This is a genomic window from Streptomyces fildesensis, assembly GCF_016107395.1.
Lineage (GTDB): Bacteria > Actinomycetota > Actinomycetes > Streptomycetales > Streptomycetaceae > Actinacidiphila > Actinacidiphila fildesensis.
Genome location: NZ_JAAIKO010000025.1, coordinates 1 through 55,879, shown reverse-complemented (window position 1 = coordinate 55,879; position 55,879 = coordinate 1). Strand labels below are relative to the sequence as shown.

The 55,879-nt window shown below is 70.0% G+C and carries 53 protein-coding genes and 1 tRNA gene (1 of these 54 cut by a window edge); 29 read left to right on the top strand and 25 right to left on the bottom strand.

The features are described from left to right. Window positions 1–420 carry the 5' portion of a 5-formyltetrahydrofolate cyclo-ligase gene (locus C6N31_RS27105; RefSeq protein WP_138354738.1) on the bottom strand. The gene continues 174 nt to the left of window position 1, outside the view, so 420 of the gene's 594 nt are visible here — the first part of the coding sequence; it begins with the start codon at window positions 418–420; its stop codon lies off the left edge, out of view. Window positions 421–501: 81 nt separating this feature from the next. Between C6N31_RS27105 and galU the strand changes: the two genes are divergently transcribed. The 7 genes from galU (at window position 502) to C6N31_RS27070 (ending at window position 5,729) form a co-directional block, all read left to right on the top strand. Then, window positions 502–1,410, top strand: a complete 909-nt coding sequence (galU, locus tag C6N31_RS27100; protein ID WP_164294387.1) for a UTP--glucose-1-phosphate uridylyltransferase GalU — start codon at window positions 502–504, stop codon at window positions 1,408–1,410. Between the two features lie 5 nt (window positions 1,411–1,415). Further along, on the top strand, window positions 1,416–2,699 hold the full coding sequence (gene glp, locus C6N31_RS27095) for a molybdotransferase-like divisome protein Glp (protein ID WP_138354736.1): 1,284 nt from the start codon (window positions 1,416–1,418) through the stop codon (window positions 2,697–2,699). Window positions 2,700–2,817: 118 nt separating this feature from the next. Next, window positions 2,818–3,300: a cyclic pyranopterin monophosphate synthase MoaC gene (gene moaC / locus C6N31_RS27090; protein WP_138354735.1), complete on the top strand. Its 483-nt coding sequence runs from the start codon at window positions 2,818–2,820 to the stop codon at window positions 3,298–3,300. Continuing rightward, window positions 3,297–3,803 carry a MogA/MoaB family molybdenum cofactor biosynthesis protein gene (locus tag C6N31_RS27085; protein ID WP_164294389.1) on the top strand — a complete coding sequence of 169 codons (507 nt, stop codon included), beginning with the start codon at window positions 3,297–3,299 and terminating at the stop codon, window positions 3,801–3,803. Before moaC ends, C6N31_RS27085 begins: the two co-directional genes overlap by 4 nt. Further along, complete coding sequence (locus tag C6N31_RS27080; RefSeq protein WP_187145295.1) at window positions 3,800–4,420, top strand: GNAT family N-acetyltransferase; 621 nt, start codon at window positions 3,800–3,802, stop codon at window positions 4,418–4,420. The genes C6N31_RS27085 and C6N31_RS27080 overlap by 4 nt, the downstream gene beginning before the upstream one ends. A gap of 117 nt (window positions 4,421–4,537) precedes the next feature. Next, window positions 4,538–5,584 carry a divisome protein SepX/GlpR gene (gene sepX / locus C6N31_RS27075; RefSeq protein WP_138354733.1) on the top strand — a complete coding sequence of 349 codons (1,047 nt, stop codon included), beginning with the start codon at window positions 4,538–4,540 and terminating at the stop codon, window positions 5,582–5,584. A 71-nt stretch (window positions 5,585–5,655) separates the two neighbouring features. Next, a tRNA-Ala gene (locus C6N31_RS27070) sits at window positions 5,656–5,729 on the top strand. A 121-nt stretch (window positions 5,730–5,850) separates the two neighbouring features. Here the strand turns inward: C6N31_RS27070 and C6N31_RS27065 are convergent. Beyond that, a complete protein-coding gene (locus C6N31_RS27065) occupies window positions 5,851–6,885 on the bottom strand; it encodes a LacI family DNA-binding transcriptional regulator (RefSeq protein ID WP_164294391.1) in 1,035 nt (344 codons plus the stop codon). Between the two features lie 180 nt (window positions 6,886–7,065). On the opposite strand from C6N31_RS27065, the gene C6N31_RS27060 reads away from it, so the two are divergent. The 3 genes from C6N31_RS27060 (at window position 7,066) to C6N31_RS27050 (ending at window position 10,964) form a co-directional block, all read left to right on the top strand. Next, window positions 7,066–7,761 (top strand): alpha/beta fold hydrolase, encoded by a 696-nt coding sequence (locus C6N31_RS27060; protein ID WP_138354731.1) that lies wholly within the window; start codon window positions 7,066–7,068, stop codon window positions 7,759–7,761. A gap of 186 nt (window positions 7,762–7,947) precedes the next feature. Further along, window positions 7,948–8,544, top strand: coding sequence for a TetR/AcrR family transcriptional regulator (locus C6N31_RS27055; RefSeq protein ID WP_138354730.1), 597 nt, complete (start codon window positions 7,948–7,950; stop codon window positions 8,542–8,544). A gap of 167 nt (window positions 8,545–8,711) precedes the next feature. Continuing rightward, window positions 8,712–10,964, top strand: coding sequence for an MMPL family transporter (locus C6N31_RS27050; protein WP_138354729.1), 2,253 nt, complete (start codon window positions 8,712–8,714; stop codon window positions 10,962–10,964). A 168-nt stretch (window positions 10,965–11,132) separates the two neighbouring features. Here the strand turns inward: C6N31_RS27050 and C6N31_RS27045 are convergent, their stop codons facing one another. After that, entirely contained in the window at window positions 11,133–11,294 is a 162-nt protein-coding gene (locus tag C6N31_RS27045) for a hypothetical protein (RefSeq protein WP_187144906.1), read from the bottom strand. Window positions 11,295–11,413: 119 nt separating this feature from the next. Here C6N31_RS27045 and yczR point away from each other — a divergent pair, with 119 nt between their 5' ends. Then, complete coding sequence (gene yczR, locus C6N31_RS27040; RefSeq protein ID WP_232485721.1) at window positions 11,414–12,946, top strand: MocR-like transcription factor YczR; 1,533 nt, start codon at window positions 11,414–11,416, stop codon at window positions 12,944–12,946. A 35-nt stretch (window positions 12,947–12,981) separates the two neighbouring features. On the opposite strand, the gene C6N31_RS27035 is transcribed toward yczR, so the two are convergent. Together C6N31_RS27035 and C6N31_RS27030 are read right to left on the bottom strand one after the other, a co-directional pair. Further along, entirely contained in the window at window positions 12,982–13,482 is a 501-nt protein-coding gene (locus C6N31_RS27035; RefSeq protein WP_198358461.1) for a methylated-DNA--[protein]-cysteine S-methyltransferase, read from the bottom strand. Continuing rightward, entirely contained in the window at window positions 13,482–14,963 is a 1,482-nt protein-coding gene (locus tag C6N31_RS27030; protein ID WP_138354727.1) for an AlkA N-terminal domain-containing protein, read from the bottom strand. Before C6N31_RS27030 ends, C6N31_RS27035 begins: the two co-directional genes overlap by 1 nt. A 152-nt stretch (window positions 14,964–15,115) precedes the next feature. On the opposite strand from C6N31_RS27030, the gene C6N31_RS27025 reads away from it, so the two are divergent. Beyond that, window positions 15,116–15,952, top strand: a complete 837-nt coding sequence (locus C6N31_RS27025; protein ID WP_198358460.1) for an isocitrate lyase/PEP mutase family protein — start codon at window positions 15,116–15,118, stop codon at window positions 15,950–15,952. Between the two features lie 113 nt (window positions 15,953–16,065). Here C6N31_RS27025 and C6N31_RS27020 read toward each other — a convergent pair whose 3' ends face one another. The 4 genes from C6N31_RS27020 to C6N31_RS27005 all read right to left on the bottom strand — a co-directional run bounded on the left by C6N31_RS27020 (window position 16,066) and on the right by C6N31_RS27005 (window position 19,816). Further along, window positions 16,066–16,503: a (4Fe-4S)-binding protein gene (locus C6N31_RS27020; protein ID WP_198358459.1), complete on the bottom strand. Its 438-nt coding sequence runs from the start codon at window positions 16,501–16,503 to the stop codon at window positions 16,066–16,068. Then, entirely contained in the window at window positions 16,500–16,766 is a 267-nt protein-coding gene (locus tag C6N31_RS27015) for a DUF2630 family protein (RefSeq protein WP_138354724.1), read from the bottom strand. The genes C6N31_RS27020 and C6N31_RS27015 overlap by 4 nt, the downstream gene beginning before the upstream one ends. Before the next feature lie 98 nt (window positions 16,767–16,864). After that, window positions 16,865–18,913 carry an MDR family MFS transporter gene (locus tag C6N31_RS27010; protein ID WP_198358458.1) on the bottom strand — a complete coding sequence of 683 codons (2,049 nt, stop codon included), beginning with the start codon at window positions 18,911–18,913 and terminating at the stop codon, window positions 16,865–16,867. Between the two features lie 126 nt (window positions 18,914–19,039). Next, complete coding sequence (locus C6N31_RS27005; protein ID WP_138354770.1) at window positions 19,040–19,816, bottom strand: MerR family transcriptional regulator; 777 nt, start codon at window positions 19,814–19,816, stop codon at window positions 19,040–19,042. 253 nt (window positions 19,817–20,069) lie between these two features. Here C6N31_RS27005 and C6N31_RS27000 point away from each other — a divergent pair, with 253 nt between their 5' ends. From C6N31_RS27000 to C6N31_RS26985, 4 genes are all read left to right on the top strand, one after another. Next, entirely contained in the window at window positions 20,070–21,578 is a 1,509-nt protein-coding gene (locus tag C6N31_RS27000; RefSeq protein WP_138354722.1) for a flavin-containing monooxygenase, read from the top strand. Continuing rightward, window positions 21,575–22,537 (top strand): alpha/beta fold hydrolase, encoded by a 963-nt coding sequence (locus C6N31_RS26995; protein WP_138354721.1) that lies wholly within the window; start codon window positions 21,575–21,577, stop codon window positions 22,535–22,537. The genes C6N31_RS27000 and C6N31_RS26995 overlap by 4 nt, the downstream gene beginning before the upstream one ends. Beyond that, window positions 22,534–23,430, top strand: a complete 897-nt coding sequence (locus C6N31_RS26990; protein ID WP_138354720.1) for an SDR family oxidoreductase — start codon at window positions 22,534–22,536, stop codon at window positions 23,428–23,430. Before C6N31_RS26995 ends, C6N31_RS26990 begins: the two co-directional genes overlap by 4 nt. A gap of 104 nt (window positions 23,431–23,534) precedes the next feature. Next, complete coding sequence (locus C6N31_RS26985) at window positions 23,535–23,726, top strand: hypothetical protein (protein WP_164294399.1); 192 nt, start codon at window positions 23,535–23,537, stop codon at window positions 23,724–23,726. A gap of 101 nt (window positions 23,727–23,827) precedes the next feature. Here C6N31_RS26985 and C6N31_RS26980 read toward each other — a convergent pair whose 3' ends face one another. Continuing rightward, the gene (locus tag C6N31_RS26980) at window positions 23,828–27,286 is read right to left on the bottom strand and encodes a S41 family peptidase (protein WP_198358457.1); all 3,459 of its coding nucleotides are present in this window, start codon (window positions 27,284–27,286) and stop codon (window positions 23,828–23,830) included. A 136-nt stretch (window positions 27,287–27,422) separates the two neighbouring features. On the opposite strand from C6N31_RS26980, the gene C6N31_RS26975 reads away from it, so the two are divergent. The 6 genes from C6N31_RS26975 (at window position 27,423) to C6N31_RS26950 (ending at window position 35,181) form a co-directional block, all read left to right on the top strand. Beyond that, the gene (locus C6N31_RS26975) at window positions 27,423–28,523 is read left to right on the top strand and encodes an energy-coupling factor ABC transporter permease (protein ID WP_138354717.1); all 1,101 of its coding nucleotides are present in this window, start codon (window positions 27,423–27,425) and stop codon (window positions 28,521–28,523) included. A 2-nt stretch (window positions 28,524–28,525) separates the two neighbouring features. After that, window positions 28,526–29,290, top strand: a complete 765-nt coding sequence (gene cbiQ, locus C6N31_RS26970; RefSeq protein ID WP_138354716.1) for a cobalt ECF transporter T component CbiQ — start codon at window positions 28,526–28,528, stop codon at window positions 29,288–29,290. Then, the gene (locus tag C6N31_RS26965) at window positions 29,287–30,081 is read left to right on the top strand and encodes an energy-coupling factor ABC transporter ATP-binding protein (protein WP_187144905.1); all 795 of its coding nucleotides are present in this window, start codon (window positions 29,287–29,289) and stop codon (window positions 30,079–30,081) included. The genes cbiQ and C6N31_RS26965 overlap by 4 nt, the downstream gene beginning before the upstream one ends. Window positions 30,082–30,116: 35 nt before the next feature. Continuing rightward, window positions 30,117–31,772, top strand: a complete 1,656-nt coding sequence (locus C6N31_RS26960) for an FAD-binding dehydrogenase (RefSeq protein WP_198358456.1) — start codon at window positions 30,117–30,119, stop codon at window positions 31,770–31,772. Between the two features lie 174 nt (window positions 31,773–31,946). Further along, window positions 31,947–33,746 carry a glycoside hydrolase family 6 protein gene (locus tag C6N31_RS26955; protein WP_138354714.1) on the top strand — a complete coding sequence of 600 codons (1,800 nt, stop codon included), beginning with the start codon at window positions 31,947–31,949 and terminating at the stop codon, window positions 33,744–33,746. Between the two features lie 235 nt (window positions 33,747–33,981). Beyond that, window positions 33,982–35,181: a serine hydrolase domain-containing protein gene (locus C6N31_RS26950; protein ID WP_269284176.1), complete on the top strand. Its 1,200-nt coding sequence runs from the start codon at window positions 33,982–33,984 to the stop codon at window positions 35,179–35,181. 60 nt (window positions 35,182–35,241) lie between these two features. Here C6N31_RS26950 and C6N31_RS26945 read toward each other — a convergent pair whose 3' ends face one another. The 6 genes from C6N31_RS26945 to C6N31_RS26920 all read right to left on the bottom strand — a co-directional run bounded on the left by C6N31_RS26945 (window position 35,242) and on the right by C6N31_RS26920 (window position 42,198). Further along, window positions 35,242–36,861: a penicillin-binding transpeptidase domain-containing protein gene (locus tag C6N31_RS26945; protein ID WP_198358454.1), complete on the bottom strand. Its 1,620-nt coding sequence runs from the start codon at window positions 36,859–36,861 to the stop codon at window positions 35,242–35,244. Window positions 36,862–37,181: 320 nt separating this feature from the next. Then, window positions 37,182–38,447: a tyrosine-type recombinase/integrase gene (locus tag C6N31_RS26940; RefSeq protein ID WP_198358453.1), complete on the bottom strand. Its 1,266-nt coding sequence runs from the start codon at window positions 38,445–38,447 to the stop codon at window positions 37,182–37,184. Between the two features lie 72 nt (window positions 38,448–38,519). Then, window positions 38,520–38,756 (bottom strand): helix-turn-helix transcriptional regulator, encoded by a 237-nt coding sequence (locus C6N31_RS26935; RefSeq protein WP_198358452.1) that lies wholly within the window; start codon window positions 38,754–38,756, stop codon window positions 38,520–38,522. Window positions 38,757–39,204: 448 nt separating this feature from the next. Further along, the gene (locus C6N31_RS26930) at window positions 39,205–40,680 is read right to left on the bottom strand and encodes an AICE element replication initiation protein (protein ID WP_198358451.1); all 1,476 of its coding nucleotides are present in this window, start codon (window positions 40,678–40,680) and stop codon (window positions 39,205–39,207) included. 1 nt (window position 40,681) lies between these two features. After that, on the bottom strand, window positions 40,682–41,515 hold the full coding sequence (locus tag C6N31_RS26925; RefSeq protein ID WP_198358450.1) for a bifunctional DNA primase/polymerase: 834 nt from the start codon (window positions 41,513–41,515) through the stop codon (window positions 40,682–40,684). Beyond that, entirely contained in the window at window positions 41,512–42,198 is a 687-nt protein-coding gene (locus tag C6N31_RS26920) for a class I SAM-dependent methyltransferase (RefSeq protein WP_198358449.1), read from the bottom strand. Before C6N31_RS26920 ends, C6N31_RS26925 begins: the two co-directional genes overlap by 4 nt. A gap of 111 nt (window positions 42,199–42,309) precedes the next feature. On the opposite strand from C6N31_RS26920, the gene C6N31_RS26915 reads away from it, so the two are divergent. Further along, entirely contained in the window at window positions 42,310–42,495 is a 186-nt protein-coding gene (locus C6N31_RS26915) for a hypothetical protein (protein WP_198358448.1), read from the top strand. Between the two features lie 57 nt (window positions 42,496–42,552). Here C6N31_RS26915 and C6N31_RS26910 read toward each other — a convergent pair whose 3' ends face one another. The 8 genes from C6N31_RS26910 to C6N31_RS26875 all read right to left on the bottom strand — a co-directional run bounded on the left by C6N31_RS26910 (window position 42,553) and on the right by C6N31_RS26875 (window position 47,919). Further along, the gene (locus tag C6N31_RS26910) at window positions 42,553–42,837 is read right to left on the bottom strand and encodes a hypothetical protein (protein ID WP_198358447.1); all 285 of its coding nucleotides are present in this window, start codon (window positions 42,835–42,837) and stop codon (window positions 42,553–42,555) included. A gap of 16 nt (window positions 42,838–42,853) precedes the next feature. Further along, window positions 42,854–43,177 carry an RRQRL motif-containing zinc-binding protein gene (locus C6N31_RS26905; protein WP_198358446.1) on the bottom strand — a complete coding sequence of 108 codons (324 nt, stop codon included), beginning with the start codon at window positions 43,175–43,177 and terminating at the stop codon, window positions 42,854–42,856. 205 nt (window positions 43,178–43,382) lie between these two features. Then, window positions 43,383–45,548: an FtsK/SpoIIIE domain-containing protein gene (locus tag C6N31_RS26900; protein WP_198358445.1), complete on the bottom strand. Its 2,166-nt coding sequence runs from the start codon at window positions 45,546–45,548 to the stop codon at window positions 43,383–43,385. An 84-nt stretch (window positions 45,549–45,632) separates the two neighbouring features. After that, complete coding sequence (locus C6N31_RS26895) at window positions 45,633–45,824, bottom strand: DUF6257 family protein (protein ID WP_198358444.1); 192 nt, start codon at window positions 45,822–45,824, stop codon at window positions 45,633–45,635. A gap of 4 nt (window positions 45,825–45,828) precedes the next feature. Next, the gene (locus tag C6N31_RS26890) at window positions 45,829–46,143 is read right to left on the bottom strand and encodes a hypothetical protein (RefSeq protein ID WP_198358443.1); all 315 of its coding nucleotides are present in this window, start codon (window positions 46,141–46,143) and stop codon (window positions 45,829–45,831) included. Window positions 46,144–46,198: 55 nt separating this feature from the next. Further along, a complete protein-coding gene (locus tag C6N31_RS26885; protein ID WP_232485727.1) occupies window positions 46,199–47,086 on the bottom strand; it encodes a protein spdB in 888 nt (295 codons plus the stop codon). Further along, window positions 47,086–47,379: a hypothetical protein gene (locus tag C6N31_RS26880; protein WP_198358442.1), complete on the bottom strand. Its 294-nt coding sequence runs from the start codon at window positions 47,377–47,379 to the stop codon at window positions 47,086–47,088. Before C6N31_RS26880 ends, C6N31_RS26885 begins: the two co-directional genes overlap by 1 nt. Window positions 47,380–47,469: 90 nt before the next feature. Continuing rightward, window positions 47,470–47,919, bottom strand: coding sequence for a DUF3307 domain-containing protein (locus C6N31_RS26875; protein WP_198358441.1), 450 nt, complete (start codon window positions 47,917–47,919; stop codon window positions 47,470–47,472). Window positions 47,920–48,458: 539 nt separating this feature from the next. Between C6N31_RS26875 and C6N31_RS26870 the strand changes: the two genes are divergently transcribed. Both C6N31_RS26870 and C6N31_RS26865 read left to right on the top strand, forming a co-directional pair. Then, a complete protein-coding gene (locus tag C6N31_RS26870) occupies window positions 48,459–49,226 on the top strand; it encodes a GntR family transcriptional regulator (RefSeq protein WP_198358440.1) in 768 nt (255 codons plus the stop codon). Next, window positions 49,223–49,792: a GNAT family N-acetyltransferase gene (locus C6N31_RS26865; protein WP_198358439.1), complete on the top strand. Its 570-nt coding sequence runs from the start codon at window positions 49,223–49,225 to the stop codon at window positions 49,790–49,792. Before C6N31_RS26870 ends, C6N31_RS26865 begins: the two co-directional genes overlap by 4 nt. Here C6N31_RS26865 and C6N31_RS26860 read toward each other — a convergent pair. After that, complete coding sequence (locus C6N31_RS26860) at window positions 49,789–50,874, bottom strand: IS630 family transposase (protein WP_198358438.1); 1,086 nt, start codon at window positions 50,872–50,874, stop codon at window positions 49,789–49,791. The genes C6N31_RS26865 and C6N31_RS26860 overlap by 4 nt on opposite strands. Before the next feature lie 473 nt (window positions 50,875–51,347). Here C6N31_RS26860 and C6N31_RS26855 point away from each other — a divergent pair, with 473 nt between their 5' ends. The 4 genes from C6N31_RS26855 to C6N31_RS45670 all read left to right on the top strand — a co-directional run. Continuing rightward, on the top strand, window positions 51,348–51,611 hold the full coding sequence (locus C6N31_RS26855) for a GntR family transcriptional regulator (protein WP_232485719.1): 264 nt from the start codon (window positions 51,348–51,350) through the stop codon (window positions 51,609–51,611). Between the two features lie 197 nt (window positions 51,612–51,808). Then, a complete protein-coding gene (locus C6N31_RS26850; RefSeq protein WP_198358437.1) occupies window positions 51,809–53,668 on the top strand; it encodes a pentapeptide repeat-containing protein in 1,860 nt (619 codons plus the stop codon). Between the two features lie 174 nt (window positions 53,669–53,842). Further along, window positions 53,843–54,463: a hypothetical protein gene (locus C6N31_RS26845; RefSeq protein ID WP_198358436.1), complete on the top strand. Its 621-nt coding sequence runs from the start codon at window positions 53,843–53,845 to the stop codon at window positions 54,461–54,463. A 737-nt stretch (window positions 54,464–55,200) separates the two neighbouring features. After that, window positions 55,201–55,879, top strand: a 679-nt coding sequence (locus C6N31_RS45670; protein ID WP_307811552.1) for a tetratricopeptide repeat protein, incomplete at its 3' end; no start/stop codon positions are given.

Below are 55,879 nucleotides of genomic sequence, written 5' to 3'. Positions count from 1 at the left end.
GCGGCCCAGCCGCAGCCCGCGCCCGTCCACCGCGAGCCCCGGCAGCAGCACCACCCGGGCCCGCGTCACCGCGTCGGGTCCCAGGCGCGCGCCGGTCGGCTCGAACAGCCCCCGGTCCGTGCGCTCCAGCGCCTGCGGTCCCTCGTACTCCGCCCAGTCCAGGTCGTTATCGGCCATCAGTACGGGAAGCAGCACACGGGTGCCGGCGGCACGCAGCGCGTCGATCAGGTCGCGGGTGCCGGGTTCCGTGCCCATCGACACATAGGCGGCGACGGTGCCCGCCGCCCGGACCTCGGGCAGGTCAGCCACCCGGTCGGCCAGCGAGCGGGCCGCCGCCGCGCGCTCCTGCGGCGTCCGTCCGCGCCGGACGCCCAGCAACTCGGCGCGCAGCGCCCCCTTGGTGCCGTGGTTGTCGCTCATACCCCGCACTACCGCCGCCTATCAGCCGTTATCAACCGGAACTTCATCTTCACCTCACGCGCAGCGGTTATGGTGCACGGCATGACTCAAGCACGTACTCGGATCACCAAGGCCGTCATCCCGGCGGCGGGTCTCGGTACCCGGTTCCTGCCGGCCACCAAGGCCACGCCCAAGGAGATGCTGCCGGTCGTCGACAAGCCGGCGATCCAGTACGTGGTGGAGGAGGCGCGGGCGGCGAACCTCAGTGACGTGCTGATGATCACCGGGCGGAACAAGCGCGCGCTCGAGGACCACTTCGACCGGAACTACGAGCTGGAAGAGGCGCTGACCCGCAAGGGCGACGAGTCGCGGCTGGCGCGGGTGCGGGAGTCCAGCGACCTGGCCACGATGCACTACGTGCGACAGGGGGACCCGAAGGGTCTGGGGCACGCGGTGCTGTGCGCGGAGCCGCATGTGGGGGACCAGCCCTTCGCGGTGCTGCTGGGTGACGACCTGATCGACCCGCGGGACCCGCTGCTGTCACGCATGATCGACATCCAGGAGCGGTTCGGCGGCAGCGTCATCGCGCTGATGGAGGTCGACCCGGCGCAGATCCACCTGTACGGCTGCGCGGCGATCGTGCCCACCGCCGAGCACGACGTGGTGCGGGTGACGGACCTGGTCGAGAAGCCCGCGACGAACGAGGCACCGTCCTCGTACGCGATCATCGGCCGGTACGTGCTGGACCCGGCGGTGTTCGACGCGATCAAGAAGACGCCGCCCGGCCGCGGCGGGGAGATCCAGCTCACCGACGCGCTGCGGGAGATGTCCCACCGCGACGACGACGGCGGCCCGGTCCACGGCGTGGTCTTCACCGGGCGCCGCTACGACACCGGCGACCGCGCCGACTATCTGCGTGCCATTGTCAGACTCGCGTGCGAACGTGAAGACCTGGGCCCGGACTTCCGGACCTGGCTCCGCTCGTACGTGACTGAGGAGATGCAAGATTGAGCACCGTGGCTGACCGAATCTGGTCTGTCTCCGAGCACCTCGACAACATCCTCGGGCAGTTGTCCCCGCTGGAATCGATCGAGCTGCAACTCCTCGACGCCCAGGGCTGCGTCCTCGTCGAGGACGTCACCGTCCCCGTCGCGCTGCCGCCCTTCGACAACAGCGCGATGGACGGCTACGCGGTCCGCACCGCGGACACGGACGGGGCCACCGACGCGCACCCGGCGGTCCTGACCGTCATCGGGGATGTCGCGGCGGGCAGCGACCATCTGCCCACCGTCGGCCCCGGCCAGGCCGCCCGCATCATGACCGGCGCCCCGCTGCCGCCCGGCGCGGAGGCCGTCGTCCCCGTGGAGTGGACCGACGCCGGCACCGGCGGCGGACCGGCCACCACCATGCGGTCGCACAGCTCCGACCCGGCCGGCGCCAGCGGCGAGGTCCGGGTCCACCGTCCTGTCGAGGCGCGCCAGTACGTCAGGGCCCGCGGCAGCGACGTCGCCGCGGGGGAGCTGGCGCTGGCCGCCGGCACGATCCTCGGCCCGCCGCAGATCGGGCTGCTCGCCGCCATCGGCCGCGGCAGCGTCCGGGTGCGCCCGCGCCCCCGGGTCGTGGTGATGTCGACCGGCAGCGAGCTCGTACAGCCCGGCGAGGAGCTCAGCCCCGGCCGGATCCATGACTCCAACAGCTTCGCGCTGACCGCCGCCGCGCGGGACGCGGGCGCCATCGCGTACCGGGTCGGCGCCGTCGCCGATGACGTCGAGACACTGCGTGCCACCATCGAGGACCAGCTCATCCGGGCCGACATCATCGTCACCAGCGGTGGGGTGAGCGTCGGCGCGTACGACGTTGTCAAGGAGGCGCTCGCCTCGATCGAGGACGACGAGAGCCGTGTCGACTTCCGCAAGCTCGCCATGCAGCCCGGCAAGCCCCAGGGCTTCGGCCGGATCGGCCCCGACCGCATCCCGCTGCTGGCCCTGCCCGGCAACCCGGTCAGCGCGTATGTCTCCTTCGAGCTCTTCGTACGCCCCGCGATCCGCACGCTGATGGGCGCCGGCGCCGTGCACCGCGAGGTCGTGCGCGCGCTCTGCGACACGGCGATCGAGTCGTCGCCCGAGGGCAAGCGCCAGTTCCTCCGCGGCAAGTACGCGAACGGCACGGTGACCCCCGTCGGCGGCTCCGCGTCCCACCTGGTCAGATCGCTCGCGCACGCCAACGCGCTGATCGTCGTCCCGGAGGACACCACCTCCGTGGAGAAGGGCGCGGAGGTCGACGTGATCCGGCTGGACTAGGGCGTGGTGAAAAAGGTCCCGTGCGGTATCGACCGGGCCCTCCCGTTGAAGGCCCTGCGGCCCTTTTGATCCGCCCTCCCGGTACGGTGGCTGCCCAGAGGACCGGACCGGGAGAACGATGAGCAGCGCGCAAGAGCACCTCACCCACATCGACGAGGCCGGTGCGGCCCGGATGGTGGACGTCTCCGGCAAGGACGTCACCGCCCGCACGGCCCGCGCCACCGGCCGGGTACTCGTCGCCCCGCGCGTGATCGAGCTGCTGCGCGGTGAGGGCGTTCCCAAGGGCGACGCCCTCGCCACCGCGCGCATCGCGGGTATCATGGGCGCCAAGCGGACGCCGGACCTGATCCCGCTCTGCCATCCGCTCGCGCTGTCCGGGGTGACGCTCGACCTCGCCGTCACCGACGAGGCCGTGGAGATCGCCGCGACCGTGCGGACCACCGACCGCACCGGGGTCGAGATGGAGGCGCTCACCGCCGTCACCGTCGCGGCCCTGACCGTCATCGACATGGTCAAGGCCGTGGACAAGGCCGCCGTCATCACCGACGTGCGGGTCGAGACGAAGACCGGCGGCAAGTCCGGCGACTGGCAGCGGCCATGAGGGCGCTGGCGGTCACCGCGTCGAACCGCGCCGCCGCGGGTGTCTACGAGGACCGCGGCGGACCGCTGATCGTCGCTGCGCTGCGGGCTCTCGGCTTCGAGACCGACGGCCCGCGGGTGGTCCCGGACGGGGAGCCCGTCGGGCAGGCCCTGCGCGACGCAGTGGCGGCCTCCTACGACGTCGTCGTGACCACCGGTGGGACCGGGATCTCGCCCACCGACCGCACTCCGGAGGTCACCCGCGAGGTGCTGGACTACGAGATCCCCGGCATCGCCGAGGCGATCCGTGCCGCCGGGCGGGAGAAGGTGCCCACCGCGGTGCTGTCCCGTGGCGTCGCGGGCGTCGCCGGCGGCACCCTGGTGGTGAACCTTCCGGGCTCGACCGGTGGCGTCAAGGACGGCCTGGACGTGCTCGCCCCGCTCCTCGTCCACGCCGTCGACCAGATCCGCGGCGGCGACCACCCGCAATCCGGGCCCACCGGCCAGAAAAGAGGGGCGAGCTGAACGCGTCCTGGCCGGCCGAGCTGGTGGACGGTGACATCACCCTCCGCCCGATCCGGATGCGCGACCAGCGCTCCTGGCGCGAGGTCAACCGCCGCAACCGCGACTGGCTGCGGCCGTGGGAGGCCACCGTGCCGCCCGCGCCGCCCGGCCATGTCATCCAGCGCCCCACGTACCGTCAGATGGTGCGCCATCTGCGGTCGGAGGCGAACGCGGGCCGCATGCTGCCCTTCGTCATCGAGTACCAGGGGCGGCTGGCCGGTCAGTTGACCGTCGCCGGCGTCACCTGGGGCTCGATGTGCTCCGCCCATGTCGGCTACTGGGTCGACCGGTCGGTCGCCGGACGCGGCGTCATGCCGACCTCTGTCGCGCTCGCCGTCGACCACTGTTTCCGCCATGTCGGGCTGCACCGGGTCGAGGTGTGCATCCGGCCGGAGAACACCCCCAGCCGACGGGTGGTGGAAAAACTCGGATTTCGCGAAGAGGGTCCGCGCCCGCGCTATCTCCACATCGACGGTGCGTGGCGTGACCACTTGGTGTTCGCGTTGACGGCGGAGGAAGTGCCGGAGGGGCTGCTCAACCGATGGCGGCAGGCCAGGCCGGGAACGCCGCAGAAATAAAATAAATGTTCGAAAATGAACCCAATCACAAAAAAATCTCGGCATATCAGCCAGATCGTGCGACACACCGTGCGGAATTGCGTATGGCGTGTCTCCGTGGCACCTACCGTGTAATCCGTGAGCAGTAGTGGCCTCATCTACGCAGTCATCGTCGGGGCCTGGGCTGCCTACTTGGTGCCGATGTGGCTCCGTAGGCAGGATGAGCTCAACGAAGCGCGTCCGACGGAACGCTTCAGCACCGCCATCCGGCTGCTGTCCGGAAGGGCGGGGATGGAGCGTCGCGTCGCGAAAGCGCGCGATGAGAGCGATCAGCCCGCCGATGCACCGGACTCCGTCGACGACGTGGTGGACGTCCGGGGCCTCGCCGTGCCCGCGACCGAGATCAAACCCGCCCCGGCGGCCGTTCCGGCCCAGCAGTCCGCCCCGGCGCACCACCCCGTCCCCGCGCATCAGAAGGCGCAGCGTCCCGGCCCGGTGCACAACCCCCGGGCCAAGGTCCTCGCGCGCCGTCGCCGCACCACCACGCTCCTCTTCCTGGCCTTCACCGTCGGCGCGATCGTCGCCGCCGTGGGCGGCCTCGCGTTCCTGTGGGCGCCGGCGGCGCCCGCCGCGCTGCTGACCCTCTACATCGGCCATCTGCGCCGCCAGGAGCGCCGCCGCTTCGAGGTCAAGATCGACCAGCGCCGGGCCGCCGACGCCGCCGTGCGGCTGCGCGACCGCCCGCGCCCCCAGGCGGCCGACGAGCCGGACCTCGACGACGAGCCCGAGCCCGCCACCTCGCCGCGCACCGCGGACCGGCGGGCCCTGGTCGAGCAGACCGATCACGCGGAGTGGGTGGACCAGCAGCAGCGCGAGCAGCACGCGGCCCCCGACGACGGCTGGGACCCCGTACCGGTGCCGCTGCCCACGTACGTCACGGCGCCGGTCGCGCCCCGCACCCCGGGCGGCATCGACTTCACCGCGCCGGGCAACTGGAGCTCGGCACGCTCCGGCACCACGCCGGGCCACCCGCAGGCCACGCCGGCCCCGGCCGCGGCCCCCGAGCCGGAGCCGCAGCGCGAGCTCCCGCGCCCCACCACCGGCCGCCGCTCCCGCGACCGTTCCCGCACCCCCTTGTTCGACCAGTACGCCGACCCGGACCGGCCGCGCGCCGCCAACGAGTGAGCGATCGGTGACCAGCGAGGATCTCGTTAACAACCACCCCCGAGAGGGTGCTATCGTTTTCCTCGTTGCAAGGGCCTGTGGCGCAGTCTGGTAGCGCACCTCGTTCGCATCGAGGGGGTCTGGGGTTCAAATCCCCACAGGTCCACCGCAGCTCAAAGCCCCTGGCGGGGAAACCCGCCAGGGGCTTTTTGGTGTTCGGGGTGATTCCGGGGTCCTGCGGGGCGGCTGGGCGGGTCCGTGGGGCGCGTTCGTGGGGCGGGTGGGGGTCAGCCGGAGTCGCGGGCCGCTACGACGACACGGGTCAACTGGTGGGTCTCCGGGGCCGTTTCCGGCTCGCGGATGGCGCGGTCGACCAGGCCCACGATGCGGGCGGTGGGGATGGTGTCGAAGTGCACGCTGGTGAGGCGCGGGCGCAGCAGGCGGGCCAGGAGGAGGTCGTCGGCGCCGACGATCGCGAGGTCGCCGGGGATGGCCAGGCCGGCGTCCTGGAAGGCGCGCATCACGAGCATCGCGTACTCGTCGTTGTACGCGAAGAGGGAGTCGAGGCCGAGCCGGGGCCAGCGGGCGGCGAGTTCGGCCGCCGATTCCTCGGTGCAGTCCAGCGTGAGCGGCTCGACGTGGGTGCCGGTCTCGAGGGTGGCGGCCGCCCGGACGCCGGCGAGGCGGGGAACGCTGAAGAGGTCGAGGCCCGACTCGGTCGGCATGATGACGCCGATCCGGCGGCGGCCGCGCTCCAGCAGATGGGTGCCGGCGCGGGCGCCGAGCATCTCCTGGTCGAGGAGCAGGGCGTGCGCGCCCGCCACCGGCTGCATGCCGAGGGTGAGCACGGCGCGGGTGCCCGAGCGCTTGAGCAGCTCGACGGCGGACGGGGTCAGGCCGGTGCCCGGCAGGGCGAGGACGGCGGCCGGGCGCAGTTCCGCCCAGGCGCGCGCGGCCTGCTCGCCGGCGCCCGCGACGGGGCCGTGCCAGACGCTGGTGTAGCCGAGCTGGTGCAGAGCGCCCTGCAGTTCCATCAGGAAGTCGCCGAAGAGCGCGCCGATCCTGGGGATCGGGGTGGCCGGGGTGGTCAGCAGGACGAGGCCGGAGTGCCCGGCCCGCAGGGTGCGGGCTGCGGCGTGCGGCACATAGCCGAGCTCTTCCGCGGCGGCGCGCACCCGGTCCTGGGTCCGCGTGCTGACGCGGCCCGCGGCCTGGGCGTTCAGGACGTACGAGACGGTGGCGCGGGACACACCGGCGAGGCGCGCGACATCGGTGCTGGTCGGCGTGGCCGGGGGGCTCGTGGGCTCGGGTGACTGTGTCATTCCGCTCGGCATCTTTTCAGAGATCCGGTCTGGCCGAGAGTTCGGGGTGGATGCTACACATATAGTTACACGTGTCATGCGACGGGTGTCACCGCCCCGCGCCCGAAGATGGGACCGAACCCTCCGTCGGAGCCCCCGGCAGTCCGGCAGCACCCCAACAGCAGGAGAGGCATCAACACCATGAAGCTCAACACCCGCGAGTGGGGCACCGGCGACCGGATCGCGCTCCTGGTCCACGGCATCATGTCCGACCACCGCACCTGGCGCCGGGTCGGTCCCGCGCTCGCGGACCGGGGCTACCGCGTCATCGCCGTGGACCTGCGCGGTCACGGTGAGAGCCCGCGCGGCGAGTACAGCCCCGAGCTGTTCGCCGAGGACCTCGTCGAGACGCTGCCGGGCGGCGCGGAGCTGGCGGTCGGGCACTCGCTGGGCGGGCTGGCGCTGTCGCTCGCCGCCGAGCGCCTCGCCCCGGCGCGGGCCGTCTACTCCGACCCGGCCTGGGCCTCGGCGGACCCCGCTCAGCAGGTCGACCCGGCGATCTTCGTCCACTTCGCCCGGGCCACACGGGAGCAGATCGCCGGCCTGAACCCGCGCTGGGAGGAGGCGGACATCGAGGTGGAACTCGCCACCCTGGCGCTGTGGGACACCGACTCCGCCGCCTTCCTGGGCGGCCGGCCGCTGACCGGCTATCTGCCGCAGAAGCCCGCCGTCCCGTCGCTCGTGCAGCTCGCCGAGAACAGCTTCCTGATCGGCCCGGACGACGCGGGGCTGCTCAGCGAGCGCGGCTTCGGGATCCGTACGGTCGTGGGCGCCGGCCACACCATCCACCGCGACGACTTCGACGGGTTCTTCCGTTCGCTGGACGGCTGGATCTGAGCCGTCCGAAGTCCCTCCGGTCTTGGCGCGGCGGGCGGCAAACCGGGCGTAAAGGGCGGTCCGCCGGCCGTAAAGCCGGACAACGTGACCCACACCACCCATCGAAACGTTTCCGTTTCGATGGGTGGTGTTCTACTCTCTAGGAGTCAGCTGTACGAAACCGTTTCGTTTGGATGGAGGCCGAGGATGTCGACGGATGCCCCGGCACGCCGCACCAGGCTCACGCCCGAACGCGAGCAGGAGCTCTACGCCGCGGTGGTCGAGATGCTGCGGGAGGTGGGCTACGAGGCGCTCACCATGGACGCGATCGCCTCGCGCACCCGCTCCAGCAAGGCCACGCTCTACCGCCAGTGGAAGGGCAAGCCCGAACTGGTGGCGACCGCGCTGCGGCACACCAAGCCGGTGCGGATCGAGGACATCGACACCGGATCGGTGCGGGGCGACCTGCGCGAACTGGTGCGGTGCCATGACGCGACGGGCGACTCGAAGCGGGACAACGAACTGATGCGGGCGCTCGGACAGGCCGCACATCAGAATCCGGACCTCTTCCAGGCGTTGCGGCAACTGCTCATCGAACCGGAAATGGCCGCCTTCGACGGCATGTTGCAACGTGCCGTGGAACGTGGCGAACTGGCGGCCGACGTACCCGCCAGGCATTTCGTACCGCACATGCTGATCGGCGCCGCGATGGGGCGGCCGCTGATCGAGGGAGTCGAACCCGACCCCGAATTCGCCTTCCGATACATCGACGCGGTGGTACTCCCCGCCCTGCGTCTGACCTGATCCGACCGGTGGGATCAATCGCCTGATCCCACCGCCCGATCCACCGGAACAAGACCCCACCGGCACAAGATCACACCGGAACAAGGCCCCACCTGACACGCCGCTCTCGTCGTCGGGCAGGCACCGTACGCCCTTTTTTCCTCGACCTGACGGGAGCGCCGCGACTCGTGGCTACTTTCCTTTACAAACTCGGCCGGTTCGCCTTCAGGCGACGCTGGTATGTGGCCCTCACATGGGTGGCTCTGCTGGTACTCGCCGGAGTCGGCGCCGCCTCGGCCTCCACTTCCACGTCGAGCAGTTTCTCGATACCCGGCACGGAGGCCCAGAAGGCTTTCGACCTGATGGAGCAGCGCTTCCCGGACGCCAGCGCCAACGGTGCCTCCGCGCGGGTGGTGTTCACGGCCCCCGGTGGGCAGAAGGTGGACGTCGGCGCGCCGAAGGCCGCCGTCGAGAACGTCGTCAAGGAGCTGAAGACCGGCAAGCAGGTCAGCTCCGTCGCCGACCCCTTCGAGTCGAAGGCCGTCAGCAAGGACGGCAGCACCGCCTACGCGTCCGTGAAGTACAAGCTCACCTCGATGGAGCTGACCGACGCGGACCGCGAGGCGCTCAAGGACGCCGCGCAGCACGGCCGTGACGCCGGGCTCACCGTCGAGATCGGCGGTGACGCGCTGCAGGCGATGCCCGAGACCGGCGCCACCGAGATCATCGGTATCGGTATCTCCGCGGTCGTTCTGCTGGTCACCTTCGGGTCGCTGGTCGCCGCGGGACTGCCGCTGCTGACCGCGCTCATCGGCGTGGGCATCGGTGTCTCGTCGATCACCGCGCTCGCCAACGTCCTGGACCTGGGCAGCTCCACGTCCACCCTCGCGATGATGATCGGCCTCGCGGTCGGTATCGACTACGCGCTCTTCATCGTCTCGCGCTTCCGGCACGAACTCACCGAGGGCCGGGAACCGGAGGACGCTGCCGGTCGGGCCGTGGGCACCGCCGGATCCGCGGTGGTCTTCGCGGGCCTCACGGTGCTGATCGCCCTCGCGGGCCTCGCCGTCGTCAACATCCCGATGCTCACCAAGATGGGCCTCGCGGCGGCCGGCACGGTCGCCATCGCGGTCCTCATCGCTCTCACCCTGATCCCGGCGCTGCTCGGCTTCGCCAAGCACCGGGTGCTCGGCCGCAAGGTGCGCAAGGGCCTCAAGGGGATCAAGGACGACGCCTCCGACGGCGTCACGGGTGGGGCCGGTTCCGCCGCGAAGAAGCCCAACATGGGCACCCGCTGGGCCAGGTTCGTCCTGCGCCGCCCGATCTGGGTGCTGGTGGTGGGTGTGCTCGGCCTGGGCGCGATCGCCATCCCGGCGGCCAGCCTGGAGCTCGGCCTGCCGGACGACGGGTCGCAGCCCGTCAGCACCACGCAGCGCAAGGCGTACGACCTGCTGTCGGACGGCTTCGGCCCCGGCTTCAACGGCCCGCTGATGATCGCCGTGGACGCCGCGCACAGCGACGACCCGAAGGCCGCTCTCGACAAGATCTCCCGGACCATCTCCGGGATGGGAGACGTCGAGAAGGTCACCGAGCCCGCGTTCAACAAGGCCGGCGACACCGCGATGCTGACGGTCGTCCCGAAGTCCAAGCCCAGTGGCCTGGAGACCGAGGACCTGGTCCACACCATCCGCGGCCAGGCGGCCGGGCTGAAGTCCGAGACGGGCGCCGTGACGCTGGTCACCGGCACGACGGCCATGAACATCGATGTGTCGCAGAAGCTCAACGACGCGCTGCTGCCGTACCTGGCGCTCGTCGTCGGCCTGGCGTTCCTGCTGCTGATGGTGGTCTTCCGCTCGGTGCTGGTACCGCTGAAGGCGGCCCTCGGCTTCCTGCTCTCGGTGGTCGCGGCCCTCGGCGCCGTCGTCGCGGTCTTCCAGTGGGGCTGGCTCGCGAGCCTGCTCGGGGTCGAGCAGACCGGGCCGATCATGAGCATGATGCCGATCTTCATGATCGGTGTGGTGTTCGGTCTCGCGATGGACTACGAGGTCTTCCTCGTCACCCGGATGCGTGAGGCGTACGTGCACGGCGAGAAGCCGGGACAGGCGATCGTCACCGGCTTCACGCACGGCGCCCGGGTGGTCGCCGCGGCCGCGGTCATCATGATCAGCGTCTTCGCGGGCTTCATCGGCTCGTCGGAATCGATGATCAAGATGATGGGCTTCGGTCTCGCCATCGCCGTCGCGTTCGACGCGTTCGTGGTGCGTATGGCCGTCGTCCCGGCGGTCCTCGCCCTGCTCGGCAAGGCCGCCTGGTGGCTGCCGCGCTGGCTCGACCGGGCCCTGCCCAACGTCGATGTCGAGGGCGAGCAGCTCCAGAAGAACCTGGCGGCGCAGGCCGCCGGTTCCGCGCCCGAGCGGGCACCGGAGCCGAGCCGCGTCTGACGCGGCACACCAGCTGGGGCCGCCGGTTGGCGGAGAGCTCGACGGCGGCCCCATGACGCGCCCGCCCCGTGGGGACGGGGGGATGGCGCGCAGGACAGGGCCCGGCGAATCGCCGGGCCCTGTGTCGTACCCGCGGAGCCCCGTGTCCCCCGGGCACTGTGCCGCCGGCTACGTGCCGCGCGGCTGTCTCCTGGCCCGCACCAGGAGGCCGACCTGGCCGATCCAGCGGCGGAACGACCCGGGGAACGACCCGCCCGTACCGGTGGTGTTGCGCTGCTCGTGCCGGTGCTGGAGCTCCCGCTCATAGCTGTCGGTGAGGATCCTCGACATCCGGACATTCCCCCTCGTCATCGTGTTCCGGGCCTGTACCGCCCTTGCCACGGCGGGCCACTTGAACGATTCTTGGGGGGAATTGGCCTGCGGGGCAGGGCCATTCGCGGGAGATTGGCATGGCAGACATGGGGACCGTCCAGAGTGCGGGCACACCGCAGGCGTCGGCGCCGGGCTCGCCCACGAACGCGCCTTCCGGCATACCGCTGGGCAGCAGGCAGTTGGCCGCGCTGCTCCCCGATCTGACGGGTCCCGCGGCCGGGGACCGGCCCGTGTACCGGGGCCTGGCGCAGGCGATCCGCGCCCTCGTCCTGGACGGACGCATCTCGCTGCGCGTCAAACTGCCCGCGGAACGCGAGCTCGCGACGACCCTCGGGCTGAGCCGCGCCACCGTGACCGCCGCCTACGACCTGCTGCGCGAGAGCGGCTACGCCCAGAGCCGGCGCGGGTCCGGGACCTGGACGGTGCTTCCGGAAGGCCACCGGCACACCGGACTCGACCGGCTCTCCCGGCCGGAGAGCGCGATCGACCTCTCCAACGCCGTCGGCGGACTGCCCTCGGACGTGCTGACCGACGCGCTCGCCGAGATCGCGCCGCTCCTGGCGCAGCACGCGAACACCCCCGGATACCACCCCTACGGCCTGCCGGAGCTGCGCGCCGCCGTCGCCGACCGGTACACCCGCCGCGGACTGAGGACGCGGCCGGACCAGATCCTCATCACCTCCGGCGCCCTCCAGGCGCTGGGGCTGGCCGTCGGGATGCTCTGCGGTCCCGGCGACCGGGTGCTGGTGGAGAACCCCACCTACACCAACGCCCTCGACTCCATCCGCCGCGCGCGGCTGCGTACCGTGCCCGTCGCCGTCTCGGACGACGGCTGGGACATGGAGATCATCGAGGCGACCCTGCGCCAGGCGGTGCCGCGCCTCGCCTACATGATCCCGGACTTCCACAACCCGACCGGCAATCTCATGCCGCCCGCACAGCGGGCCGAACTGATCCGCGCCACCCAGCGGTCGTCGACGTGGCTCGTCGCCGACGAGACCATCACCGACCTCGCGATCGACGTGCCGCCGCCCGCGCCGTTCGCCTCCCACGCGGCACGCGGCGGCGCCGATCACGTCATCACCATCGGCTCGATGAGCAAGAGCCACTGGGGCGGGCTGCGGATCGGCTGGCTGCGTGCCACGCCGCGTCTCGTGACGGAACTCGCCGGCCTCCGGGTGTCGATGGACATGGCGGGTTCGGTGATCGACCAGCTCGTCGCGCTGCCGCTGCTGCGCCGCATGGACGAACTCGTCGCGGCCCGCGTCGCCGAGGCGCGCGACCGGCGTGCCGCGCTGGTCGCCGCACTCGTCCGCGACATCCCCGAGTGGAGCTGGCGGCTCCCGCCGGGCGGCCTGTCCCTGTGGGTGGACCTCGGCGAGCCGGTCGCCACGGCGCTGGCGGAACGGGCCGCCGGGTACGGGGTGCGGATCGAGGGCGGATCACGCTTCGGCGCGGAGCCGGGGACGTTCGAGCACCGGCTGCGGCTGCCGTTCACGCTGCCGGGCGGCACGCTGGACGAGGCCGTCCAGCGGGTCGCGCTGGCGATGGACGACGCGGCGGGCCGGCCGCTGGCGTCGGCGGTGAGCCGCCCGCACTGGATGGCCTGACCGGCCCCGCCGCCCGAGTCGGCGGGCGTCCGGGGTCAGAACAGCGCCGTCGGCTCGTGGGTGCCGTTCTCGAAGGCGAGGAGGTAGCGCTTGCGGTCGAGGCCGCCCCCGTAGCCGGTCAGGGAGCCGTCGGCGCCGACGACGCGGTGGCAGGGGACGATGATGCCGATCGGGTTCTTGCCGTTGGCGAGCCCGACCGCGCGGGAGGCGCCGGCGTTGCCGAGGAGGTCGGCGAGCTGCCCGTAGGAGCCGGTCTCGCCGTACGGGATGTCCCGCAGGGCGGACCAGACGCGCTGCTGGAACGGGGTGCCCAGCAGCGTCAAGGGGACGTCGAAGTCGGTCAGCTCCCCGGCGAAGTAGGCGGTGAGCTGCTCCTCGACGGCGCCGAAGGCGGAGTCGTCGCGGTCGCCGAAGGTCTCCTCGGCGGGGAGGTGCCGCTGCTGCGTCATGTACAGGCCGCAGAGGGTTCCGTCGAGGGCGACGAGGGTCAGCGGGCCGCAGGGGGAATCGGTCACGGTGTGGGTGCGGGTGGACATCACGCGGCTCCGTTCACGGGGAAGGTGTTGATGGCGTGGTCGCCGGTCGCCCACAGGTACTGGACGGCGTAGGCGCGCCACGGCGCCCAGGCGGCGGCATGGCGGGTGAGGGCGGCGGGGGTGGTGGGCAGTCCCAACTCCTTCGCGGCGAAGCGGATTCCGAGGTCGCTCGCCAGGAACGCGTCCGGGTCGCCGAGCGCGCGCATCGCGATCGACTCGACGGTCCACGGGCCGAACCCCGGCAGCGCGGAGAGCTGCGCGCGGGCGCGCTGCCAGTCGCTGCCGACGTCGAGGTCGAGTTCGCCACCGGCCAGGGCGGTGACCAGTGTGGTGAGGGTGGTGCGGCGGGTCCGCGGCATGGCGAGCGCCGCCGGGTCGAGGGCGGCCAGTGCCGCCGGGTCGGGGAACAGATGGGTCAGCCCCCCCGCCGGATCCTCGACGGGCTCGCCGTACGCCGTCACCAGCCGTCCGGCGTGCGTCCGCGCGGCGGCCGTCGAGATCTGCTGGCCGAGCACCGCGCGCACCGCGAACTCCGGCCCGTCCGCGACCCTCGGCACCCGGCGGCCCGGTGCCTTGGCGACCAGCGGTGCCAGCACCGGGTCCTTGCCCAGCTGCGCGTCGACCGCGACCGGGTCCGCGTCGAGGTCCAGCGTCCACCGGCAGCGGCTGATGGCGTGCGCCAGATCGCGCAGGTCCGTCAGGCGCAGCCGGCACGCGATGTGATCGGGCTGCGGGCGCAGGCTGACGATGCCGGGGCCGTGCGGCAGCCGCAGGGTGCGGCGGTACGCGCCGTCGCGCCACTCCTCGACGCCAGGCACCGCCGTCGCCGCCAGATGTCCGAAGAGGTTGTCCGGGCACAGCGGGGCCCGGAAGGGCAGCCGCAGCGACAGTTCGCCGGGTGTGGCGGCCGGGCGGCCCTTGGCGACGCGGGCGCGCAGTTCGGTGGGGGAGAGGGCGAAGACCTCGCGAACGGTGTCGTTGAAGGTGCGGATGCTGGAGAAGCCCGCCGCGAAGGCGGATTCCCCCATCGGCAGCGTCGTCGTCTCTATCAGCAGCCGGGCGGTCTGCGCGCGCTGTGCCCGCGCCAACGCCAGTGGCCCCGCGCCGAGTTCGGCGAGCAGCTGCCGCTCCACCTGCCGCGTGCTGTAGCCGAGCCGGGCGGCGAGCCCCGGGACGCCGTCCCGGTCGACGACGCCGTCCGCGATCAGCCGCATGGCCCGGGCCACGAGGTCCGCCCGCTCGTTCCACTGCGGCGAACCCGGGCTCGCGTCCGGCCGGCAGCGCTTGCAGGCCCGGAAGCCGGCCTGTTGCGCGGCCGCCGCGCTCGGGTAGAAGCTCATGTTCCTGACCTTGGGCGGCACCACGGGGCAGCTGGGCCGGCAGTAGATCCTGGTCGTCAGCACCGCGGTGAAGAACCATCCGTCGAACCGGGCGTCCTTCGACTGCACGGCTCGTACGCAGCGCTCGAAGTCGGTGTGCATGGCTCAAGCATCGCCCCGGGTCACGGCACCGGTCTAGCGAGAATCCGACATGTAGCTCGCGGGTAGCCCGGCCTCCGCACCGCGACGTGGATGTCGACGTCGATGTCGCAGAACTGCCGGACGATGTCACAGGGCGGTGATGGACTGTCCCCATGACTACGTCGAACCTCCGTGACAAGGCCCAGCTCCTCCACTCCCTGCACACCGCCGACCGGCCGCTCGCCCTCGCCAACGCCTGGGACGTCGCCAGCGCGCGGATCATCGAGGAGGCGGGGGCGGCCGCCGTCGCCACCACCAGCTGCGGCGTCGCCTGGAGCCTCGGCTACGCCGACGGTGACCGGCTGCCCCGCGAGCTGGCGCTCGCGCTCATCGGCCGGGTCGCGGCAGGGGTCGGCGTGCCGGTGTCCGCCGATATCGAGAGCGGTTTCGCGGACGACGCGGCCGGTGTCGCTGAGACCGTGCGCGGGGTGCTCGCCGCCGGGGCGGGCGGCATCAACATCGAGGACGCGCTCGTGAACGGGCCCGAGCCGCTGCGCACCCTCGCGGAGCAGGTGGAACGGATCGCCGCCGCCCGCAAGGCCGCGGACGAGGCGGGCGTCCCGCTCTTCATCAACGCGCGCACCGATGTCTACCTCGGTGCCGTCGGCGCGCCGGAGTCGCGGCTCGGGGTGGCGCTCGACCGTGCCGCCGCCTTCATCGAGGCGGGCGCGGACGGGATCTTCGTCCCCGGGGTGACCGATCTCGCGGTCGTCGCCGAACTGGCGAAGGGCATCGCCGCCCCGCTCAACATCCTCACAGGACCGGGCGGCCCGTCCGTCGCTGAACTCGGCGGCGCCGGAGCGGCGCGCGTCAGCATCGGCGGCCGGATGGCCGAGGCCGCGTACGGCGTGGTGCGGCAGGAGGCACGTGAGTTCCTGACGGACGGCACCTGCACCCCGGTGGTGGAGGGGCCCGGATACGGCGAGATGCAGGCGTTGTTCACGTCCTGAATCCTGGCCGGACAGGCCCTCGGGCCCGTGCGGAACGGCCCGTGTGGAACGGCCCGTGTGGAACGGCCCGTGTGGAACGGCCCGTGCGGAACGGGCCCGTGCGGAACGGACCGTCAGCCGGTGGCCGTTCCGCAGGGGCCGGTGCGGTCGCAGTACGGCGCGTGGCCCGTGGCGCCGCAGCCGCACAGGACGGCGCGGGTCTCGGTCCTGGCCTCGCCGTCCGTATGGATGACGAGGTCGCCGCGGATGGTGATGCCGCCGGAGGAGGAGCGGCTGATCTCGGTCGGGTGGGTCGGCTCCTCGGGGTGCCCGCCGTCGAGCCGGTACTGCAGCGCGCCCGAGGGGCAGCGCCGGATGACCTGCGCGACGAGATCGGCGGGAGCGCGGTCGGGCCGGATCCACGGGCGCTTGGCGGTGTCGAAGACCTCGGGGAGGCCGCGCACGCACTCACCGGAGTGCAGACAGCGGCCGGCCTCGAAGGTGACCGTGATGCCGTTCCCCGGATAGGCCTTCGCCCCCTCGGGAATCGGCACTTCGGCGCTTCCCGTCATGAGGTGTAGCCCTCCACGGTGATTTCCGACCGGACGGTGGCCTGGCCCGGGTCCTCGCCGGCCTCGCCCTTGGCGCGGCGCTGGCGCAGCAGGTCCCAGCACTGGTCGAGCTCGCGTTCCAGGGCGCCGAGCCTGGCCTGTTCGGTGGCCACGTCGATACTGCCGTCGGTCAGCTGCTCACGCAGGGCCTTCTCGTCCGCGACCATGGCCTTGATCCTGGAGAGGATCGCCTGTTCTGCCTTGGTGTCGTCGGGCTGGTCCATGGGGTGCCTCCTCAATGCGGCGATGCGGTGATCGGGCGGTGTGGTCATCAGGCGGTGCGGTGCTGCCGTGCCTGCGGCTCTTTCTCCACCTTCGCAGTTCACAGCGCGGTGCGCTCGAGATGCGCCTCCTCCTCGTCCAGGAGGCGGCGTGCGATGCCGTCGACGGCCCGGTCGAGGCGCGCCCGGTCGGCCGGATCCGCGACGTCCCAGTCGTCCAGGCGCTCGTCGAGCCAGCGGCGCCACGCTCCGGCGAGGAGGTCGATCTGCGCCCGGCCGGAGTCGGTGATGGCGAGCTGCTCGCCGTCGAAATCGGCGTAGCCGGCCTGGGCGATCCTGGAGAAGGCCGGTTCGAGGACCTCTCCGGGCATCCGGTGGGCCTTGGCGACGGTGCTGAGCCGGGCTCCGCCCTGGAGTTTGCCGCGCCAGTGGATCTGCCCGAGGGCCCAGGCCTGACCGGGGGTGAGGTGGCTGCCCGAGTCGGCGAGGATCCGCAGCGAGACCGGCTCCTCGGCCTTGGCCCGGCGCATCACGCGGGCGATGGAGCGCTCCAGCTGCCGGTCGGCGTCCGCGGAGTTGGGGGCGGCGAAGGCGTCACCCATGTCGGAGGCGCCGGCCCTGGCGCTGTCGCGCAGCGGCACCTCCTTGAGGAACCAGGCGACGACGAAGCCGACGAGGGCGACCGGTACGACCCACTGGAAGACGTAGTTCACGGTGTCGGCGTAGGCGTCGACGATATGGGTGATGCGGTCGGCGGGCAGCGCGTGCAGGGCGGCCGGGCTCTGTACGGCGGCGGGGCTGATGCCGGGCGACTGGGCGAAGGCCTTTTCGAGGTTGGGCCCGAGCTGGTTGCTGTAGAGCGTGCCGAAGATGGCGGTGCCGAAGGCGCTGCCCAGGGTCCGGAAGAACGTGACGCCCGAGGTCGCGGAGCCCAGCTCGTGGTAGGGCACGGTGTTCTGCACGGCGATGGTGAGCACCTGCATGGCCAGCCCGATACCGAGGCCGAGCACGAGCATGTAGAGGGATTCCAGCCAGACGCCGGTGGACGGGCCCATGGTGGACATCAGGTACAGGCCGATGGCCATGACGCCGGTGCCGACGATCGGGAAGATCCGGTACCGGCCGGTGCGGCTGACGACGATGCCGGAGAGCATCGAGGTGCCGAGCAGCCCGACGACCATGGGGAGCGTGCGGACGCCCGACATCGTCGCGGACACCCCGTCCACGTACTGCAGATACGTCGGCAGGTAGGTCAGAGCGCCCAGCATCGCGAAGCCGACGATGAAGCTCAGCACCGAGCAGATCGTGAAGACGGGGCTGCGGAACAGATGCATGGGGAGCATCGGTTCCTTGGCGTGCAGTTCCACGAAGACGAACGCGGTGAGCGCCGCGACGGAGCCGACGAAGAGGCCGATGATGGTCGCCGAGCCCCACGCGTACTCGTTGCCGCCCCACTCCAGGGCCAGCACGAGACCGGAGGCGCCGAGCGCCACCAGCACGATGCCCAGGTAGTCGATGGTGGGGCGGGTGGCGGCCTTGACCGAGGGGATCGTCCGCGCGGCCATCACGAGCATGACGACGGCGACGGGCACGTTGACGTAGAAGCACCAGCGCCAGGAGGCGTGGTCGGTGAAGAGCCCGCCGAGCGTCGGGCCGACCACGGTGGTGACGCCGAAGACCGCACCGAGCGCGCCCTGGTACTTGCCGCGTTCGCGCAGCGGGATGACGTCGGCGATCAGGGCCATCGCGGTCACCATCAGACCGCCGCCGCCGATGCCCTGGATCGCGCGGGCGAGGATCAGCATGCCCATGCCGTTGGCGGCGCCCGCGAGGACGGATCCGCCGACGAAGACGACCGCGCTGAGCTGGAAGACGATCTTTCGGCCGAACAGGTCACCGAACTTGCCGACGAGGACGGTGGAGACGGTTTCGGCCAGGAGGTACGCGGTCACCACCCAGGCCATGTGACCGGCGCCGCCGAGGTCCGCGACGATGGTCGGCAGGGCGGTGGAGACGATGGTCTGGTCGAGTGCCGCCAGCAGCATGCCGAGGACGATCGTCACGAAGACGACGTTGGTCTGGCGGCGGCTGAGCGAGGACGGGCCCGTGGGCGGTCCCGTCGCGGGTCCGGCCTCGGCGAGCGTGGTCATCGGGCCGGTACCTCCTGCGCAGGGGGCGGGTCCCCCTCAGGATTGGACGCGGTGCCGGGTTCCGCCACCGCTGGTACGGCCGCCGGGTCCGCTCTTCGGTCGGAGCGGGGCGGCCGAAAGCGCGACTTATGGAGCGGGGGTGGCCGGCGGGTCCTCCGGCGGGGTCGGGCCGGGTGCGGCCCCGGGCGCCGCGTGGTCCTGCAGCCAGCTCTCCAGCTCGGTCCTGACGCGCCGGTCCATGGCCAGCGACAGCTCCGCGTCGACCACGTTCTTGGCCAGCGGATGCAGCCGTTCCAGCGCCTCGGCGAGCCGGGTCACCTCGCCCGGCGGCAGGTGGTCGACGGCGGCGGCGTCCACCACGTGCTTGCGGATGAGCACCGTGAACAGATCGGCGAGCGCGTCCACATGGACGCGTACGGCGCGGCCCGTCTCCAGCACGGCGGCCAGCGGGACGCCCTCGCGGACCAGGGCGGCCGACGCGTCGAGCAGCCGGCGGCTGGTGTGGACGACGTTCTCGCCGTCGACGGCGATGTAGCCGATGTCGAGGGCCGTCGTCAGGTTCTCCGGGGTGACGTCCTCGCCGAAGTAGTCGGCGAGGGCCTCGGGGGTGAGCCTGACCGGGGTCTCCTCCGACCAGGGCGTGATCAACGCGCCTTCCAGGCCCAGGAGTTCGGCGACGCCGTCGAGGGTCCGGCCGTTCTCCCACGCGCCGATCAGCTCGGCGATGCCGCCGAGGGTGTGGCCCCGCTCCAGGAGGGCGGCGATCGTGTGCAGCCGGGCGAGATGGGCTTCGTTGTACCAGGCGATACGGCCCTCGCGGCGCGGTGGCGGGATGAGCTTGCGCTCGCGGTAGAAGCGAACGGTGCGCACGGGGATACCGGCCGCCTCGGCCAGTGCCTCCATCCGGTATTCCTGCCCCGGCTTCCGCTCCTCGGGCTGCTCCCTGGTCTCCTGCACGTCCTCGGCCACCTCGTCAGCCTATGCGCTCCCCGGAGCGCGCCGGGGCCGGTGCGCGGGTGCCGGGCGGGTGCGCACACCCCGCCCGTGGTCCGTTTCGTCTTGGGTGGGCCTGACCCCTACCGCCGGTAACCGCAGTGGTCTACCGTACGGATCGTGCCAGTGATTGCTGGCGTGATTGAGGCAGGGAGGCGGCGCCATGGCTGAGCACGTGCGGGTGGCGGTGATCGGATCAGGGTTCGGCGGGCTCGGCGCGGCCGTCCGGCTGCGGCGGGAGGGCATCACGGACTTCGTGATCCTCGAACGCGCCGGCTCGGTCGGCGGGACCTGGCGGGACAACAGCTACCCGGGATGCGCCTGCGACGTTCCCTCCCACCTGTACTCGTTCTCCTTCGCGCCGAACGCGGACTGGCCCCGTACGTTCTCCGGACAGCCGCACATCCGCGCCTATCTGGAGCGGGTCACCGACACCTTCGGCCTGCGGCCGCATCTGCGGTTCGACTCCGAGGTGCTCCAGGCGAGCTGGGACGACGAGGCCAAGCACTGGCACATACGGACCACGCAGGGCGACCTGACGGCCGATGTCGTCGTCTCCGCCACCGGCCCGCTGTCCGACCCCAAGCTGCCGGACATCCCGGGCCTCGACACGTTCCCCGGCGCGGTCTTCCACTCCTCGCGCTGGGACCACGACTTCGACATCAAGGACAAGCGCATCGCGATGGTCGGCACCGGCGCCTCCGCGATCCAGATCGTGCCGTCCATCCAGCCGCAGGTGAAGTCGCTGACCGTGCTGCAGCGCACCCCGCCGTGGGTGATGCCGCGGATGGACCGCGGCATCAACAAGGCCGAGCGGTGGCTGCACGGTACGGTGCCGGGCACCGCGAAGGCGCGGCGCGGACTGCTCTGGCTGATCAGGGAGTTCCAGGTCGGCGCGTTCGTCAAGCGCCCGCAGCTGATGAAGGCGACCGAGCAGATCGCGAAGAACCACATGCGCCGCGCGATCAAGGACCCGGTGATGCGGGCGAAGCTGACGCCGGACTACACCATCGGCTGCAAGCGGATCCTGCTCTCCAACGACTACTATCCGGCGCTCGCCCAGCCCAACACCGAGGTGGTCACCTCGGCGCTCAAGGAGGTGCGCGGCTCGACGATCGTCACGTCGGACGGCACCGAGCGCGAGGTCGACGCGATCGTCTTCGGCACCGGCTTCCATGTGACGGACATGCCGATCGGCGACCGGATCACCGGCGTCGGCGGCCGATCGCTGGCCGAGCACTGGAAGGACGGGATGGCGGCGCTGCGCGGCACCACGATCGACGGCTTCCCGAACCTGCTGCTGATCATCGGCCCCAACACCGGCCTCGGGAACAGCTCGATGATCCTGATGATCGAGTCGTCCATCAACTACGTCGCCGATTACCTGCGCACCCTGGAACGGACCGGGGCGGCCGCGCTGGACGCCAAGCCGACGGCGGTCAGGGCGTGGAACGCCGAGATGCAGCGGCGCACCGCGCGGACGGTGTGGAACACCGGCGGCTGCAAGAGCTGGTACCTGGACGCCGAGGGCCGCAACACGACGGCCTGGCCCGGCACGACGGCCGAATTCCGGCGGGCCACCCGCGAACTGAAGCTTGCAGAGTACGACCTGGTGCCGGCGCCCGTGCGCACGGCGGAGCCGGTGGAGCCCGTGGAGGTGCCCGCGTCATGAGCAGGATCACCGCAAAGAGCGCAGCGGCGGCGGACAGCCCGTTCACCCTCCCCGCTCCCCGCCGGGAGGTCGCCGTGAACTCGGCGGACGGCACCCGGATCCACGTCGAGGAGTACGGGCCCGCCGACCGGCCGACCGTCGTCCTGATCCACGGCTGGACCTGTTCCACGATCTTCTGGGCGCCGCTGATCCGGGACCTCGCGGCCGACTTCCGGGTGGTCGCCTACGACCAGCGCGGACACGGCCGCAGCGGCACACCGCACCGCACCGGCTACAGCACACGGGTACTGGCCGACGATCTGTCGGCGGTGCTGCAGGCCGTCGTTCCCGAGGGGGAACGGGCGGTGCTGGTCGGCCACTCCATGGGCGGGATGACGCTGATGGCCGCCTCCGGCCGCGCCGCCGTCCGCTCCCGCACGGCCGCCACCCTGCTGGCCAGCACCGGCAGCGGACGGCTGCTCGCCGAGACCCAGGTGCTGCCGCAGCGGATCCGCTCCCAGAAGGTCCGGGACCGCTTCCACCGGCTGCTGCTCGGCTCGCGCGCCCCGCTCGGGCCGGTCAGCGGGATGTCGCGCGCTGCGCTCAAGTACGGCGTGATGGCGGCGGGTTCGACCCCGGAACAGGTCGCCGCGACCGCCCGTATCGTGCATGCCTGCGGGACCCGGCCGCGCTCCGCGTGGGGACGGGTGCTGGCGGGACTCGACCTGGACGCGGCGCTCCGCGGGATCACCGCGCCGACCGCTGTCCTGGTCGGCACGGCTGACAAGCTGACCCCGCCGGTGCACGCGCGCGGCATGGCCGCCGCGCTGCCCCACTGCGTCGGGCTGACCGAACTCGAAGGCCTCGGCCACATGACACCCATCGAAGGCACGGCCGCGGTCGCGGGCGTCGTCCGCGGTCTGGTCAGGGACCACCTGCCGGTCCAGGAGAACCTTTCCGTGAAGGAGCAGACGGTATGAGCCAGTCGTTGAACGGACAGGTCGTGGTGGTCACGGGCGCCGCCCGCGGGGTGGGCGAGATGCTCGCGCGCAAGCTCGCCCGCCGCGGTGCCAAGCTGGCGCTGGTCGGCCTGGAGCCGGACCAGCTCAAGCTGGTGGCGGAGGGCCTCGGCGGCGGCGCGGCGCACTGGGTCGCCGATGTCACCGACCTCGAGGCGATGCGGCGGGCCGCCGCCGAGATCCTGGAGCACTTCGGGCGGATCGACGTCGTGGTCGCCAACGCGGGTGTGGCGACCGGTGGTCCGTTCCTGGACTCCGACCCCGTCGCGTTCGAACGGGTCATCAACGTCAACCTGCTGGGCAGTGTCACCACCGCCCGCGCCTTCCTGCCCGCGCTCCTCACCTCGCGCGGCTATCTGCTGCAGATCGCGTCGCTGGCGGCGATCACCCCGGCCCCGATGATGACCGCGTACTGCGCGAGCAAGGCGGGCGTCGAGTCGTTCGCGCACAGCCTGCGCGCCGAGGTCGGCCACAAGGGCGTCAAGGTCGGCGTCGGGTATCTGAGCTGGACCGACACCGACATGGTGCGCGGCGCCGACGAGGACGAGCTCATGCGCCACATGCGCGCCAAGCTGCCCTGGCCGGCGAACCGTACGTATCCGCTGGAGCCGGCCGTCGAGCGGATCGTGGCCGGGATCGAGCGGCGCTCGCCGCATGTGTACGCGCAGTGGTGGCTGCGTGGCATGCAGTCGGTGCGCGGCTATCTGCCGTCGGTCATCGGCGGTGCGCTCGGGCAGCGGGAGATGCGCAGGGCCGAGCCGCGGTTCGCCGCCACGGCGGGCACCCGGCGGGGGCTCGTCGGACGGGGCGGAGAGGCGGACGAGGCAGCGCAGTCATCACGCTCCGTAGGGTGACAAAAGGGTAGCTGACCTGGGTATTTCCTCCCGACATGCGAGGCATGTCCACCCGTGTCAGTCTGGTCGAGGCCCCATCCCCACAAACTCCAGGAGGAGTGATCATGGGCGCTTTCGACCAGTTCAAGGACAAGGCCGGCAACCTCTCGAACAAGGCCAAGGAGGCCATGGGCGAGCAGCAGGACAAGTCCGCCGAGATGGAGGACGAGACCCGCGACAAGGCTGCCGACATGCGCGAAATGGGCCAGGACAAGGCCCGGGACGCGGCCGAGGACGCCCAGGACAACTGGAGTTAGTCCGCCTGCGCGGCGCGAACGGTGAAGGGGCGCACCCGTCGAGGGTGCGCCCCTTCATGCTGTGCCGACTCCTTCTGACCGCTGCCGCAGCGGCGTCCGGATCAGCGCGGTGGCAGCGGCGGGCGGCGGCGGTCCGGGCGCTCGGAGAGGTCCGGCGGGGTGACGGCGGGGTGTTCGGCCAGCAGCGCGAGGGCCGTGTCGACGGCCACGTCCAGTTGGGCGTGCCGCCCCTCCGCCCAGTCCAACGGGGTGCGCAGGGACTCGACATCGGGGTCGACGCCGTAGTTCTCGACGCCCCACCCGTACGCGTCGAACCAGCCCGCGTTCATCGGCACCGTGATCACCGTGCCGTCCCCCAGCTTGTGCCGGCCGGTCATCCCGACCACGCCGCCCCACGTCCGCAGCCCCACCACCGGGCCGAGGCCCAGCAGTTTGAACGCGGCGGTGATCATGTCGCCGTCGGATGAGGTCGCTTCGTCGGCGAGCGCGACGACCGGACCGCGCGGCGCTTGGCTCGCGTACGAGACGGGCTGCGCGTTGCGGGTCAGGTCCCAGCCGAGGATGGTGCGCGTGAGCTTCTCGACGACGAGTTCGCTGATGTGCCCGCCCGCGTTGCCCCGTACGTCCACGATGAGCGCCTCGTAGGCGACCTCCATCCGCAGATCGCGGTTGAACTGCGCCCAGCCGGAGCCGCCCATGTCGGGGATGTGCAGATAGCCGCACCGGCCGCCGCTCAGATTCCGTACGACGGCCCGCCGTTTGGCGACCCAGTCCTGGTAGCGCAGCGGCCGTTCGTCGATCAGCGGGACGACGGCGACCCGGCGCGGATGCCCCTCGCCGGGCGGGGTGAACGTCAGCTCCACGGTCGTGCCGCCCGCGCCCGCGAGCAGCGGATACGGTCCCGCGCACGGGTCGACGGGGCGCCCGTCGATATGGGTGAGCACCGCGCCCTCGCGGATTCCGGTGCCGGCCAGCGGGGAGCGGGCCTTGGAGTCCGAGGACTCACCGGGCAGGATCCGCACCACCGTCCACGTACCGTCCTTGTTGTGCTGGAAGTTGGCGCCGAGCAGCCCGATCGGCCGCTGGTAGTGCGCCGGGCCCTCGTTGCGGCGGGCGGGGCTGACGTACGCGTGCGAGGTGCCCAGTTCGCCGAGGACCTCGCGCAGCAGATCGGCGAACTCGTCGGGGGTGGCGACCCGTTCGACCAGCGGACGGTACTGGTCCAGGATCGCGGGCCAGTCGATGCCGCACATGTCGGGGGCCCAGAAGTAGTCCCGGATGAGCCGGCCGGCCTCGGCGTAGGACTGCTGCCATTCCGAGGGCGGGTCGACCTCGTGCAGGATCCGCCGCATGTCGACGTAGACCGTCGAGTCGTCGTCGCCGCGCTCGGTGGCCGGCAGGACGGCCAGATCGCCCTCGTCGAAGACCGCCAGCCGCTTGCCGTCCCCGCTGACCGCGTACCAGTCCATGTGGTGGACCAGCTCGGTCCGCTTGGACTTGCCCAGGTTGAAGTACTCCAGGGTCGGACGCGCGGACGGGTCCGTCGGGTTGGTGAACGTCTCGCCGAGCGCGCCGGAGATCGGCCAGCGCAGCCACACCAGGCCGTCGTGCACCGGCTCCAGCGCCGAGTACTTGGACGCCGGGACCGGGAACGGCGTGACACGGCTCGCCAGCCCCTCCGTCTCGACCACCACCGGACCGTCCCCGCCGCTCTCCGCCGGGTCCAGGCCGCCGCCGATCGGCCGGCCGTCGACGGGCAGCGCGAACGGTGACGGCGTCGCGGAGTTCAGCGGTACGAGGTAGGGGCGGCAGCCGAGCGGGAACGACAGATCGCCGGTGTGCACGTCGTAGACCGGGTCGAAGCCGCGCCACGACAGGAACGCCAGATAGCGGCCGTCGAGGGTGAAGACCGGCTGCTCGTCCTCGAAGCGGCCGTTCGTCACGTCGATGATCGTGCGGTCCGCGAGTCTGGCGATCTTCACCGAGCGCAGCGACCGGCCGATCCCGGGGTGCGACCAGGTCAGCCAGGCCGAGTCGGGGGAGAACGCGAGGTCGCGCACGGGGCCGTTCGTGGACCTGATCAGCTCGGCCACGGTCCCGGACGAGCTGCTCGCGTGGTCGGGGTCGGTCGCGAAGCCGTCTCCGTCTCCGTCGTCCTCGTCGCCGTTTCCGCCCGCATCGCCCCCCTCGCCGGTGGCGACGAGCAGCAGCCGCCCGTCGTTCGCGGCGACGGCGAGGGTGCGGCCGTCCGGGGACGAGACCAGCTCCAGTACGCGGCCCAGCTCGCCGACGCCGAGCCGGGGCCCGGTGCCGGTCACGGCGGCGCGGCCGGCGGTGCCGGTGGAGACCGCGGGGGTGTCCAGGGGAGTGGCGGTCTCCCCGGCCTCGTCGTCCTGGTCCAGGGCGTTGCCGTCGTCGTCCTCGTCGAGGCCCTCCAGCGCCGCGCGGACCGCCGGACGGCTGGCCCGGCCCGGCAGATGGGCGATCTCGATGCTGTCCTCGCCCTCCGCGTCCGTGACGAAGGCGATCCGGCCGGTGTCCCCGAGCATCTCGGGCAGCCGGACGCGCGCGCCCGGCTCGTCGGCGATGGTGCGGGCCGGGCCGTCGCGGTGGGTCAGCCAGTACAGGCTGCCGCGGACGCAGACCGCGCTGGCGCGACCGGTCCGGTCGCAGGCCAGGCCGTCCAGGTTGGACGCGGCCGGCACCTGGTAGGGCCGCCGGCCGGCGCGCGGGCCGCCCAGCCGGACGTCCAGTTTGCGGGGCCGGGCGCCGGGGGAGAGGTCGTCGACGATCCACAGCTCGCCCGCGCACTGGTAGACGACCCGCTCCCCGTCGGTCGAGGCGCTGCGGGCGTAGAAGTCCGCGTGGTCGGTATGGCGGCGCAGGTCCGTACCGTCCGGAGCGCACGAGTAGAGATTGCCGACGCCTTCGTGGTCGGAGAGGAAGCAAATACGGTCGCCCACGAACATCGGCGAGTTCAGATGCCCGTCGATCGTCGGCACCAGCCGCTCGCCGTGCAGCCACAGCCGCCCCGTCGCCCCGCCCCGGTACCGCTTCCAGGCGTGCGGCTCGTGCGGCGGGGTGCCGCTCAGCAGCAGCGTGTGGCGCTCCCCGGCGACGTCGCTCACCGCGATGTCCGAGACCGGGCCCCACGGCAGCCGGCCGCCGGGACCGCCGTCGGTCGGCACGCTGTGGGCCCAGGAGAAGTACGAGAACGGCTGGCCGTGCGAGGAGACCGCGAGGACCTGCCCGTCGGGCGTCCAGGAGCACACCCGGGTGTCGAAGCTGCCCCAGTACGTCAGCCGGCGGGCCGGGCCGCCGTCCACCGGGGCGAGGTGGATCTCCGGGTCCAGACTGCGCCACGAGGTGAAGGCGATGGCGGAGCCGTCCGGCGAGAAGCGTGGCGAGCCGACCCTCGTGCGGTCGGCCGTGACCCGCCAGGCCCGGCCGGGAACGCCACCCGGCCGCCCCAGCGGTGCGACCCAGACATCGTCCTCGGCGACGAAGCACAGCAGTTCGCCATGAATATGCGGATACCGGAGATACGCGCCATCGCTCACCTACCCCATGGTTCTGGGCATGGGGGGCGCGGGCAACTCGTACGCGCTCCCGATGCACCAGAAGCGCTCTTGCACATCGATTGCAGGTAGCCACTATCATCGAACGGTTGACCAGGCAGTACTCGAGGGGACCCCCATGCACGTACCCGACGGATTCATCGACACCCCGGTGTCGGCGGCGACCGGTGTCGTGGCCGTCGCGGCCGTCGCGATCAGCCTGCGGGGCGCCCGCCGCGAGCTGGACGAGCGCACCGCGCCGCTCGCCGGCCTGGTGGCCGCCTTCATCTTCGCCGTGCAGATGCTGAACTTCCCGGTGGCCGCCGGCACCAGCGGCCATCTGCTGGGCGGCGCGCTCGCGGCGATACTCGTCGGCCCCTTCACGGGGGTCCTGTGCGTGTCCGTGGTCCTGCTGATGCAGGGCGTCCTGTTCGCGGACGGCGGGCTCACCGCGCTCGGCACCAACATCACCGACATGGCGATCGTGACGACCGTCGTCGCCTACGCGATCTTCCGCGGACTGGTGAAGGTGCTGCCGCGCAGCCGGGCCTCCATCACCGTCGCCTCGTTCGCCGCCGCGGTCGTCTCGGTGCCGGCCGCCGCCGTCGCGTTCACCACGATCTACTGGCTCGGCGGCACCACCGACGTGCCGATCGGCAAGGTCGCCACCGCGATGGTCGGCGTCCATGTGCTGATCGGCATCGGCGAGGCCGCGATCACCGCCGCCACCGTCGGCGCGGTCGTCGCCGTCCGCCCCGACCTGGTCTACGGGGCCCGGGGGCTGAGCAAGCCGCTGGAGCTGCGCACCACGCCGACTGGCGCCCCGCTGGTGCCGGGCGAGGCCCGTCCGGCGGCCGTGACCGTGGCCACCCCGGCGCCCGCGGCCGTCGTGACCTCCCCGGCCCCCGCCGGCCGCTCCAACCGGCCGGTCTGGATCGCGGGCCTGATCGCGGCACTCGCCCTCGCGGGCGGCGTCAGCTACTACGCCTCCGCCAGCCCCGACGGCCTGGAGAAGGTCGCCCACGACAAGGGCATCGACGAGAAGGCCAAGCCGCACGCGAACGACGACTCCCCGCTCGCGGGCTACAGCGTCAAGGACGTCGGCGACGCCCGGCTGTCGGGCGGCCTCGCCGGGGTCATCGGCGTCGGCGCGACCCTGACCGTCGGCTCCGGCGTCTTCATCGTCGTACGGCGCCGCCGCAGGCACACCGTCCACCCGATCCAGGGCCAGGGGGCCTGACGATGGGCGCGGGACACGCGCACCGGCTCTACCGGCACGGGCACTCGCCCGTGCACGGGATGCCCCCGCACTGCAAGATCGCGGCCGTCTTCGGCTTCGTCCTCGTCGTGGTCTCCACCCCGCGCGAGGCGATGTGGGCCTTCGGCCTGTACGCGGTCCTGCTCGTGGCCGTCGCGTTCCGTGCCCGCGTCCCGATCGCGTTCCTGCTCCGCAGGCTCGTCATCGAGGTGCCGTTCGTGGCCTTCGCCGTCCTGCTGCCGTTCGTCGCGACCGGCCCGCAGGTCCACGTCCTCGGGATGTCGCTGAGCGAGAACGGCCTGTGGGGCGCCTGGAACGTACTGGCCAAGGGCACCCTCGGCGTCGCCGCGTCCGTGCTGCTCGCCGCCACCACCGAGCTGCGCGAGCTGCTGCTCGGCCTCCAGCGGCTGCGGATGCCGCCGCTCCTCGTCCAGATCGCTTCCTTCATGATCCGCTACGGCGATGTCATCACCGACGAGATGCGGCGGATGCGGATCGCCCGGGAGTCGCGCGGCTTCCAGGCCCGCGGCGTCCGGCACTGGCCGGTCCTCGCGAAGTCCGCGGGCGCGCTGTTCATCCGCTCCTACGAACGCGGTGAACGCGTCCACCTGGCGATGGTCAGCCGCGGCTACACCGGCACGATGCCCGTCATCGACGACGTCACCGCCACCCGCGCCCAGTGGTCGCACGCCGCCGTACTCCCCGTACTGGCCCTGGCCGTCTGCCTGACAGGATGGACGCTGAGATGACCACCGAACCGACCCGTGACCCGGCCGCGGGCCCGATGCCGCCCTCGCTGGACGTCCGCGGCCTCGCCTTCGCCTATCCCGACGGTCACCAGGCCCTCTTCGGCGTCGACCTGAGCGTCGCCCGCGGTGAGCGGGTGGCGCTGCTCGGGCCCAACGGCGCGGGCAAGACCACCCTGGTCCTACACCTCAACGGGATCCTCACCGGCGGCGCCGGCACGGTCACCGTCGGCGGGCTGCCCGTCGGCAAGAAGCACCTCGCCGAGATCCGCCGCCGGGTCGGCATCGTCTTCCAGGACCCCGACGACCAGCTCTTCATGCCGACCGTCCGCGAGGACGTCGCCTTCGGGCCCGCCGCCGGGGGGCTGCGCGGCCCGGAGCTGGAAGCGCGCGTCATGACCGCCCTCGACCAGGTCGGGATGGCCGACTTCGCGGCCCGCCCGCCGCACCACCTGTCCTTCGGACAGCGCCGCCGGGTCGCCGTGGCCACGGTGCTCGCGATGCGGCCGGAGATCCTGGTCCTGGACGAGCCCTCGTCCAATCTCGACCCCGCGTCCCGCCGCGAGCTGGCCGACATCCTCCGCTCGCTGGACGTCACCGTCCTGATGGTCACCCACGACCTTCCGTACGCCCTGGAGCTCTGCCCCCGCGCGGTCGTCCTCAGCGACGGCGTCATCACCGCCGACGGCCGTACCCAGGAACTCCTCTGCGACGAGGACCTGATGCGGGCGCACCGGCTCGAACTCCCCTTCGGCTTCAACCCCCGCTCGGTGACGGCCCCTACCGCGAGGTAACGTGCCCCCAACCGTCGAACCCGGAGGGCACCGCCATGGCAATGGACGCGGACGTCATCGTCGTAGGAGCAGGGCTCTCCGGGCTGGTGGCGACAGCGGAGCTGGCCGCCGCCGGCCGCAAGGTGATCCTGGTGGACCAGGAACCCGAGGCGTCGCTCGGCGGCCAGGCGTTCTGGTCGTTCGGCGGGCTGTTCCTGGTCGACTCGCCGGAGCAGCGCCGGATGCGCATCAAGGACAGCCCGGAGCTGGCCCTCCAGGACTGGATGGGCACGGCGGGCTTCGACCGCCCGGAGGACCACTGGCCGCGCAAGTGGGCCGAGGCGTACGTGGACTTCGCCGCGGGTGAGAAGCGCGCCTGGCTGCACGAGCGCGGCGTGCGGTTCTTCCCGGTGGTGGGCTGGGCCGAACGCGGCGGCTTCCTGGCGACCGGCCCCGGCAACTCGGTGCCGCGCTTCCACATCACCTGGGGCACCGGCCCCGGCATCATCGAGCCGTTCGTCCGCCAGGTGCGCGAAGCGGTCGCGCGGGGCCGCGTCGAACTGCGGTTCCGGCACCGGGTGACCGGGCTGAACACGACCGACGGCACGGTGGACGGTGTGACCGGCGAGATCCTGGTCGCCGACGGCGCCCAGCGCGGTGAGGCCAGTTCGCGCGAGGTGCTCGAGGCGTTCACCCTGACGGCGCAGGCCGTCATCGTCACCTCCGGAGGCATCGGCGGCAACCACGACCTCGTCCGGAAGAGCTGGCCCGCCCGGCTCGGCACGCCCCCCGAGAAGCTGCTGTCCGGCGTCCCGGCGCACGTGGACGGCCTGATGCTCGGCACGGCCGGTGCCGCAGGCGCGAACCTGATCAACGGCGACCGGATGTGGCACTACACCGAGGGCATCGAGAACTGGGACCCGATCTGGGCGCGGCACGGCATCCGGATCCTGCCGGGCCCGTCGTCGCTGTGGCTGAACGCGCGCGGCGAGCGGCTGCCGGTGCCGCTGTTCCCCGGGTTCGACACTTTGGGGACGCTGGAGCACATCATGACGACGGGCTACGACTACACGTGGTTCGTCCTCACCCAGAAGATCATCGAGAAGGAGTTCGCGCTCTCGGGATCCGAGCAGAACCCGGACCTGACGGGCAAGAGCGTGCGCGAGGTCCTCAAGCGCGCGCTGCCGGGCGCGACCGGACCCGTCGAGGCCTTCAAGAAGCACGGTCCCGACTTCGTGGTCGAGAACGATCTGCCGGCGCTGGTCCGCGGGATGAACGCGATCACCAAGGACGCGCTGATCGACGAGACCGCGCTGCGCCGCGAGATCGAGGCGCGGGACCGGGAGATCGCCAACACGTTCACCAAGGACCTTCAGGTCATGGCGATGCGCGGAGCGCGCAACTACCTCGGCGACAAGCTGATCCGCACGGCGTCGCCGCACCGGATCCTGGACCCGAAGGCGGGCCCGCTGATCGCCGTCCGGCTGAACATCCTGACGCGCAAGTCGCTCGGCGGACTGGAGACCGACCTCGACGGACGGGTGCTGCGGGCGGGCGGGGAACCGTTCGGCGGGCTGTACGCGGCGGGCGAGGCGGCCGGATTCGGCGGCGGGGGCATGCACGGCTACCGCTCGCTGGAGGGGACGTTCCTCGGGGGCTGCATCTTCTCCGGGCGCACGGCGGGCCGGGCGGCGGCAGCGGCGACCGCGTAGCGGCGGGCCGGGGTTCCGGCTGACGGCGGTTCTGTTCGAAGCGTTGACAGGACTTGGTCAACGCTCAACTATGGGAGCGCTCCCACGTTAAGAGCGTGTAACCGCAACAGGCATCAACGCACCACCTCCCTCGACGACTTGAAAGCTCACCCCCACTCCGGAGGTAGTCCGCACATGAGAGCCGCAGCGCAACAGCCACGCCAGCTACCACCGCCACGACACCGCCGTACGGCCGTGCTGGCCGCAGGTCTCCTCATCGCCACCGCGGGCGGGACCGCGGCCGCGTTCACCGCCACCAACGCCTCGGCCGCCACGGACGCGGCGGCCGGATGCACGGTCGCGTATACGGTGCAGAACCAGTGGGACACCGGCTTCACCACCCAGGTGACCCTCACCAACACCGGTCCCGCGGTCACTTCTTGGACGCTGGGCTGGTCGTTCGCCGGCAACCAGAAGGTCACCCAGGGCTGGAACGCGGACATCGCGCAGAGCGCCGCCGCCGTCACCGCCAAGAACCTCTCGTACAACGGGACCCTGGCGACCGGCGGCTCCACGAACTTCGGCTTCAACGGCTCCTACAGCGGCACGAACGCGAGCCCCACCGCCTTCACGCTCAACGGCGTCGCCTGCAACGGCGGCACGCCGACCACGCCCCCCACGACGCCACCGACCACTCCGCCCACCACGCCTCCGACCACGCCTCCGACGACCCCGCCGCCCGGCACCCGGGTCGACAACCCGTACGCCGGCGCCAAGGGCTACGTCAACCCCGAGTGGTCCGCGAAGGCCGCGGCCGAGGCCGGCGGCAGCCGTATCGCCAACACGTCGACCGCCGTATGGCTCGACCGGATCGCCGCGATCAACGGCGTGAACGGCGGCATGGGCCTGCGCGCCCACCTGAACAAGGCGGTCACCCAGGCCGCGGGACAGCCGCTCACCATCGAGCTGGTCATCTACGACCTGCCGGGCCGTGACTGCGCGGCGCTCGCCTCCAACGGCGAACTCGGCGCGACCGAGCTCGCCCGCTACAAGGCCGAGTACATCGACCCGATCGCCGCGATCATCGCCGACCCGGCCTACGCCGCGCTGCGCATCGTCACGATCGTCGAGCCGGACTCGCTGCCCAACCTGGTCACCAACGCGGGTGGCACCGCCGGCTCGACCGAGGCGTGCGCGACGATGAAGGCCAACGGCAACTACGAGGCCGGCGTCGGCTACGCGCTGCACAGGCTCGGCGCGTACTCGAACGTCTACAACTACATCGACGCCGGGCACCACGGCTGGCTGGGCTGGGACACCAACCTGGGCCCGGCCGCCCAGGAGTTCCTGAAGGCCGCGACAACGGGCGGCGCCACCGTCAACGACGTGGCGGGCTTCATCGTCAACACCGCCAACTACGGCGCGACGACCGAGCCGTTCTTCAAGATCACCGACAGCGTGAACGGCACCTCCGTGCGCCAGTCGAAGTGGGTGGACTGGAACCAGTACGTCGACGAGCAGAGCTACGCCCAGGCGCTGCGCAGCCTCCTGGTGACGACCGGCTTCAACTCCGGTCTCGGCATGCTGATCGACACCTCCCGCAACGGCTGGGGCGGCGCGGCCCGGCCCACCGGACCGGGTGCGACGACCTCCGTGGACACATACGTCAACGGCGGCCGACTCGACCGCCGTATCCACCTCGGCAACTGGTGCAACCAGTCCGGTGCCGGTATCGGCGCACGGCCGACCGCGGCTCCCGCAGCCGGGATCGACGCCTATGTGTGGGTGAAGCCGCCGGGTGAGTCCGACGGTGCCAGCTCGGCGATCCCGAACGACGAGGGCAAGGGATTCGACCGGATGTGTGACCCGACCTACACCGGCAACGGTCGCAACGGCAACAGCATGAGCGGTGCGCTGCCGGACTCGCCGCTGGCGGGCAAGTGGTTCTCCGCCCAGTTCCAGGAGCTCATGAAGAACGCCTACCCGGCGCTGTAACCGCTCCAGGACCGGGCCTGCTCCCGGTCCCCGCCATCGGGTCCTGCGTTCGGTCCCGGCCGCGCCCCGCTCGGATTCCGCGAGCGGGGCGCGGCTCATGCCCGCTCCCACAAGTTCCCGGAAGGTCCTGGAAGGTCCCGGAAGGTATCGGGGAAGGCCGGGGTTGGGATGTGGGGGTGCGCCGTGCACCATGGGGGTGCGGATTCATGTCGGGCGCGGAGCGGGAGCGACAACGGTGGTGGACGTCCATGGGACGGTGACGGACGGCTTCGAGCCGGTCCGCGAGGCGTTCGCACGCAACTTCGAGCTGCGCGGTGACCGCGGCGCGGCCTTCGCCCTGTACCGCGACGGCCGCAAGGTCGTCGACCTGTGGGCGGGCACGGCAGGCCCCGACGGTGACGAGCCCTGGCAGGAGGACACCGCGCAGATCGTCCGGTCCGCCACCAAGGGCCCGGCGGCGGCCTGCCTGCTCCTCCTCCACCAGCGCGGCCAACTCGACCTGGACGCGCCCGTCGGTACGTACTGGCCGGCCTTCAAGGCCGCGGGCAAGGACCGGGTGACCGTACGGGACGTCCTCGCGCACCGGGCAGGCGTTCCCGCACTCGATGTGCCCCTCACCCCGGAACAGGCCCTCGACGGGGTGTCCGGCCCCCGCGCCGTCGCCGCGCAGGCCCCGCTCTTCGCGCCGGGCACCACCCACGGCTACCACGCCCAGACCTACAGCTGGCTGCTCGGCGAGATCGTCCAGCGGGCGTCCGGGCGCAGCCTCGGCCGGTACATCGCCGAGGAGATCACCCGGCCGCTCGGCCTGGACCTGTGGGTGGGCCTGCCGCCCGGCGAGACCCACCGCGTCGGGCGGATCGCCGACGTCCCGCCGCCGCCCGCGCCCGCCGCGAGCGGGCTGCGCGCCCGCCCCAAGCAGTCGGTCCACGACGCCTACGCGAACCCGGACTCGCTCACCCGCCGGGCCTTCGCCGCGATCACCCCGCTCCCGGACGAGAACGACCCGGCCTACCGGGCCGGCGAACTGGCGGCCTCCAACGGCATCGCCACCGCCCGCTCACTGGCCCGCTTCTACGCGGCCCTGATAGGCAACGTGGACGGGTACCGGGAGAGCGACGCCGAGAGCAGGATGCTCTTCGCCCCGGCCACCGTCACCGGCGCCCGCACCGTCGAGTCCGACGGACCGGACCAGGTGCTCGTCGTCAACACCCGGTTCGGCCTCGGCTACATGCTGCACGGCCCGTCCTCCCCGTTCCTCGGCCCCGCCTCGTTCGGCCACCCCGGCCGCGGCGGCCCGCTGGCCTTCGCGGACCCGGACGCCGGTATCGGGTTCGGCTACATCACCAACGGCATGCAGAAGAACGTCACGTCCGACCCCCGCGCCCAGGCCCTGCTGCGGGCGGTACGGGAGTGCCTGGCGGCGCTGCGCTAGGGCGCGTGCCAGGCGGGACTTTCGCAACACGCCCTAGTGGGGCCGCCGGTCGCACGTGGTTTACGAGGCCTTGAGGACGGCCGCGACGATGGGTCCGGCGGAGTCGCCGCCGTGGCCGCCGTTCTGCACGATGGCGCTCGCGGCGACATCGTCGCGATAGGCGAGGAACCAGCCGTTGGGCTGCCCCTCCCCGTCCTCGGCGGAACCGGTCTTCGCGCCCACGTTGCCGCCGACGCCGCTCATCGCGGTGGCGGCGGTGCCGCTCTGCGCGGTCTGCTGCATCATCCGCTGCAGCGAGCGCTTGACGCCCGGGGAGAGCGGAGTGGTGCTGATCGAGGGCCGGCCGGCGATGAGGTCGGCGGCCACGATCCGCGGCTGGTGGAAGCTGCCGTTCTTGGCGGTGGCCGCGACGGACGCCATGTCCAGCGGGCTCGCGGTGATCTTGCCCTGGCCGATCATCTCCGACGTCAGCTCGTCGCCCGTGCCGCCGGGGACGCTGCTGTTGACGGACTTGACGCCGATCTCCCAGTTCTGGTTGAGACCGAAGACGTCGTGTGCGGTGCTCTGGAGGGTGGTGCCGGGGACCCGGTGGGCCTGCGAGATGAAGGCGGTGTTGCAGGAGTTGGCGAAGTCCCAGGCGAAGTCGGCCTGCTCATTGCCCTCCTTCTCCACGTTCTTGTACATCTTGCCGTTGTCGATGTTGTCGTGCGCCTTGCACGGCACCTTGGAGCTGGGTGTGAGCCCGGCCTTCAGCAGCGCCGTCGCCGTCACGACCTTGAAGGTCGATCCGGGTGCGGCATTCGGGCCGAAGGCCAGGTTGGTGCCGGTCGCCGGGTTGTTGGCGACGGCGAGGATCCCGCCGGTGTTCACGTCCAGCGCGGTCACGGCCGACCCCGACCGCTTCAGGACGGCCTTCTCGGCGGCCGCCTGGATGTCCGCGTCCAGCGTGGTCGGGAACTTGCTGCCGGTGCCCTTGGTGATGACGTGCAGCGTCTCGGTCACGGCGCCGTCCGCGCCGTCGATCCAGGTCTCGACACCGGGGGTGCCGCCGGTCGCCTTGGACGCGTAGGTGGTCCGCAGCTGGGTGAAGAACCGTCCCAGGGACGGGTACTTGGCCGGATCGAGGACCTTGTCGTGCCGGTCGGTGAAGTCCAGCGTCGGCTGCTTGGCGGTACCGGTCTCCAGGCTCGCGCCCTCCGCGAGCTTCGGGTGCACGACGGCGGCCTTCCACTGCACGACGGGCTTGCCGCTCGTGCCACGGATGACGGTGAGGGCGGAGTCGTACGCCCACGGCGAGGTCTTGCCCTGGAACGACAGGGTGGCGGCCACGTTGAACGGCACCTTGGCGCCGACGGGAGTACCCGGGGTGAGCTTGACGGCCGAGACGTGCGCCTTGTCCTTGTACCCGCTCAGCGCGGTGGTGGCGGTCTGCACGGAGTCCGTGAGGCCCGCGGCCTTCGCGGTGTCCCCGGAGGCCCAGGCAGCCAGGAAGTCGGCCGCGGTCCCGGTGATCTCCTTGGCGTCCGGCGGCTGCGTGCTCTTCGCCGAACCGGCGTTGCCCGTCGACGACGTGCTGTCGCTGTTGAGCGCGTCCAGCACGTTGTAGACCCCGTACCCGGCGACCCCGAGCATCCCGGCGACCACTCCACCGACTATGCCGAGCTTGGCACCCCGCTGCATTTCCCGTCCCCCCTCGTGAACTGAACGCGTTCAAAGAAAGCGCTCTTCACCGCACTTTACGTGACCGCAGTGACGCAGGGGGTCTCATTCCGGGCAGGCGTCGATATCAGGTGCGGACCGAGCGCCCAGGACCAGCCACTCCGATCAACCCGCCCCGAGGGGGCCTCCGGCGTCAGATCCAGGAGTCGAACCACATCCGGGCACGCCAGGCGTCCATCGAGATCGGCATCCCCGTGTAGATGGGGAAGAAGTAGATGAAATTGCGTATCGGGCGGCCCGCGAGCCCCTGGCCAGGGAGGATACCCCTGACCAGGGTGGCTCTACGCGGCTTGGGCCGTCCCTGGGCCGTCTAGCGGTTCAGCGGGCGCCGTGAAGACCCGATCGACGGCCTTCCGCGTGCGCCCCTCGCTGCTGGGCATCAGGTGCGTGTAGACCCGCAGCGTGAACCCCGGATCGCTGTGACCGAGATACGTGCTCAGCGCCCGGATGTTCTCACCTGCGTCCAGCAGCACGGAGGCGTAGAAGTGCCGCAGCGCGTGCATGCCGTGCTGCCGGGCCGCCTGGTGCCGCCCGCCCGGTTCAGGCTCGGGGATGAAGCCCGCGGCGACGAGAGCGGGCTTCCACATGAAGTCGTCGAAGTAGCTCGCTCGCACACTGCCGGCGCTGCTCCCAGTGAACAGCAGGGCCTTGGTGACCGGCGGCCCGTCCGGCGCGATCCACGGAAGCGTGATCCGGACCGGGGGAAAGCTCTTCATGTGCGCTTTCAGGGCCGTAGCCATCGACCCGGGCAACGGCACGTCGCGCAGCTTCCCGCGCTTCGGCGGTGCGAACACGAACTTCCCTCGCACCCGCTTGAGCTGGTGCCGCACCGCGACCCACCCGCCTTCGAAGTCCAGCTCATCGACGGACAGCCCGAAGATTTCCCCTTGCCGCAGTCCGGCGCCCCCACCCGCGTCCACCATCGCCCGGAACCGCTCGGGCAGGGCGGCCCGCACGGCGAACACCTGCTCCGGAGTCCAAGGAACCACCCGGGAAGGGGGCGGTTGCGGTGAGCGGACCGACCTGGCGAGGCATGGATTCTTCGCGATCAGGCTGTCATCCACGGCCGCATTGAATACAGCGGAGATGGTCCCAAAGATGACCCGCCGCGACGACGCCTCCAGTCCCGCGCTCTCCAGTTGTGCGAGCCATTCCCGGATGTGGCCAGGCTGGAACGAGGAGATCGGACGCGTGCCGATGTGCGGGAAGGCGTGCAGCCGGAACCTCCGCTCGATCGCGTCCCGCCCGTTGATGTCCGTGGCGTGATCCTTGAGCCACTTCGTGGCGTACTGCCGGAAGGTGGTTCGGCCGGCCGCGGGGTCGATGTACTGCCCGCGCGACATGTCGGCCTCAACCGCGGTGAGCCACTGTTCAGCAAGGCGCTTCTGCCGGTCGGGAAAGGAACGGCTCTTTTCCGTTCCGTCGGGACCGACGTACCGGGCGCGATAGCGCAGCCCGATGCCGTACCGGTCGCTCTTGACCCGGGCGGTCTTCTCGTCGGCGGTCTTCTCGGTCTTGTACCAGCGGTCTTGAATGTGGCCAGCCACGTGGGGCTCCTTGGGGCGTGACGGGGCAGGGGCACGACCGGTGCGGTCGTGCCCCTGCTGTGGATGGGTGCGCTAAACGGCGTCAATTTCCATGCGGTCGTTGACCCAGGCACGAACGGTGGCGGGGTCGAAGCGCAGGTGTTTGCCGACTCGGAATCCGGGCGGTCCGACGCGTTTCTTTCGCCAGGCGTAGACGGTCTCGATGCTCGGAAGGTCGAAGAGTTCCTTGATGTCTTCGGGGGTGAGGTAGCGGTCCGGGAGACCGGAGCGCAGGGCGGTACGCGGGTCAGTCGTGGCGGGCGTTGCCATGTTCGGTGTCTCCTCGGGCCGTTTATGGAGCGGGGGGCGTTGCACCTGTCCGAGGTGGGGATTTCTGCGTCATTGCGTCATCAGCGTCATTTGCGCTTCTGACCTGCGGTTTTATGTGACGTAGTGACTTGGGCCTGCGTCATGGGTGCGTCATGGGCTGCGTCATCGCGTGACGCAGATGACGCAGGATGACGCAGGCGCTGCCGTCTGCGTCATGGCCGTTACCGCAGGTCAGGCCCCGGTTTTTCGGCTCGCATGACGCAGATGACGCAGGATCTTCCTTCTTAGGAAAAAAGAAGGGGCTGTCTGTGGTGGTCCGGTGCCCCAGGGAGCGAAGAAGGAGCCGCTGCGCGGCGCGACCTTCGAGCGGCGGTTCCGCCGAACAGCAAGAGGAGCACCCCGGCCCGGGGGCTGGTGCTCTTCTTGCTTGTCCGGGTGTGCGTGCGGGTCAGAACACCTGCTGCTGCTCCGGCGGGGGCGGTGCGGCGGGCCGGGTCATTTCGAGGTAGCGGCCTTCGCTGGTGCGGCCGGTGTCGATGAGGACACCGCGTGCGGCCAGGGTGGGTTGGAGGCGTTTGAGGCGGTCGGAGAGGACTTTGCCGGTGGTTGGCCACCCTTTGGGTAGGGGCCGCAGTTCCTCGCCGCTGTGGAGGCGGCTGAGGCAGTGCAGCCACTGCGTGGACGTCATCCGCTGCTGTGCGCCCGGGTCGAGGGTTTCGGCGTGCGTGAGGACGGTCTGCGCGAGGAGATCGCCCTCGATCACGTCGTCGTTCAGGTCGTCCAGGCTGGCCCGGTACGCGGTGAGCGCTCCGAGGCCGGCTGCTGTGTCGAGCTGCGCGCACAGGTGCGCGAAGTCCGCCATCCGCAGGTCGGTGGGGGTTTCCACCTCCAGGGCGCGGACCCTGACGGTGAGGTCCAGGAGCGAGCCGAGGATGACGGGCAACACCTCCTCATACTCCGCCCACAGCTTCGCTTCGGTGCGCCGGATCCGGGGCCGCACCAGGCGCAGCGGCAGCAGCCGCTCCGCGAGGTCCGGGCGGATGACACCGACGTCGATGCCGGTCAGGAGCAGGGGGCGCCGGTAGCCGAGACGGAACACGTCCCCGTCGCTGAACAGGGCACGCTTGACGCTCTCGGCCCCGGTGACGATGCAGCACATGGCGTCGGACAGGTCCGGGGTCATGTGGGAGAGGTTGTCCAGGGCGGTGATCCATCCGGCCGCCACCGCTGTGATCAGGTCCCCTTCATCCTTCGGGGCCCGGCGCAGATCCCCGCTCATGCCCTCAATGATCCTCAGGAGCATCCGCCCGGCAGTGGACTTACCCGCGCCTTGCGGACCGGTGAGGAACGGGGCCGGCACGGGCACCGACGGTCCCAGGCAGCCGATCAGCCACGCGATAGCAAGACACTCGGTCTCCGCCGTGGCGAAGTTGCACAGCCGCATCAGCAGGTCGACGCCCTTGCCGCTGGTGTCCTTGGCCGGCAGGGGCAGTTCCCCGGTGAGCTGGGTCCGGCGCCAGCACACCTCCCGGGGGTCCGGGGTGAGGATGTCCCAGCCGCTGGGGTGGATTCGGACGGACTGCCCGTCATCCCGCCCGAGGTCCAGCCACGTGGCCCCGTCGAACCCGGGGGCGACGCGGATGTTCACGGCGTGTGTGTCCTCGTACAGCGCGAGCGCCTCGATCAAGTCCAGCGCCTCTTTGAGCGCGGTGCCGTTGAACACGCCGACCCCGTCGCGGTACATGCCGACGATCAGTTCCTGGCGGTGGCTGCCGGTCGTGCCCTGTGAGCGCATCGGCCGGGCCACCGGGTGGCCGTTGCGCTGCGCGTATACGGTGCCGTCGGCGGTGCGGAAATACCGGAAGTGGGATTGGGCGTAGTCGGTGATGATCTCGCGGGCGGGGGTCTTCTCGTCCTCGGGCATGTCACATCCCCAAGTGGGTGAGGGCGTTGGTCCACGCGTCGGTGCAGTGCCGGGGCAATTCGCCCTTGGCCTGCGCGGCAGCGAACAGCCGCGCGATATGCGCCTCGGTGAGGCAGCCGCACAGGCCGTGCACGGACAGCACGGCGAGGAACGTCCGGTAGACGGTCGCGTGCACCGCCTCCCGGGCCTCGGTGATGCGCTGTTCTGCCATGGCCAGGCCACGAACGAGGTAGGCGGGCGTGCGGTGCGGGCAGTGCCCGCCTCCGACCGGCATGGGCACCGTGACGGCCGCCGGGCGGCCCGGGGCCGGCCGCTTCGTGATCAGGGCGCGTACGACGTCCGGTAGGGCCGTCATGGTGCCCGCTCCCGGTCCAAGCCAGCGGGCGTAGGACATCGTGGACTTGACGTCGACTCCCGGCCGCACACCGTTCGCGGATTGCATGGCGCCCCGGTAGAGCCAGTGCTCACCTCGGGTCGTCGGCACGGTCCGCGTGGCGGGCAGGCTCGCACGGGCCCATGTGATGGCCTGGGCGTTGTCGAGATCCACGACGGTCAGGCCGGCGCCGCCAGGGTGGTAGGCCACCGCTGCCGCACCATGCCAGGCTCGCGACCATGCCGGCGAGGTGATGGCGCTGGGGTTGGTGGTGGCGGCGGCCCAGCCGTGGCAGGGCGCCGGGCACTGGCAGGTGCCTGCGGCTTTCATGTTCGGCCGCCCACTACAGGCGTTGCCGGCGCAGGTCCGGCAGTTCCCGAACGGCACCTTCCCCGCCCGCAGCGGCAGCACCGGTACCCCGGCGGCGGCCAGGTCGAGGGCGGTAGTCAGCAGGGCGTTCATGCCGCCACCCCCAGGGTCGGCGTGAGGCTGGCCGGGAGCTGGGCACCGATCCATTCGCTGTAGGCGGGTGGGATGCATTCGCGGATGCCGTCGCGGTTCATCCACGGCACGCCCATGACGCGGCGGGCCAGGTCGACGCCGGAGAAGTTCCCGACGAACTGCCCGTACCACCCGTCCGGGACGGGTCGGCCCATCTTGGCTTGGGGTGCGGTGTGCACCGGGTGCTGCGGTGGGGTGAGGGGGAAGCCGCCGCCGGTCTCGAAGTACCGGTGCCGGTAGGTCTGCAGCCCGAACATGGTCCCGCACAGCATCACCGGCTCATGGAGCTTGTGCCGGGCGCCTTTGACGTTCTCCATCACCCACGGTCGCCCGGTGGACTCCAGGGCGGCGCGGGTGGGGGTGATCAGGTCGGGGTGGGTGCGGTTCTGGATGCGCTGGCAGTCGCTGTCGTGCTGGCACGGAGGCGACGCGTGGATGAAGTCGAAGTCCGCACCGTGCGCGCGGATGAACGCGACCGCGTCGCCCTGGATGAAGGTGAAGGGGTAGCGGGGCTGGGGGTTGAGGTCGATGCCGGTGACGTCGAATCTGGCATCGGCGTAGCCCTTGGCGGCGCCGCCCTGGCAGCAGAACGCGTCCAGGAGGCGGGGCCGGCGCGATCGCCGGATGGGGGTGGGGTGGGTCATGCTGGTGGTTCTCCGTCCTGTGTGGATGGGGAGGACCGTGGGCGGCGGACTGTCTTGGCTGGGAGGACGCCGCCCACGGGTGTGCCCGGGTGTAGGGGGATGGGGTCTGGCATGGGCAATCGACGGGTCTGGTTCGGGTCGATCGGCGTGTATCTGCTGACGGTGGTGGTGGGCACCGTGGCGGATCACGCCGTGTTGGATCAGGGTTGGGGCGAGGCCGCGCGCATGGCGGCGGTGCTTGCGTTCATGCCGGTGGTGGCGGTACTGGCGGCCCGGTGGCGCAACCGGATGCGCTAGTCCCGCAGTCGGGCTGTGTGGCGGAAGTCTCGGGTGGGAGGACGCCGTCCACGGGCGTTACTTGCCGCGGGTCCAGGGGAAGGGCGGGAGGGTCTGCGCGCGCTGGTAGGCGTCGATCGCGGCGCCCGCACCGACGCGCGACGGGCCCGGGTAGACGCGCCCGCCGTCGAGACTGGCGAGCAGGCGAGCGGCGTGCAGGACGCATCCGAGGGCACCCACCGTCATGGCGTCGCGGGCGCGGCTCATGAACCGGTCGCGGACCTCTACCGCATCGTGCGGTCCCTCGCAGAGGGCAGGGTCGTCGGGGTGCGCTGCGTTGCAGCGCGGGGGTAAGGCGTTCACGGTGTCTCCGTTGAGGTCAAGGGGCGGGGTGGCGGTCGTGGCAGGGCACGCAGGTGCCGAGTGAGCGGGAGATGACGTATCCGCGGTCGGTTCGGCAGGTGGGGCAGGTGCGGCGGGCGCGCATCATCGCGGCGTGCGAGCGCCAGCGGCCCGGGGTCATCGGGCGGACCGGGTAGGCGGTGGCGGGGTCGTAGAGGTAGGCGACGCGTCGTCCGCGGCGCCAGCGGATCTCGCCGACCACGTCCGCGCGGGCGGCGCTGAGCCCTGCGCAACGCAGTTGGCGGCGGGTCATCAGGCCGTGCGGGGCGAGCCGGTAGCGGTAGACGGGCAGTGCAGACACGGGACGTTCTCCTCTCGGAGTCGGTCACTTTGTGTGAAGGGAGGGAGGCAGAGCTTCCCCACGGACCCTGGTTTTCGGGGATTTCCGCAGGTCGCGGGAGGGTGCCTCCCTGACTCCCTGTGTGGGTGTTGGTGCAGATCAGATTGGGGAGGCGGGGTGAGGGAGGCAGTGAGGGAGAACTCCCCGCCTCCCTCCCCGCCTCCCTTCACTCACCGTGACCTTCGGCGGTGTCGCGGTCGCGGTCGTGAAGCGCGTCGCGGACCTTGGTTCGGTTGACGACCATGACGCCGCCGGACTTGTACGGGGCGGCGTCGACCGCGTCGAGGACGCGGGTAAGGTCGGATGCGGTCCAGGATCGGTAGTGGCGCGGGTTGCGCTCGGCGAGCTGCTGGCGGACCTCGTCGGTCCGCATCCGGTCGGCATCGCCCAGGACGGCGAGGATGTCGGCGAGTGGGTCCACCTGCTCACCAGCCGCCGGAGCGGCGGCGGCCGGGGTGATCCCGTCGCGCAGCGCCAGCGCCCGGAGCACGACGGGTGTGATCTGGTCGGTTTCGGCGTCCTTGCGGACGTAGTAGGCGCGGATCAACTCGAACGCGTTTCCCGTGAACCCCACCGTCAGGGCGGTGCCGACGTTCTCGGCCGGGTTGAGGGTGGTGGCGGTGATGCCGGCGCGGTGCTTGCCCGTCCCCAGCAGCCCGTCATTGGCGACGTGGTCGCCGACGGCGAACGCCACGCGGTGGGAGGTGTTGCGGGTGACGTCCTTCGGGATGCTCGCCGCGGTCGGCGACACCGTCACGAACAGCAAGGTGATGCCGACCTTGCGGGCCTTCTTGAGGACCTTGACGGCCAGTTCAGCGGCTTCCGGCCCGTACTTCTTGTGCTCGAACAGCTCATGGCACTCGTCAAAGACGACCACCCGCGGACGCATCCTCGTGTCCTGCTCAGCGAGCTTGCGGGTGAGCTTGACGGTGTCCCCACCCATCTCCTCCAGCAGCTTGCCGCGCCGGGTGACCTCCTCACGCAGGTCCCGCAGCGCTTCCAGGGCGGTTTCGACCTGCTCGTCGTCGTCGCCCTTGACCAGGGTCCGCAACCGGTCCTGCATCGGGTCGTAGTCGACGTTGTACGCCATGACGTACACATCGATCTCCACCAGCGGATCGAGCATCGCCCCCAGCAGCAGGCCCACGACCAGCGAGGACTTCCCGGATCCCATGATCCCGCCAACCATGTAGTTGGCGGCCATGAGCTTGCCCATCACCGGCTCCCCGCGCTGCGAGACACCGACGGGCACGCCCTTGAAGTAGTCCGCGGTCCCCTCGGTCAGCAGCGGCCACGGCGGGACCGTCCCGGACAGCGAGCCCTGGTCAGCAACCCACAGGTCGAGGGTGCCGGGCATGTCGTGCGGTTCGGTCGGCCACGTCTCGACCGGCAGCCGCAGCAGGTTGTGCGCGAGAACGTCCTTCTTCCCGTTGATCATCTCCACCGTGACGCCCATGGGGAGCTGTAGGCGGGTGTGCCACCCGTTGCCCAGACGCGTGGTCGGCTGCATCCAGCGGGCTTGCCATCCGGCCTTGAACGCTTGGTTGAGCGGGCCGATGTTCAAGTGCCGCAGCGCGTCCAGGATCGCGCCCTCATCCGGCACCACATCCCGCTTGCTCTGCTCGCTTGCGGGCAGCGCCCACTGAGGCGCGGCCTGTCCGCGGCGGCCGGTATTCCACAACCCCAGCACGGTCAGCCAGGGGGCCAGCCACACGGCCGGGCCCCAGATGACGGACACGATGAGCACCACCAGGCGGATGAAGTCGATGGTGAACATCGTCGGCGCGATCACCTGCGTGATGTCGTGCTCGGCGATCGCCAGCACCACACCGAGCGCCAGCAGGCCCCCGACACTCGCGCCGGCACCGACGGCGGCACCCTTAGCGATACGTTGCGGGGCGGTGAGCAGGTCCATGCGCCGCTGGTGACGCTGCTGCCGGAACAGCGCTGCGCGCTGCTCCCACTCCATCGCCACCTCGTGCTGACCGGCGGCTTCCGCGGCGCGCATCATGCGCTCGTGCCGCGCCACGGTCCGCCCGTCCCACGCCCGCTTGGCGAGGATGCGCCCGCCGCCGGCCACGTAGGCGGAGTGGCGGACGGCGGTGCGGGCGGCGGTGCGGGTGCGGTCGTCGGTGGCGACCGTCCGCACGGTGCGGGCGGTCCGCCGCCACAACGGCACCGACGGTACGGCCGCGGCGGTACCGGACGGAATGACCGTGCCTTCCAGCACCTCACGGGGCCCGGAGGGCGGGGTGCTGTCGGGGGGATCGGTCTTGGTCAGATCGGGTTTCGGGTGGGGCCGGTGGTCGTCCAGACGGATGATCTCGGACATGCTGAGGGTCCTGCTTTCTCCATCGGGGATGCGGGGCCCGGAACGGCCGGTGTCTTGGCGGATGACGGCCGTTCCGGGGCGAACTCACTCGTGGGTGGTGGCCTGGTCGGCGCGCTTGCGGGCGCCGTCCAAGATGCGGTCCAACTTGCGCTGCAAATCGCGTTGGTCAACGTCCTCACCAGCCACGGCACGCTTGGCCATGCGGGCAATGAGCCAGGCCACGCGGGCGGCTTCGGACGCAGTCAGGGGCGGGTCGTTGGGGTGGGTACGGATCATGGGGTCACCGCTTTCGGATGTCGCGGTAGATGCCGTAGACGACTAGCGCCACCAGGGCGGTGCAGGCGGCGGCGATGGCGAGGGCGACCGCGGCGAACGACACGGTGATCATGAGCATGGAGCCGCCGACCCCAATGGCCAGCCACTTGCCCGCCGTGCCCGTCCCGGACTGCTGCGGGAGCACGACCGGCGCGGGCGGGGGCTGCTGTTGGGCCTGGACGATCTGCGCGGCTTGGATTGCGGCGAGCATCACCGCGAACTGCTCGCCCTGCCGGGCGGCTTCGACCGCCTCGGCAGACGCTTTGCTGATGTCGGGCATGGACCGTGCCTTTCGCATGAGGATGGCGGCCGGAGCAGCGCGCATCGCGGCCCCCTCAGCCGGTGGTGGTTGCTGCGGTCAGGCGCTTCCACGAGGCCCGCAGCCGTACTTCCGCTGCGGTGTGGCCGGCGGAGCGGAAGCGCGCGGCAAGCTCCCGGTAGGACGGCGGGGGCATCTGCGCGCTGAGGATCTGAGCGACGACGTGATCAAGGTCGGTGTCACTGAGCTGGGGTGCGTCCAGTGCGGCGACCGGCTCGACCGGGCCCCAGACGGGAAGCTCCCACCGGGGGCGTGACGCGGGTGTGACGGGAGCCGTCACGCAGGTCAAAGCGTGTGCGGTGTCCTCCCCCGCACGGACCTTCTCCAGCGTCGACCACGCCTGGGAGAGGGTTGTGGCGGTGCGTGCCTGGACGCGTGCGACGCGCGCACCGGCCTGCGTCACGGCCGTAAGCCGGGTCTCTTCCGTGGTGGCTTCGGCCCGCAGCCGGGCGCGGGCAACGGCTGCGTCGTCGCGGGCTTCCTGCTGGATCCCGGCAATCGCGGTGAGCGCGTCGGGGGTCAGCGCGGTGCGCTCCCACAACCCGTGCACTAGCCACAGCGCCTTCGCGGCGATGGGCAGCCAGGACACCGCGAGCCACGCGCCGACCGACGCGTTGGCGGTGACGGCGTGCGTGACTAGGACTCCGGTGGCGAGTAAGCCGAAGCACCAGCCGACCGCGGTCACCGCCCGGGAGTGGTCGCCCTGTGCGGCAAGGCGCCGTTCATAGGCCAGTGTTGCCAGCCATCCGCCGTCCAGCCCCAGACCAACGACCAGGGCGACCGGCCACGGCATCGCCTGCCCCAGCCACATCACCACCACAGCCAGCGTCAGGACCATCGACACAACCGTCATCGCAACGGCCGGCGCCACGGTCAACGCCTTCTTCATCTGCGCGTTCCACATCACGCCGCCAACCCCTTCCGGTGCCGACGGCGGACCGCGGCGGACGGGACGGCGGGTGCGAGGCGCAGCAGGTCCGGCAGGGACTGGCCGAGCGTCTGGGCTGCCAGGGCGGTAGTGCGGTCGTACAAGGCGGGGTCGTCGGCGAGGATGTCGCGGGCCGCCGTCTCACGTGCGGCACGTTCCTGCTCGCTCTCGCCGTCCTGGCCCAGCCACAGTTCCAGCGGGGTGCCCAGCGCGAGTTCGAGGAAGTCGGTCGAGGTCAGGGCACGGTGCTGCCCCACGTAGTTCCGCATGGGAAGTCTCCAGAAGAGGTGAAGGGGAGGAGCCGGGGCGGCGGGACTGTCCTTGGCTGGGAGGCCCGCCGCCCCAGGTGCGGGGCATGGTCAGACGACGGCGATCAACAGGGCCGCGACCAGTAGCCACAGGTGGTGGAAGGACTGGTCCAGGGCGTAGGCGCCGGTACCCAAGGTGGGGTTGTCGTCGCGGCCGGCCCGCAGGGAGCCCAGCCGGTAGAACTCGTTCTTGCCAGTCAGCGCCGCCAACCGGGCCAACGTGCTCCGGCGGTCCGCCCACCAGTGCGTCACCGCGTCCACACCCAGCCCCACCAGCAGGCCCCACACCGACAGGTGCAGACCCAGCAGCGCGGCGGCGGGCAGTAAGACAGCGAGCTTGGTGAGGGTCAGGGTCACGACGTGCCGGGCGTCGGCCAGACGGCCGGGCCATCCCGGGCGGCCCTTGGCCGCGGACTGCGCGGAGGACTGAACCCAGTGGTCACCGACGCTGTGACCGACGAACAGAGCAGCGAACACCGCGGCGAAAACGGCAGCGTGCATGCGATCTCTCCTGACGAATGAGGGAGGACCCGGGGCGGCGGACTGTCCTTGGCTGGGAGCCGCCGCCCCGGGGCTGGACTGTGGTGTGTGGTTCTCGGGTGATCGGTGACCGTCGCTGACCCGTCCGACCGGAAGGCCGGCGTAACGCTGCGACGACCCTTGCCCGCCCCCGGAGGGTCGGCGGACAGTGCCCCTTTTCGTCTCACCGGGGAGGTAGGTGACCCCGGACCGCGTGACTCACGACGCGGCAACGTGTGGCTGGATCACTCCGGCCACCTCCCGAGCCCGTGTTGCTGGGCTGGAGGGCGACCCCATCGACCACCCAAGAGCAGGTGGCTGGGGCGGCACACTGTTCAGTTCTCAACCAACGAGCGCTCCGCCCTCCCGCCCTGTGTCCAGGACGCTCAGACGCACTTAATCCTCTTGCTCAACTTGTTGGTACAAGCTGTGTGATGATGCTGCACCCATCGGGACTAAGACGTCAAGCACTTTGGACATACATGTAGGAACAAGTTGCGCGAGTGCGTCATGATGGAGGCATGAGCCCGCAGCCGAAGTACCGAGTCGTAGCTGACGCACTGCGTCGCGAGATCACCGACGGCAAGTACGAATCGAGCCCACGCCTGCCCTCGGAGAGCGAGCTGAGCGCCCGGTTCGACGCGTCGCGCAACACCGTCCGTGCGGGCTTGAACCTGCTGGTCACAGAGGGTCTGATCTCGTCCAGCCAGGGTCTCGGTTACGAGGTTCGATCACACGAGGTCTTCGAGCTGAACGCCTCGCGGTTCGAAAACCTGAGCTTCCCGCAGAACGGCGACGCCTACAGCACCGATGTCACCGCCGCCGGTCGGAGACCGCACCAGACGTTCCGAGTGGAGATGCTCCCCGCGACGGCGTACACGGCGGCCCGCCTCAAGGTGGACGCTGGCTCTACCACCGTGCTGCGGTTTTGCCATCGCTTCGTTGATGACGTGCCGTGGTCAACGCAGGCCACCTACTACCCGGGCTGGCTTGCCGAAGCGGCGCCCCGGCTGGCAGAACCGGGCGACATCGCTGAGGGGACGACGCGCTACCTTGCCGACCGCGAGATCGAGCAGGTCGGATATTTCGATGAGATCTCGGCCCGGATGCCAACGCCGGAGGAGTCTCGCCTGCTGGAGATCAGCGCGGGTGTCCCGGTGATGCTGTGGACCCGGACGGGCTACTCCGACACACGGCCCATACGCTGCACCATCACGACGTTCCGCGGCGATCTCAACCGCATGAACTACGAAATCGGCGATCTGTCCGGGCGGGACGAAACTCTGTGATCATCACACCCGCGCGGCCCGATGACCTCCCAACCCTGCTTGCCTTCCGCGAGGAGGCGGCGGGATGGCTCAGCGAACTCGGTAGTGACCAGTGGAGCCGCCCCTACCCGGCAGACCGGCTGTTGGCCACCATCCAGGCCGGGACCGTGTTCATGGTCCGCGACGCCGACGCGACGGCTGCAACCATCACTCTGACCACGGTGGCGGAAGAGGGGTTGTGGACTGATGACGAGCTGGATGAGCCGTCGGTGTTCATCAACAAACTCACCGTGGCCCGGACCCACGCCGGCCAAAACATCGGCGGCCAACTGATGGACTGGGCGGGCGACCGCGCGTACCGAGCGGGAGCGAAGTGGCTACGGCTCGACGCGTGGACGACTAACGACGCCTTGCAGCACTACTACCTCCGGCAAGGTTTCGAGTACGTACGCACGGTGCGGGAAGGTGGCGCCGTCAACGGGGGGCCACGCGTCTCCGGCTGGCTCGCACAACGGGCCACCGGCGCCGCAAGCTTCCGAATGATTGACGCCACGCCAGCCCCTGAATCGCTGGCGGCCTGGCCCTAGTGAGCTGGTTTTGAGATCCTGTCGCAGTAGCGGCAGATGCGTTCGAGGATTTGGTCGGCGGTCTTGGTCCACTTGAAGGACCTGGCTTCGTCGTTCCAGACCTTGATCCACTCTTCTATGGCGGTCTTCAGGTCGCCGAGTGAGCAGAACACACCGCGTTCGAGGCAGCGGCGTTCCAGTTCGGCGAACCACCGCTCGACCTGGTTGATCCACGACGAGTATGTGGGTGTGAAGTGCAGCTGGAAGCGGGGATGCGCCAGCAGCCACCGGTGCACCACCGGTGCCTTGTGGGCGGAGAGGTTGTCGCAGATCACGTGGACCGCCAGGCCGGGATCGGTCTGGCGGTCGATCTCGTCGAGGAAGTCCCGGAAGTCCACGGCCCGGTGCTGCGCGGTCAGCTTCGTGATGACCCTGCCCGTGACGGTGTTCAGCGCGGCGAACAGATCGACGGTGCCGTGCCGGACGTAGTCGAAACTCCGCCGCTCGGGCACCCCCGGCAGCATCGGCAGGACGGGGGCTGTCCGCTCCAACGCCTGGATCTGCGGTTTCTCGTCGACCGCGAAGACGGCAGCGTTGGCCGGCGGGGCGAGATAGAGGCCGACGACATCGCGGATCTTGTCGATCAGCAGCGGGTCCGGTGAGATCTTGAAGGTCTCGGTCCGCCAGGGCTGCAGGCCGAAGGCGTGCCAGATCCGCAGCACACTCGCAGGGGAGATTCCCACGACCTTGCTCAGTTCCCTCTTCGACCAGTGCGTCCCACCTGCGGGGGTCTCTTCGAGGGTGCGGACTACCACCTCTTCCACTTGGGCATCGGTGATGGTCCGTGGCACCCCGGGCCGTGGCTCGTCCGACAGGCCGTCCAGCCGGTCCCGCAGGAACCGTGTCCGCCATCTGGCGACCGTCTTGCGCTCGGTGTTCAGCTGCGCAGCCACCGCGGTGTTGTTCCACCCTCGCGCGCACGCCAGCACGATCTGCGCGCGCTGGGCCAGGCCCTGCGCAGTCGAACGCCGCCTGACCCAGCTCTCCAACGTCAGCCGCTCAGCTTCCGACAGCACCACCGGCGGCAGCCTGATATCGCCCATACCGTCAGGACACCGGAGCGGACCCGGCCCTGTCAGGCAAAGCCCTTGATCTGAAACAGAACACGACTCATGAGGCGAGCCCAGATCTCAAAACCAGCTCACTAGGTGTTCTGTCCCGGTGGTCTACCGGCGGAGGCCCCGGTACACCCGCCACAGAGCGTCTGCGGCCTCGCAGTGGATCGATGTGTGTGCGCAGATCTCGCAGTCCGTCGCATGATCGAGGTAGTCCCTATAGGCGCGGTGCGCGGCACTCTCGATCGCGTTCCCGGACAGCGTCGAGAAGGGTTGCGGGCCTCGGCTCGCTTCCAACCGCTGCCTACTACTGTGCTCGGCCATGTTGCCACCCTGCCAATGCCATCCCTCGGACCGGCTGCGGTCGGAGGCTCCCTCTGTGGTCCATTAGACCGTACTACCCTCTGCTAGCCCCGTGGGTAGCTATGGCGGGGCAGGGCCTCCTGCCTAGCTTGCGAAGTATGACCATCGACCGCGAAGGACCCGTGCCGCCCTATCGGCAAATCGCTGCCCAACTGCGCGAACGGATCGTTGACGGTTCCATCCCCGTGGGTCGGCGGATCCCGAGCCTGGTCGAGATGGAGCAGCAGTACGGCGTGGCCCGTGACACCCTGCGCAAGGCTGTCCAGGTACTCAAGGAGGAGGGCTTGGTCCAGACCGTAAACGGCATGGGCATCTACGTGATTGAGGCCCCTGCCGAGTCAGACGAGCAAAGGGGCGAGTGATTCACCTGCGTGGCTTCATTTCAGCGGGTCCAGGCGCTGTCTGGCGGCACAGGAGGCGGATCTACCGAGTAGGGGTAGATGCAGTGATCGAACCAGAACTGAACAAGATCGAGATCCGGCTGCGCACAGGAGCCCCGCGAACCACAATCGCCCTAAGTTAACACCTTGACGCGATGGAGCGTGTAGAACCTCTAAGCATGAGTGCGATCTCCCCAGACTGGCCAACCTGCGACGCGTTCAACTGTACTGGAATCAAGATCGCGAGTCATGATCTCTGCGTGACCCACCTTAGCGATCAAACCCGAATGGATTGGATATCGCGGCTGAACCCTGGTGACGAGGTAGATTTCAGGGGAGTTCATTTTGACGACGATACACTTTGGCGAATATGCCGCACCATGTCGCAGGATTGGGTTCCCATCTTTGGTACGGCCAATTTTGAGGCTGCGCACTTTACCGATAGAGCAGATTTCTCTAGGGCGAAATTTCAAGGAGATGCGATATTTGAAGGAGCTACATTTGACGGGCATGTAGGCTTCATGGGCACAGAATTTTGGTTGACCGCAGACTTCTCCAAAGCACAATTTCGCCATACCCCTAATTTTCGATTCGCGAGATTTTCGGACTGGACTTCATTCGATAGAGCAATATTTACGGAAGGTGCGAACTTCTCACTTGCGGACTTCTTCGGCCGGGCCACATTTTACGAGAGCACCTTTGAGGCCGAGGCGCGATTTAGCGGTTCCTATTTTCGCTTGGATGCGTTATTTCACGGTGTAAAGTTCTCCAACGAAGCAAACTTTTCCGCATGTCAGTTTGCGTATAAAGCCAGATTCAGCAGTTGCCAATTTGCAGGAGTTGCCAAGTTCGACTCTTCGCTTTTTGACGAGTCTGTCAACTTTGCGAACGCCGAATTCATGTCGCAGCTGACTGGTCCCATTATTTGTTGTGGCAACATCATCCTCGGGGCAGCGAGTTTTTTCGAGCCTGTCCGCATCGACATAGCCGCTGAGAGCGTGGACGTTACAAGCGCACAGTTTCGTAGCCCGGCCGTGATACGCATACGGAATGGGGAAGTGGATATTACCGATGTAAAGAACGATCAGCCGCTAACGATAGCAAGTAGAACATCGCCCTTTGATTCATTTGGTGCCACTATTCCATCTGATCCCTTTGGGGAGGAAACATCACCAGCAACAATTCCAACCCTTCTTGGCGTGGATGCTGCCCAACTAACTCTCGTTGACATGGATTTGACCGGTTGCATATTTTCCGGCGCACTCCACTTGGACCAGATAAGGATTAACGGCCGTTGCGCCTTCGCCACTCCTCCATCCGGCATACAATTCGGCTCAGGGCGTATTCCATTTCGGCTGTGGACTCGTAGGAATATTCTGGCAGAGGAATCTAGATGGCGCGCACTGCCTCTACCGCATCGACCTGCGGTCGCTATAAGTGGATGGACACCAGGGCCTGACCAGCCGAGCACAGAGCATCAGATAAAGCCGGCAGATCTGGCTGGATTATATCGAGAACTCCGCAAAGCTTTAGAGGACGGCAAGAATGAACCAGGGGCGGCAGACTTCTACTATGGAGAGATGGAATCACGTCGTCACGACCGCGAAGGGACGCCCAAGGAGGAGCGCCTACTTTTAGGTATGTACTGGCTTCTTTCTGGCTACGGCCTCCGAGCCGCAAGAGCGCTGGGATGGCTACTTCTAGCTATGACTATTACTGTTCTCCTGATGATGGGTTTTGGCATCCCTAGCAACTCATCAAAATCCGAGGCGACCGGAATCGTGCCGACTGGTGGAGGGCGGGTGGCGCTAGTGGTGGATAAACCTGATCCATATCTCAGTGGCACTGCGGGAGCACGGTTCACTAAAGGTAGATTCGAGAAATCATTTCGCGTGGTGGTTAACTCCGTAGTCTTTCGGTCGAGCGAGCAAGACCTTACTGTCGCAGGAACATATATTGAAATGGCATCCCGATTTGGCGAGCCGATTTTGCTGGGTCTGGCAGCGCTCGCCGTTCGCGGGCGAGTCAAACGTTCCTAGTGTAAGTTTCTGACCGCACTAGGAGGTGCATTATGTTCGAGAAATTTCGCCTACGGGCGAGAAATTTCGCCGCTCTGAATCTGAGTGATCGGGGTGCGATGAGGGCCGTGAGCCGCTCGTGATCGCCAGGAAGGGCGCGCGGATGCAGGTAGATCTAGGCGGTACGGATTGGATATGACCGATCTAATCGGGTCGGCAGTCGGCCTACTTGGCGTGCTAGCCGGCGGCATAGGCGTTGCCGCGATCAATGCCCGCAGCGACCGACGCAAGGAGGCAGCCCTCGATCGTCAACTGGTTCGCCAGGAGGAGACGCAAGAGAGAACTCAACGACGCGAGCTAGGCACAGAGCACCAGAAGTGGTTGCGCGAACACCGTCAAACCTCCTACCTTGCCCTACTTGTGGCTGCTGATGAAGCCCGAGAAGCAACCCGAACTTTGCTGCACAAGGTTCGAGCGACCGCGACTGAGCGTGAGGAGTTGGCTCAGGCCATCGCGGATGAGCGGGCAGGAGCAGGCTCACTCGTACGGTCCCTTCACGCCGTTCAGCTCGCAGGGCCGGATCCTGTGGCTGAGGCGGCCATGACTTTCACTGACCGGATTCTCAGCCGTCGCACCGCCGTCGCCGTCGCAGCTTCGATCCGGCGCCGCGGTGAAACCACGGCGCCGCTGAGTACCGAGGACGGCGAGAACCTCGTCCAACAGCTCAACGAACACAAGCCGCAGATCGTTGAGGCCGAATATCGGTTCGCTGTCCTCGCTCGGGCCGCCCTCGCTGCCCTTCCGCAGGAGAACTGACGGTCTCCTCCCTCCGTCTCTTCCGCCTCGGTACGGCTACGTTCCATGGCGTACGGCAGAGCGGCTGGTGGCAACTAACGAGCCCTGTTGGCCATCCTGTGGCCAAGAGGTCAGCATAATCCGGACCTTGAATGGCATTGCCGCAGGTCACGTGGCACACGGTGGGGCCAAGCTGGGCGGTCTTGAAAACCGCTGTGCATCTCCCGGAGCGGTTACAACTTTCTCTACTGGATCAAGGCGCCGCGCAAGCGCGGCGCGCGGCGCTCGCCCGTGGCGCACGCCGCCGCTCCTGTCTCCGCCCCGCTCCAGCGCGCACCCCGACCGGCGCCGCAAGGCCAGCAGCGCGAGTATCCCCATAAGGGGAACAGACGTGGGGCCCTGCCCCACACCCCGGCCCTCCCTCCGAGGATCCGTCTCGACTCCGAGTGCGGGTTCGTCGTGGTTGGGGGTGGTGGGTCGCGGGGTGGGTTCCTCGCCGGCCTTGCCCCGGAGGCCTACCAGGGTTCTCCAGGGGCCGCCAAGGCCGAAGCGCAAGCGTCACGATGTGAGCCTTGGCGGCCCCTGGAGAACCCTGGTCCGGCAAAGCTGCCCGACCGACGAGGAACCCGCTCCGCTCACGAGCTCTTGGCGCGGTACCTTGCGGGCTGGTTTCGGCGTTTCGCACTCGCAGCGAGCCGCGTGTTCCTATGCTTGGCCGCCATGAGGTTGGCTGGTGACAGGCAGTCAGGGGGTCTTTCGTGGGTGGGGAGATCAACCAGTTAGTGGAGCAAGCCCGGCCGTATCTGAAGGCGGCGGTCGGCGCATACGGGGAGGCGGTACTCAGCCAGGCTGAGGACCCGGCGATGGGCGCGAGAGCGAACCTTGGGCAGCGGTTGCTTCGCATAGTGCTCAAGTTCCGGGACCCGCAGGGGCGCGCAGAGCTGGACACCGCAGTGCGTGATGTCGCCGATGACCCACATGATGAAGACGCGGCTGCGGCGTTGCGCCAGCAGATCAAGCGTGCGTTGCGCGAGCACGCAAAATTGATGCCGGAGTTGGCGGCACTGCTGCTGACATCGATGGATGCGTCAGGCAAGAGGGGACTTCCGGTACCGGTCGGCACGAGCGTTGACGTTGAGACTGCTCTCGCCAGCCGGAACAATCTCGCCAGCGCCTACTACGCCGCAGGAGACCTGGGGCGCGCGATCCCGCTGTACAAAGAAGCGCTCGCCCAATCCGAGCAAGTATTGGGCGATACCCACCCCGACACTCTGGCCAGCCGGAACAACCTCGCCAGCGCCTACCAGGCAGCGGGGAACCGGGCGCGAGCCACCCCGCTGTACGAAGAAGTGCTCGCCCAATCCGAGCAAGTATTGGGCGATACCCACCCCGACACTCTGGCCAGCCGGAACAACCTCGCCAGCGCCTACCAGGCAG

Coding starts and splice junctions, on each gene's coding strand:
- galU (WP_164294387.1), top strand. CDS start 502: ATGACTCAAGCACGTACTCGGATCACCAAGGCCGTCATCCCGGCGGCG.
- moaC (WP_138354735.1), top strand. CDS start 2,818: ATGAGCAGCGCGCAAGAGCACCTCACCCACATCGACGAGGCCGGTGCG.
- C6N31_RS27085 (WP_164294389.1), top strand. CDS start 3,297: ATGAGGGCGCTGGCGGTCACCGCGTCGAACCGCGCCGCCGCGGGTGTC.
- C6N31_RS27065 (WP_164294391.1), bottom strand. CDS start 6,885: ATGACACAGTCACCCGAGCCCACGAGCCCCCCGGCCACGCCGACCAGC.
- C6N31_RS27060 (WP_138354731.1), top strand. CDS start 7,066: ATGAAGCTCAACACCCGCGAGTGGGGCACCGGCGACCGGATCGCGCTC.
- C6N31_RS27055 (WP_138354730.1), top strand. CDS start 7,948: ATGTCGACGGATGCCCCGGCACGCCGCACCAGGCTCACGCCCGAACGC.
- C6N31_RS27045 (WP_187144906.1), bottom strand. CDS start 11,294: ATGTCGAGGATCCTCACCGACAGCTATGAGCGGGAGCTCCAGCACCGG.
- yczR (WP_232485721.1), top strand. CDS start 11,414: ATGGCAGACATGGGGACCGTCCAGAGTGCGGGCACACCGCAGGCGTCG.
- C6N31_RS27035 (WP_198358461.1), bottom strand. CDS start 13,482: ATGTCCACCCGCACCCACACCGTGACCGATTCCCCCTGCGGCCCGCTG.
- C6N31_RS27030 (WP_138354727.1), bottom strand. CDS start 14,963: ATGCACACCGACTTCGAGCGCTGCGTACGAGCCGTGCAGTCGAAGGAC.
- C6N31_RS27025 (WP_198358460.1), top strand. CDS start 15,116: ATGACTACGTCGAACCTCCGTGACAAGGCCCAGCTCCTCCACTCCCTG.
- C6N31_RS27020 (WP_198358459.1), bottom strand. CDS start 16,503: ATGACGGGAAGCGCCGAAGTGCCGATTCCCGAGGGGGCGAAGGCCTAT.
- C6N31_RS27015 (WP_138354724.1), bottom strand. CDS start 16,766: ATGGACCAGCCCGACGACACCAAGGCAGAACAGGCGATCCTCTCCAGG.
- C6N31_RS27010 (WP_198358458.1), bottom strand. CDS start 18,913: ATGACCACGCTCGCCGAGGCCGGACCCGCGACGGGACCGCCCACGGGC.
- C6N31_RS27005 (WP_138354770.1), bottom strand. CDS start 19,816: ATGGAGGCACTGGCCGAGGCGGCCGGTATCCCCGTGCGCACCGTTCGC.
- C6N31_RS27000 (WP_138354722.1), top strand. CDS start 20,070: ATGGCTGAGCACGTGCGGGTGGCGGTGATCGGATCAGGGTTCGGCGGG.
- C6N31_RS26995 (WP_138354721.1), top strand. CDS start 21,575: ATGAGCAGGATCACCGCAAAGAGCGCAGCGGCGGCGGACAGCCCGTTC.
- C6N31_RS26990 (WP_138354720.1), top strand. CDS start 22,534: ATGAGCCAGTCGTTGAACGGACAGGTCGTGGTGGTCACGGGCGCCGCC.
- C6N31_RS26985 (WP_164294399.1), top strand. CDS start 23,535: ATGGGCGCTTTCGACCAGTTCAAGGACAAGGCCGGCAACCTCTCGAAC.
- C6N31_RS26975 (WP_138354717.1), top strand. CDS start 27,423: ATGCACGTACCCGACGGATTCATCGACACCCCGGTGTCGGCGGCGACC.
- cbiQ (WP_138354716.1), top strand. CDS start 28,526: ATGGGCGCGGGACACGCGCACCGGCTCTACCGGCACGGGCACTCGCCC.
- C6N31_RS26965 (WP_187144905.1), top strand. CDS start 29,287: ATGACCACCGAACCGACCCGTGACCCGGCCGCGGGCCCGATGCCGCCC.
- C6N31_RS26960 (WP_198358456.1), top strand. CDS start 30,117: ATGGCAATGGACGCGGACGTCATCGTCGTAGGAGCAGGGCTCTCCGGG.
- C6N31_RS26955 (WP_138354714.1), top strand. CDS start 31,947: ATGAGAGCCGCAGCGCAACAGCCACGCCAGCTACCACCGCCACGACAC.
- C6N31_RS26945 (WP_198358454.1), bottom strand. CDS start 36,861: ATGCAGCGGGGTGCCAAGCTCGGCATAGTCGGTGGAGTGGTCGCCGGG.
- C6N31_RS26935 (WP_198358452.1), bottom strand. CDS start 38,756: ATGGCAACGCCCGCCACGACTGACCCGCGTACCGCCCTGCGCTCCGGT.
- C6N31_RS26930 (WP_198358451.1), bottom strand. CDS start 40,680: ATGCCCGAGGACGAGAAGACCCCCGCCCGCGAGATCATCACCGACTAC.
- C6N31_RS26925 (WP_198358450.1), bottom strand. CDS start 41,515: ATGAACGCCCTGCTGACTACCGCCCTCGACCTGGCCGCCGCCGGGGTA.
- C6N31_RS26920 (WP_198358449.1), bottom strand. CDS start 42,198: ATGACCCACCCCACCCCCATCCGGCGATCGCGCCGGCCCCGCCTCCTG.
- C6N31_RS26915 (WP_198358448.1), top strand. CDS start 42,310: ATGGGCAATCGACGGGTCTGGTTCGGGTCGATCGGCGTGTATCTGCTG.
- C6N31_RS26900 (WP_198358445.1), bottom strand. CDS start 45,548: ATGTCCGAGATCATCCGTCTGGACGACCACCGGCCCCACCCGAAACCC.
- C6N31_RS26895 (WP_198358444.1), bottom strand. CDS start 45,824: ATGATCCGTACCCACCCCAACGACCCGCCCCTGACTGCGTCCGAAGCC.
- C6N31_RS26890 (WP_198358443.1), bottom strand. CDS start 46,143: ATGCCCGACATCAGCAAAGCGTCTGCCGAGGCGGTCGAAGCCGCCCGG.
- C6N31_RS26885 (WP_232485727.1), bottom strand. CDS start 47,086: ATGTGGAACGCGCAGATGAAGAAGGCGTTGACCGTGGCGCCGGCCGTT.
- C6N31_RS26880 (WP_198358442.1), bottom strand. CDS start 47,379: ATGCGGAACTACGTGGGGCAGCACCGTGCCCTGACCTCGACCGACTTC.
- C6N31_RS26875 (WP_198358441.1), bottom strand. CDS start 47,919: ATGCACGCTGCCGTTTTCGCCGCGGTGTTCGCTGCTCTGTTCGTCGGT.
- C6N31_RS26870 (WP_198358440.1), top strand. CDS start 48,459: ATGAGCCCGCAGCCGAAGTACCGAGTCGTAGCTGACGCACTGCGTCGC.
- C6N31_RS26860 (WP_198358438.1), bottom strand. CDS start 50,874: ATGGGCGATATCAGGCTGCCGCCGGTGGTGCTGTCGGAAGCTGAGCGG.
- C6N31_RS26855 (WP_232485719.1), top strand. CDS start 51,348: ATGACCATCGACCGCGAAGGACCCGTGCCGCCCTATCGGCAAATCGCT.
- C6N31_RS26850 (WP_198358437.1), top strand. CDS start 51,809: ATGAGTGCGATCTCCCCAGACTGGCCAACCTGCGACGCGTTCAACTGT.
- C6N31_RS26845 (WP_198358436.1), top strand. CDS start 53,843: ATGACCGATCTAATCGGGTCGGCAGTCGGCCTACTTGGCGTGCTAGCC.